The sequence below is a fragment of the Amycolatopsis sp. NPDC004772 genome, from assembly GCF_053601215.1.
In genome coordinates, this window is sequence record NZ_JBSGBK010000019.1 from 1 (window position 1) to 57,671 (window position 57,671).

Consider the following 57,671-nt stretch of genomic DNA (forward strand, 5'->3'; position numbering starts at 1 on the left):
CACGAAGTCCGGGCGCACACCGAAAGATGAGAAAAGCCGGAACAGCGCCACCTCGAGCGCGAACAACGCCGGTTGGGTGAACTCCGTCCGATCCAACAGCGACTGATCATCAAAAGCCGCCCGCAACAACGGATCGAAGTGCGAAAGGACCTCATCGAAAGCCGCAGCATAAACCGGGAAACGCTCGTAAAGCTCCAGACCCATCCCCACCCGCTGCGCACCCTGCCCGGTGAACAACACCGCCAGCAACGCATCCGGATCGGCAGTACCGACGACCGCGTCCTCGATGTGCGCAAGCCCCTCCCGCAGTGACTCACGATCAGCGCCGAGCACCACCGCACGCCGGGCCAGGCGGGCCCGGGTCACCGCCAGGGAATAACCGCCGTCGAGCGGGTCCGGGTCGGCGTCCAGGAGCCGCTGGGCCTGCTCACGCAGCGCCGCGTCACTCGCCCCGGAGAGCACCCAGGGCAGCAGCTCACCGGTGGGAAAAGCAGGAGGGGCAACGACCTCCGGGGGCGCCTCCTCGACGATCACGTGCACGTTCGTCCCGCTCACCCCGAACGCCGACACCCCGGCCCGGCGCGGCACGTCGCCGGCCGGCCACGGGCGGGCCGAGGTCAGCAGCGACACCGCACCCGCCGACCAGTCCACTTCGGACGACGGGGCGTCGACGTGCAGCGTGCGCGGCAGCACCTCGTGCTGCAGCGCCAGCACCATCTTGATGACGCCCGCGATCCCGGACGCCGACTGCGTGTGCCCGATGTTCGACTTCAGCGCCCCCAGCCACAACGGCCGGTCGGCGGGCCGATCCTGACCGTACGTCGCCAGCAGGGCCTGGGCCTCGATCGGGTCCCCCAGAGCAGTCCCGGTGCCGTGCGCCTCGACCGCGTCGACGTCCGAAGTGGACAGACCGGCGTTCGACAAAGCAGTACGGATGACGCGTTGCTGAGAAGGGCCGTTCGGGGCGGTCAGGCCGTTCGACGCGCCGTCGGAGTTGACCGCCGAACCGCGGATCACACCGAGGATGCGGTGCCCGTTGCGCTGGGCGTCGGACAGCTTCTCCAGCAGCACCATGCCGACGCCCTCGCCCCAGCCGGTGCCGTCGGCCGCGTCGGCGAAGGACTTGCAGCGGCCGTCCGAGGCGAGGCCGCGCTGGCGGCTGAACTCCGCGAACGCCAGCGGGCTCACCATCACCGTGACTCCGCCGGCCAGCGCGAGGCCGCATTCGTCCTGCCGCAGCGCCTGACAGGCCCAGTGCAGCGCGACCAGCGACGACGAGCACGCCGTGTCGACGGTGACCGACGGCCCCTCCAGCCCGAAGGTGTAGGACAGCCGCCCCGACATGACGCTGGGTGCCTCGCCGGTCAGCAGGTAGCCCTCGGAACCGGCCGCGGCCTGCAGCGTGCTGCTGTAGCCGGACGCGTTCGCGCCGATGAACACGCCGGTCCGGCTGCCGCGCAGCGAAAACGGGTCGAGCCGGGCGCGTTCGAGGAGCTCCCAGGACGTCTCCAGGAGCAGGCGCTGCTGCGGGTCCATGGCCAGCGCTTCGCGCGGCGAGATGCCGAACAGCCCGGGGTCGAACGAAGCCGCGTCGTGGACGAAGCCGCCTTCGACCGCCTGGGCGCCTTCGGGACCGTACATGCGCGAGACGTCCCAGCCGCGGTCCTCCGGGAACGGCGACATCGCGTCGGTGCCGCCCGCGACCAGGTCCCACAGGTCCTCCGGCGAGGCGACGCCGCCCGGGTACCGGCAGGCGAGGGAGACGATGGCGATCGGCTCCTGCTCCGCCGCCTCGGCCGCCTGCAGCCGCTGCCTGGTCTGGTGCAGGTCGGCGGTCACGCGCTTGAGGTACTCGAGGAGCTTGTCCTGCTCTGCCATCGCCAACCTCATCCGTTCGTCCAAGTCAGGGCGTCAGTGCGCCGGCGGCGGGGAGACCCCGAGCTCGTTGTCGATGAACGCGAACACCTCGGCCGCCGAGGCGTCCGCGAGTTGCGCCTGCCGCGGCGCCGCGCGGTCGCCGCTCCACTGGCTCAGCAGGGACTTCAGCCGCATCTCGACGCGCATCCGGACGTTCTCGTCCGGCTGCGCGAGGTCCGTCAGGGACGCCTCCAGCCGGTCGAGCGCGCCGAACGCCGAATCCGCGGGCGTACCGCCGGGGGCGATCCCGGCCGCGAGGAACCGGGCCAGCGCGATCGGCGTCGGGTGGTCGAAGACGGCGGTGGCGGCCAGCCGGAGGCCGGTGGCCTGACGCAGCCGGTTGCGCACCTCGACCGCGGTCACCGAGTCGAACCCGAGGTCGCGGAACGGCCGGGTGCTGCCGATCGCGTCGGCGCCGCGGTGGCCGAGCACGGCGGCGGCCTCGGTGCGGACCAGGTCGAGCACGGCCCGGTCGCGTTCGGCTTCCGGCAGCGCGGCCAGCCGCTCGCGCCACCCGGCCGCGCCTTCGTCGTGCCGTTCCTGCTCGGCTTCGAGCTGGTCCAGTACCCGGCGAACCGCGGGCAGGTCCTCGATCAGCGGACGCCGCCGCGACGCCGTGAAGGCGGGGACGAACCGGTCCCAGTCGACGTCGGCCACGGCCAGGAAGGTCTCGTCGCGGTCGAGCGCGCCCTGCAGCGCGGCCACCGCCCGCTCGGGCGCCATCGGCCGGAGGCCACGTCGGCGCAGCTGCTGCTCGCCGTCGTCGGAGGCCATGCCGCCGCCGGCCCACAGCCCCCAGGCCACCGACGTCGCCTTCGCCCCGCGGGCGCGGCGCTGCTCGGCGAGGGCGTCGAGGTAGGCGTTCGCGGCGGCGTAGGCGCCCTGGCCCGCGCTCCCCCAGACGCCGGAGTTGGAGGAGAACAGCACGAACGCTTCGAGGTCGTCGCCGAGCAGTGCGTCCAGGTGCGCGGCGCCCGCGACCTTGGCCGCGAGGACGTCTTCGAACTCGTCCGGGCCGGTCTCGGCGAGGGTGCTCGACTGCGGCAGCCCGGCCGCGTGCACGACGGCCGCCGGCGGGTGCCCGAGGCTGTCCAGCAGGGCTTCGACGGCCTTGCGCTCGGCGACGTCGCAGGCGGCGATGGTCACCGCGCAGCCGTACCCGCGCAGTTCCTCGGCCAGTTCGGCCGCGCCGGGCGCGTTTTCGCCCCGGCGGCTGGTGAGCACGAGGTGGTCGGCGCCGGAGCGGCCCAGCCAGCGGGCGACGTGCGCGCCGAGCGCCCCCGTGCCGCCGGTGACCAGCACGGTGCCCCGCGGCCGCCACGGCTCTCCCGCCGGTGCGGGACGCGCCGGGCGCAGCCGCCGGGCCAGGATGCCGTGGTCGCGGAGGGCGAGCTGGTCCTCGCCACCGGGCTCGGCCAGCAGCCCGGCCAGCCGGTCCGCGGCCCGCTCGTCGAAGGTGGCCGGCAGGTCGATCAGCCCGCCCCAGAGGCCGGGGTACTCCAGGCCGATCACGCGGCCGAGGCCCCAGAGCTGCGCCGGGACGCTCGACGCCGGTGCGTCGCCGGGTCCGGTGGCCACCGCGCCGCGGGTGAGCAGCCAGAGCGGGGCGTCGATCCCGGCGGCGGCCAGTGCCGGGGCGAGCGCGGCCGTCGCGGCGACCCCGGTCGCGAGCAGCGGGTGCCCGGGCAGCGGGGTTTCGTCCGATCCCAGCAGGGAAACGACGCCGGCGTACTCCCCCGGCGGCAGCTCCTCCGGCGACGCGGTGACGACGTCGGCGCCGCGCGAGGCGAGGGCGTCGAGCACCGCCGACCGGCCGGGTCCGGCGGGTATCAGGGCGAGCCAGCGACCGGACAGCAGCGGCAGGGCGGGCTCGGCGACCGGCACCCAGCCGACCTTCAGGCACCAGGAGTCCATTGTGGAGCGTTGGGTGCGCCACCGGGTCAGGGCGGGCAGCACTTCGTCGAGCGCGCCCTGATCGACCCCGAGGACCCCGGCGAGGTCGTCGGTTTCTTCGAGCGCCGTCCACAGCCCGTCGTCCGCCGGGGCCGCGGGAGCCGGGTCCAGCCAGTACCGCTGGTGGTCGAAGGCGTACGTCGGGAGCGGGATCAGCCGGGCGCCTTCGCCGAACGCCGGCGTCCAGTCGACGTCGACGCCGTGCACCCAGGCCTCGGCGAACGAGGTGTACAGCCGGTCGAGCCCGCCGTCGCCGCGGCGCAGCGTGCCGGTGACGACGGCTTCGTCCGCAGTGTCCTCGACACTCATCGTGAGCACCGGGTGCGGACTGCATTCGATGAACGTGTCGTAGCCGTCCGCGGCCAGCTGCCGGGTGGTCGCGTCGAACAGCACCGGGTTGCGCAGATTCGTGTACCAGTAGGGGCCGTCGAGCCCGGCGGTGTCGATCGGTTCGGCGGTCACCGTGGAGTAGAAAGCGATTTCCGCCGACCGCGGCGAAACCGGGGCGAGCAGGTCGCGCAACTCGGCCGCGATCGCCTCAACCTGGACGGAATGCGACGCGTAGTCCACCGGGACCCGCTTCGCGCGGATGCCGTCGGCTTCACAGGACCCGATCAGCGCGTCCAGGGCGGAAGGCGAGCCGGAGACCACCACCGCGGCCGGGCCGTTGACGGCCGCGACCGACAGTTCGTCGGTGAGCCGTGGCTCGACCGCGGTCAGCGGCGCCGCGACCGACACCATGCCGCCGTGTCCGGCCAGGGCCAGGATCGCCTTGCTGCGCAACGCGACCACGCGGGCACCGTCCTCCAGGGACAGCGCGCCCGAGACCACGGCGGCGGCGATCTCGCCCTGGGAATGGCCGATCACGGCGTCCGGGGAAACCCCGTGGGCGCGCCACACTTCGGCCAGCGACACCATGACCGCGAACAGCGCGGGCTGCACGACGTCGACGCGCTGGAGCATGGCTTCGTCGCCGAGGACGTCGGGCAGCGACCAGCCGGCGAACGGCGCCAGCGCGCGTTCGCAGTCCCGCATGCGGGCCGCGAACGCCGGCGACGTGTCCATCAGGTCCAAAGCCATCCCCACCCACTGCGAGCCCTGCCCGGGAAAGACGAAGGCGACCTTGCCCCCGCGGCGGGCGCTGCCCCGGACCAGGCCGGGGACGGCCCGGTCGTGGGCGAGCGCGCCCAGCGGGTCGTGGCCGTCGGGAGCCACGACCACCGCCCGTTGCTCGAACGTAGACCGCGATTTCGCGAGGGAGTACCCCACATCTGCGGCCCGGACCCCCTGTGCGGCCCCTACCCGCGCCCGCAGCCGGCGGGCCTGCGCGGCCAGCGAAGCGGGCGTTTTCGCGGACAGGACCCAGGGCACCGGGCCGGTCGCGACGGGCCCGGACGGCTCCGTCGCGACCGGCTCCGGTGCGGCTTCGAGGACCGCGTGAGCGTTGGTCCCGCTCATCCCGAACGACGACACGGCGGCCCGGCGTGGCCGGCCGGTCTCCGGCCAGTCGCGGGTTTCGTCCAGCAGCCGGACGTTCCCGGCCGTCCAGTCCACATGGGACGACGGTGTGCCCGCGTGCAGCGTGCCCGGGAGGACGCCGTGGCGCAGGGACAGCACCATCTTGATGACGCCGGCGACGCCGGAAGCGGCCTGGCTGTGCCCGATGTTGGACTTCACCGAGCCGAGCCACAGGGGGTTCGCCCGGTCGCGGCCGTAGGTGGCCAGCAGGGCCTGGGCCTCGATCGGGTCGCCGAGGGTGGTGCCGGTGCCGTGGGCTTCGACGGCGTCGACGTCGGCGAAGGTCAGCCGGGCGTTGGCCACGGCCTGGCGGATGACCTGCTGCTGGGCGGGCCCGTTCGGAGCGGTCAGGCCGTTGGACGCGCCGTCCTGGTTGACCGCCGAGCCGCGGAGCACGGCCAGGACCTCGTGGCCGTGCCGCTGCGCGTCGGCGAGCCGTTCGACGAGCAGGACGCCGGCGCCCTCGGCCATGCCCATGCCGTCGGCGTCGTCGGAGAAGGCCTTGCAGCGGCCGTCGGCGGCGAGCGCGCGCTGGCGGCTGAACGCGACGAACGACGCCGGGGTCGACATCAGCGCCACCCCGCCCGCGAGGGCCATCGTGCACTCGCCGTTGCGCAGCGACTGGCAGGCGAGGTGCAGCGCGACCAGGGACGACGAGCACGCCGTGTCGACGGTGACGGCCGGGCCGGTCAGCCCGAAGGTGTAGGAGATCCGGCCGGAAACGACGCTGGCCGCGCCGCCGGTCAGCAGGTGCCCGGCCGAGCTGTCGGGCTGGGCGAGGCCGATGCCGTAGTCGGCGTAGTTGGTGCCGACGAACACGCCGGTCGCGCTGCCGCGGAGGCTTTCCGGGTCGAGGCCGGCGCGTTCCATCGCTTCCCACGACGTCTCCAGCAATAGGCGTTGCTGGGGGTCCATGGTCAGCGCTTCGCGGGGTGAGATCCCGAAGAAGCCCGGGTCGAAGTCGCCGGCGTCGTGCAGGAACCCGCCGTGGCGGGTGTAGCTGGTGCCGTCGTGGTCCGGGTCGGGGTCGTAGAGCGCGTCGACGTCCCAGCCGCGGTCGGCCGGGAACCCGGTGATCGCGTCACCGCCGGTGGTGATGAGGTCCCAGAGGTCCTCGGGGCTCTTGACGCCGCCGGGGTAGCGGCAGCTCATGGCGACGATGGCGATCGGCTCGTCGTCGGCGACCGCGACGACGGTCTCGCTCCGGGTGGCGCCGAGCAGGAATTCGGTGATCCGCTCGGCGGTCGGGTGGTCGAAGGCGAGGGTGGCGGGCAGGCTCCGGCCGGTTTCGGCGGCGAGGCGGTTGCGCAGTTCGACGGCGGTGAGCGAGTCGAAGCCGAGTTCCCGCAGGGCGACGCCGGGGGCGACGGCGTCCGGGCTGTCGTGTCCGAGCACGGCGGCCGCGGTGGCGCGGACCAGGCCGAGCACGGCCCGGGCGCGGTCGGCCGGGGCGACACCGGTCAGCCAGCCCGTCTTGACCTGCGGCTTTTCCACGGTCAGCGCGCGCCGCACCTCGGGCAGTTCGTCGAGCAGCGGGCGCGGGCGCAGGGCGGTGAAGACGGGCGCGAACCGGGCCCAGTCGACGTCGGCCACGGCGAGGAAGGTGTCGTCGTCGGCGAGGACCTGGCGGAGGCCCGCGAAGGCGAGGTCGGGGTCGAGGAACGGAAGGCCCTGGCGAAGGAGGCGGCTCGCGTCGAAGTCCTGGTTCGCTTTGGCGGGGTTGGGGGCGTTCCAGACGCCCCAGGCGAGCGACGTGGCGCGCAGGCCGCGGGCGCGCCGGCGCTGGGCGAGGGCGTCGAGGTGGGCGTTGGCCGCGGCATAGGCGGCGTGGTCGCCACTGCCCCAGACGCCGGCGATGGAGGAGAAGAGGACGAAGGCGTCGAGGTCCCGGTCGAAGACGGCGTCAAGGACTTCGGCGCCTTGGACCTTGGCTTTGGCGACGGCGGCGAAGGCCGCGACGTCGGTGGCGTCGATCGAGGCGAGTTCGATCAGCGCGGCGGCGTGGATGACGGCGCGGATGTCGTGGGCTTCGGCGAGGGCTTCGACCTGGGCGCGATCGGTGACGTCGCAGGTGGCGAAGGTGACGCCCGGTTCGGGGTCGGCTTGGCTGCCGTGGCGGCTGGCGAGGATGACGTGCTCGGCGCCGACGCCGCGGAGCCAGCGGGCGATCCGCGGGCCGAGGGCGCCGGTGCCGCCGGTGACCAGGACGGTGCCGGTCAGGGACCAGGTGCCGGGGGCGGTGCGCGGCGGCGCCGCGCGGACGAGGCGGCGGATGAGGACGCCGGAGGGGCGGACGGCGAACTGGTCTTCGTCGCCGGGGGTCGCGAGGATGGCGGCGAGCCGTTCCCCGGCACGGACGTCGGGAGCGGCCGGAAGGTCGATCAAGCCACCCCAGCGGTTCGGGTGCTCCAGGCCGATCACGCGGCCCAGGCCCCAGATCTGCGCCTGCGCGGGCGAAGGCGAGTCCGTGTCCACGGCGCCCGAGGTCAGCAACCACAAGGGCGCGTCGATTCCCGCGTCACCGAGAGCCTGGGCGAGCACCAGCGTCCCCGCCACCCCGGACGGCAGCTCGGGGAACTCCGGGTGCGGCCGTTCGTCGAAGCCCAGCAACGACACCACGCCCGTCACCGGCCCGGCTTCGCGCAGCCGGGCGGCCAGGCTCTCGCGGTCGCCGGTCGCGAGCAAGACCTCACAGTCGAGCGTGTCCACAATGGATGTCTCTTGTCCGGGCGCCGCCACGGCCAGCCAGCGTCCGGACAGCGCGCCCATCGGCTCGGCGGCCGGACGCCAGCGGACGTCGTAGCGCCAGGAATCCACAGTGGACTTGTCGCGAGCCGTCCGGCGCCAGTCGCTCAAGGCGGGCAATACCTCGCTGAGCGGAACGTCGGGGTCGACGCCGAGCGTTTCCGCGAGGGATCCGCTCTCGACAGCCTCCCAGAAGCCCGGATCCGCGACGACCTCGGCCGGGGTGCCGGGCTTGAGCCAGTAGTGCCGGTGCTGGAACGCGTACGTGGGCAGATCGACCCGCGCGGCATCGGCGAAGTACGGTGTCCAGTCGACCTTGACGCCGTTCACGTGCGCTTCGCCCACCGACAGCGCGAAGCGGTCCAGGCCGCCGTCGCCGCGACGCAGCGAACCGAGGGTGGTCACGTCGTCCCCGATCGCCGGGACCAGCACGGGGTGCGGCGACACCTCCACGAACGTCCCGAAACCCGCGCTCTTCAGCTGCTCGACCGCAATGTCCAGCCGGACGGTGCTGCGCAGGTTGGTGTACCAGTATTCGGCGTCGAGGGCCGTGCCGTCGAGCCACTCGCCGGTCACGGTCGAGAAGAACCCGGCGTGGGCCGCGCGCGGGGTGATCGGGGCCAGCACCTCGAGGAGTTCGTCGCGCAGCTGCTCCACCTGGACGGAGTGCGACGCGTAGTCCACCGGAATCCGGCGCGTGCGCACCTCGCAGGCCGCCATGAACTCGTCGAGCGCACCGGGCTCGCCGGACACGACCGTCGCGGAGGGGCCGTTCACCGCGGCGATGCCGATCCGCTCTCCCCACGGCGCCACGAGCGACGCGGTCTGCTCACGCGACGCGGCCACCGAGACCATCCCGCCCGCGCCCGACAGGGCAAGAATGGCCTTGCTGCGCAGCGCGACCACGCGAGCACCGTCCTCAAGGGACAGGGCACCGGACACCACCGCCGCGGCGATCTCGCCCTGGGAGTGGCCGATCACCGCGTCCGGCCGCACGCCGTGAGCGGCCCACAGCTCGGCCAGGGACACCATCATCGCGAACAGCGCCGGCTGCACGACGTCGACGCGGTCCAGTTCGATCGAGTCGAGCAGCGAAAAGCCGGTGTACGGCTCGAGCGCCCGGGAACACTCGGTGTACCGCGCGGCAAAGACCGGGGAGGTGGCCAGGAGTTCGTCGGCCATCCCGGCCCACTGGGCACCCTGCCCGGGGAAGACCATGGCGACCTTGCCGCTCCCGGCGACACCCGAAACGACGTGCGGCGCGGGCGTTCCGTCGGCCAGGGCGCGCACTCCGGCGAGGAGGCGCTCCCGATCCGTCCCGACGACGACGGCCCGGTGCGCAAAGGACGACCGGGTCGTCGCCAGCGAGAACGCGACGTCCGCCGGTGCAGAGTCCACAAGAGACAGGCACGCGGCCTGTGACCGCAACGCCTCCGGCGACTTGGCCGACAGCACCCACGGCACCAAGCCGGACGAACCACCCGGGGAAGAAACCACCGGAGCGGCCTCCTCCAGGATGACGTGGGCGTTGGTGCCCGAGATGCCGAACGACGACACCGCCCCCCGCCGCGGCCGGTCGGCGGTCCACTCCCGGCCCTCCTGGAGCAGTTCGACCGCGCCGGCGGTCCAGTCGATCTTCGCCGACGGCGTCCCGGCGTGCAGGGTCGGCGGCATCCGCCGGTTCCGCAGCGCCATGACGAGCTTGATGACACCGCTGACCCCCGCCGCGGCCTGCGTGTGCCCAATGTTCGACTTCACCGAACCCAGCCACAGCGGCTCCGGCCGGTCCTGCCCGTACGTGGCCAGCAGGGCCTGCGCTTCGATCGGGTCACCCAACGCCGTGCCGGTACCGTGCGCCTCGACCAGGTCGACGTCCACAGTGGACAGGCGGGCGTCGGCGAGGGCGTCCCGGATCACGCGTTGCTGCGACGGGCCGTTCGGCGCGGACAGGCCGCTGCTCGCGCCGTCCTGGTTCACCGCCGAGCCGCGGATCACCGCCAGCACCGGGTGGCCGAGACGCTGCGCGTCGGCCAGCCGCTCGACCAGCAGCATGCCGGCACCTTCGCCCCAGCCGGTGCCGTCGGCGCCGTCGGCGAACGCCTTGCAGCGGCCGTTGCCGGACAGCCCGCCCTGGCGGCTCATCTCGGTGAACATGTCCGGGTTGACCATCACCGCCGCGCCACCGGCCAGCGCGAGGTCGGACTCCCCGCGCCGCAGCGACTGCACCGCCAGGTGCAACGCCACCAGCGACGACGAACACGCCGTGTCGACGGTGACCGACGGCCCCTCCAGGCCGAGGGTGTAGGAGATCCGGCCGGACAGGACGCTGGTGGCGGTCCCGGTCATCAGGTGCCCGGCGACCGCCTCGGCCTCCTCCCCGGCGGCGGTCCCGTAGCCTTGGAACGCCGCGCCGACGAACACCGCCGAACGGCTGCCGCGCAACGTCTCCGGCACGATCCCGGCGCGTTCGAGAGCCTCCCAGGACGTCTCCAGCAGCAACCGTTGCTGGGGGTCCATGGCCAGCGCTTCGCGTGGCGAGATGCCGAAGAAGCCCGCGTCGAACTGGCCCGCGTCGTGCACGAAGCCGCCTTCGGCGACGAAGCCCGCGTCGTGCGCGTCCGGCCAGCCGCGGTCGGCGGGGAACCCGGACATCCCGTCACCGCCGGAATCGACCAGCCGCCACAGGTCCTCGGGCGAGCGGACGCCGCCGGGGAACCGGCAGGCCATCCCGACGATCGCGACCGGAGCCGACCCGGCGTCCTCGACCTCCTGGACGCGCTTGCGGGCGCGCCGGAGGTCCGCGGTCACCTTCTTCAGGTACTCCCGGAGCTTCGCGTCGTTGTCCATCAGGCCCCATCCCGTCGCGTGCCGTCCATTCAGGACAGTCCGAGTTCGTTGTCGATCAGGTCGAAGATCTCGTCGTCGCTCGCGGAGTCGAGTTCGGTGTCCTCGTCCCCGGCGGCGCCCCGGCGGCGGGCGAGCAGGGTCTCCAGCCGCGCGGTGACGCGGCGGCTGTCCCCCGCGCGTTCCAGCAGCCGGTCCAGTTCCTCGAGCACTGCGGCTTCCGGGTCGGCGGCGGTGAGGGCGAGCCCGGCGAGCAGGTGCGCGGCGAGGTCGGCGGGCGACGGGTGGTCGAAGATCAGCGTGGCCGGCAGCCGCAGCCCGCTCTCGGCGGTGAGCCGGTTGCGCAGCTCGACCGCGGTGAGCGAGTCGAAGCCCAGGTCGAGGAAGCCGCGACTGCCTTCGACGTCGGCGGCCGAGCCGTGGCCCAGCACCGTGGCGACGTGCCCGCGCACGACGTCGAGCAGGAAGTCACCGCGCTCGGCCTCGGGCACGCCCGCCAGCCGCTCGGCCAGCGCGGGGCCTTCGGCCGGCCCAGCCGCCGACGCGGTCCGGCGCGCCGGGGCCCGCACCAGCGACGCGAACAGCGGCGGCAACCCCGACTGCGCGCCCAGCGCGGCCGGGTCGAGCTGCAGCGGCAGCAGGGACGGTTCCGGCCGGGCCGCCGCGACGTCGAACAGGTCGAGGCCGCGGTCGGCGGTGAACGGGACGAACGCGGACCGCGCCAGTTTCGCGAGGTCGGCTTCGCGGAGCATGCCGTCGGTGGCCCACGGGCCCCAGCCCAGCGATCCGGCCGGGAGCCCCCGGGCCGCGCGGTGCTGCGCCAGCGCGTCGAGGAACGCGTTCGCCGCGGCGTAGTTGCCCTGGCCGGGGCTGCCCAGCGTCGCCGCCGCCGAGGAGAACAGGACGAACGCCGAGAGGCCCCGGTCCCGGGTGAGTTCGTGCAGGTTCAGGGCCGCGTCGACCTTCGGCCGCAGCACCGCGTTCAGCCGCTCGGGCGTCAGGGACGCGACGACGCCGTCGTCGAGGACACCGGCCGCGTGCACCACGCCGGTGAGCGCCGGGATCGCGGCCAGCACGGCGGCCAGCTCCCGGCGGTCGGCGGCGTCGGCGGCCACGATCCGGACGTCCGCGCCGAGTTCCCGCAGCCCGGCGGCCAGTTCGGCCGCGCCGGGAGCGTCCGGCCCGCGGCGGCTCAGCAGGACCAGGTCGCGGACGCCGTGCCCGGTGACCAGCCGCCGGGCGGCCAGGCCGCCCAGCGCGCCGGTGCCGCCGGTGATCAGCACCGTGCCGTCGCCGAAGGACGGCGGCATGGTGAGCACGACCTTGCCGACGTGCTTGGCCTGGCTGACGAACCGGAACGCCTCGGGCGCGCGCCGGACGTCCCAGGTCCGCACCGGCAGCGGCGTCAGCGCACCCGCCTCGAACAGCGCGAGGACTTCGGTGAACAGCTCCCGGATGCGGTCCGGCCCGGCTTCGACCAGGTCGAACGCCTGGTATCGGACGCCCGGGTGGGCGGCGGCCACGGCGGTCGCGTCGCGCACGTCGGCCTTGCCCATCTCGAGGAACCGCCCGCCGCGCGGCATCAGCGCGAAGGAGGCGTCGACGAACTCGTGGGTCAGCGCGTTGAGCACGACGTCGACGCCCCGGCCGCCGCTGGCCTCGCGGAACAGCTCCGCGAACCCGGTCGTGCGCGAGGACGCGAGGTGCGCGTCGTCGAGCCCGGAGGCGCGCAGGACGTCCCACTTGCCGGGGCTGGCGGTGGCGTAGACCTCGGCGCCGAGGTGGCGGGCCAGCTGGATGGCGGCCATCCCGACGCCGCCGGCGCCCGCGTGCACCAGCACCGACTCGCCCGCCCGCAGCCCGGCCAGATCGACCAGGCCGTAATAGGCGGTGAGGAAGACGATGGGCACCGACGCGGCTTCGCTGAACGACCAGCCGTCGGGGATCTTCGCGAGCATCCGCTGGTCGGCGACCGAACGCGGGCCGAAGGAACCGGGAAAGAAGCCCATCACCTGGTCGCCGGGGGCCAGCCCGGTGACGCCTTCGCCGCATTCGAGGACGACGCCGGCGCCTTCGATGCCCATGAGCGGTTCGCCCGGGTACATGCCAAGGCCGATGAGGACGTCGCGGAAGTTCATCCCGGCGGCGCGGATGGCCACCCGGACCGTGCCCGGTTCGAGGGTTTCCGGCAGCGGGTTCGGGACGAGCGCGAGGTTCTGCAGGGTGCCGCGGCCGGTGCTGTCGAGCCGCCAGGTGCCTTCGGGCGGCTGGAGCAGGGTGCCGGTGCCGGCGCGCACGAGCCGTGCGGCCAGTGCGCGACCGTCCCGCAGCGCGAGCTGGGGTTCCCCGGAAGCGACCGCGCCGAGCAGCGCCGCCGAGCGCGGGTCTTCGTCGTCGAGGTCGACCAGGACGAGCCGGCCGGGGTTCTCGAACTGCGCCGACCGCAGCAGGCCCCACACGGGCGCGGCGGTGAGGTCGGGGACGCGGTCGCCGTCGGCGGCACCGACCGCGCCGCGGGTCACCAGGACCAGCCGGGCGGTGGCGAACCGCTCGTCGGCCAGCCACTCCCGGACCAGCTCGAGCGCGAAGGCGGCCCGCTCACGCGGCTGCGTCGAGTGCCGGATGGCGGAGAAGACGTACTGCGGCTCTTCGCCGCTTTCTTCGGTGCGGCGACCGAGTTCGGCGAGGTCCACACACGACTCGACGGTGCCCGCCGAGGCGAGCCCGGCCGCCAGGCCGAGCGGGTCCGGGCCGATGACCGCGTACCGGCCGCCCGGGGTCTCCGGCACCGGCACCGGCGTCCACTCGACCTGGAACAGCGCGTCGCTCTCCGGCCCGTGCAGCTGCTCGGCGGACACCGGCCGCAGCACGAGCGCGACCACCGACGCGACCGGAGCACCGGTCGTGTCGGCGACGTCGACGGCCACCGCGTCCCCGGCGCCCGGCCGCAGCCGCACCCGCAGCGCGGTGGCGCCGGTCGCGTGCAGGGTGACGCCGGTCCAGGCGAACGGCAGCCGCGGACCGGTGCCACCCTCGCGCAGGCCGAGGGCGTGCAGTGCGGCGTCCAGCAGGGCCGGGTGCAGGCCGAACCCGCTCACCTGCGGCTCCGGCAGCGCGACCTCGGCGTAGATCTCCTCGCCGAGGCGCCACGCCGCGCGCAGGCCGCGGAAAGCCGGGCCGTAGCCGAACCCGGACGCCGCGAGAGTGTCGTAGAAGCCGGTGACCTCGACGGGTTCCGCTCCGGCGGGCGGCCATTCGGACCAGGTGGCCGGTTGTGCCGTGGCCGCCGGTACGAGAACACCTGCGGCGTGCGCGGTCCAGTCGTCGCGGCCCTCCGGACGCGAGTGGATCGTCAGCTCGCGACGGCCGTCGTCGTCCGGGCCGCCGACCGCCACCTGGATCGCGACGGCGTCCTGCTCGCGCAGCACGAGCGGCGCGGCGAGGGTCAGTTCCTCGACCACCGGGCAGCCAGCTTGGTCGCCGGCGCGGATCGCCAGCTCGACGAAGGCGGTGCCGGGCAGCAGAACCGTGCCGAGCACGGCGTGGTCGGCGAGCCACGGTTGGGTCGCGAGGGACAGCCGCCCGGTGAGGACGACACCGTCGCCCCCGGCCAGCGGCAGGGTCGCGGCCAGCAGCGGGTGTGCCGCGTCGGTGAGCCCGGCCGCGCCGACGTCCCCGGCGGGCGCCGAAACCTCGGGCCAGTAGCGGCGGTGCTGGAAGGCGTACGTCGGCAGCGGGACGCGGCGGGCGCCGGCGAACGCGGCCGAGAGGTCGACCGGGACGCCGCGGACCCACAGCCCGGCGAGCGCGGTGGCGAACGTGCGCTCCTCCGGCCGGTCGCGGCGCAGCAGCGGCACGGCCACCACGTCCTCGCCGAGGCAGTCGGCCGCCATCGCGCTGAGCACGGCGTCCGGTCCGGCTTCGAGGAACGTCCGGACGCCCAGGCCGGCCAGGGTGGCGACGGCGTCGGCGAACCGCACCGACGCCCGCACCTGCCGCACCCAGTAGTCCGGAGTGGACAGTTCCGGCCCGGCGAGCTGGCCGGTCACCGTGGAGACCACGGCGCGTTCGGCCGGGTGGTAGGTCAGCCGCCGCGCGACCGCGGCGAAGTCGTCGAGCATCGCGTCCATCCGCGGCGAGTGGAACGCGTGGCTCACCTTGAGCCGCTTGGTCCGCACACCGGCCGCCGCGAACCCGGCGGCCAGCGCCAGCACGACGTCCTCGTCGCCGGAGACGACGACCGAGCCGGGCCCGTTGACCGCCGCGATGCCGGCCCGGCCGCCGGTCTTGGCCACCTCGGCGGCCACGGCTTCCTCGCCGGCGCGCAGCGAAACCATCGCCCCGCCGTCCGGCAGGGCCTCCATCAGGCGGCCGCGGGCGGCGACCAGCTCGGCGGCGTCGGCCAGCGACAGCACCCCGGCGACGTGCGCCGCGACCAGCTCGCCGATCGAGTGGCCGGCGAGGTGGTCCGGTCGCACGCCCCAGCTCTCGGCCACCCGGAACAGGGCCAGCTCGACGGCGAACAGCGCGGGTTGGGTGTAGGCCGTCCGGTCCAGCTGCGTCTCGGTGCCCGGCTCGGCGAAGACGACGTCGCGCAGCGGGTGCTCCAGGTGCGGGTCGAGGTGCGCGCAGGCCTCGTCGAAGGCGTCGGCGTAGACCGCGAACCGGTCGTAGAGCTCCCGGCCCATCCCGGCGCGCTGGGCGCCCTGGCCGGTGAACAGCACGGCGAGCGGGCCGGTGGCCGCCTCGCCCTGGACGACCTCGGGCGCGGGCGTGCCGCCGGCGAGCGCGGCCAGGCCCGTCCGGAAGTCCTCGGCCGTCGTCCCGAGCACGACGGCACGGTGGTCCAGGGCCGCCCGGCCGGTGGTCAGGGAGAATCCGACGTCGGCCGAGCGGGCGTCCACTTCGGACAGGAGGACGGCCTGGGCGCGCAGCGCGGCGACCGACCGGCCCGAGACCGGCCACGGCACCCACCCCGTGACCTCGGCCGCGGCCGGTTCGGGAGCGGGTTCGGCCTGCTCGATGATGGTGTGCGCGTTGGTGCCGGAAATACCGAACGAGGAGATCCCGGCCCGGCGCGGCCGGTCGGCCGGCCATTCGCGCGCCTCGGTGAGCAGCTCGACCGCACCGGCCGTCCAGTCCACATGGGACGTCGGCACGTCGACGTGGAGGGACTTCGGCAGCACACCGTGGCGCATGGCCATGACCATCTTGATGATCCCGGCGGCTCCGGCGGCGGCCTGCGTGTGCCCGATGTTCGACTTCACCGAACCGAGCCACAGCGGGGTTTCGCGGTCCTGGCCGTAGGCGGCCAGCACGGCTTGCGCCTCGATCGGGTCGCCCAGCGTGGTCCCGGTGCCGTGTGCCTCGACGACGTCCACATCGGACGGTTCGAGTCCGGCGTCGGCCAGTGCCGCGCGGATCACGCGCTGCTGCGACGGCCCGTTCGGCGCGGTCAGGCCGTTCGACGCGCCATCGGAGTTGATCGCCGAACCGCGGACGAGCGCCAGGACTTCGTGACCGTTGCGCCGCGCGTCCGAAAGGCGTTCCAGCAGGAGCAGGCCCGCGCCCTCGGCCCAGCCGGTGCCGTCGGCCGCCTCGGCGAACGGCTTGCACCGGCCGTCGGGGGCCAGCCCGCGCTGCCGGCTGAACTCGACGAACGCCCCCGGCGTCGACATCACCGTGACCCCGCCGGCGACGGCCATCGTGGACTCGCCCCGGCGCAGCGACTGGCCGGCCAGGTGCAGCGCGACCAGCGACGACGAACACGCGGTGTCGACCGCGACCGACGGCCCTTCCAGCCCGAAGGTGTAGGAGACGCGCCCGGCGATGACGCTGGTGGTGTTCCCGGTCAGCAAGTGGCCCTCGACGCCGTCGGACGCGCCGAGCAGGGTGACGTAGTCCTGGCCGTTGGTGCCGGCGAACACCCCGGTCTTCGTGCCGCGCAGCGCGCGCGGGTCGATGCCGGCGCGCTCGAACAGCTCCCACGACGTCTCCAGCAGCAGCCGCTGCTGCGGGTCCATCGCCAGAGCTTCGCGGGGTGAGATGCCGAAGAACCCGGCGTCGAACTCCGTGACACCGTCGAGGAAACCGCCCTCCCGGGTGTAGCTGCGGCCGCTCTTGCCCGGGTCCGGGTCGTACAGCGCGCCGACGTCCCAGCCGCGGTCGGCGGGGAACGGGGCGATGCCGTCGCCGCCTTCGCCGACCAGGCGCCAGAGGTCTTCCGGCGAGCGGACCCCGCCCGGGTAGCGGCAGCTCATGGCGATGATCGCGATCGGGTCGTCGTCGACGGCGGCCGCGGCCGTGGGCCGCTCCGGGGTGTCGGCGCCGAAGATCTCCGCCAGCAGGCGGTCGGTCAGGTCCGCCGGGGTCGGGTGGTCGAACACGAGCGTCGAGGGCAGGGTGAGGCCGGTTTCGGCGGCGAGGCCGTTGCGCAGCTCGACGGCGGTGAGCGAGTCGAAGCCGAGGTCCTTGAAGGGCCGCGCGGGCTCGATGGCCTCGGCGCCGTCGTGGCCGAGGACCGCCGCGGCGCGGACGCGCACGACGTCCAGGAGCACGCGACGGCGTTCGGGGCCGGGCAGCGCGGCCAGGCGGGTGGTCAGCTCGGCCGTGCCGCGCTCACCGGTGTTCTCGTCGACGGCGAACTCGGGCAGCTCGCTCATCAGCGGCCGGGGCCGGGCCGCCGCGTACGACGGCGCGAACTTCGCCCAGTCGACGTCGGCGACCACGACGGTGGTCTCGTTCAGCTCGACGGCCTGCAGGAGCGCGCGCAGCCCGAGGTTCGGGTCGAGCGGGAGCAGACCGCGCCGGCGAAGGAGCTCGTCGCCTTCTTCGGAGGCGCCCATGCCGGCGCCCGCCCAGGGGCCCCAGGCGACCGACGTCCCGGCGCGTCCGGTGGCGCGGCGGCGTTCCGCGAGGGCGTCGAGGTGCGCGTTGGCCGCCGCGTAGGCGCCTTGGTGGCCGCTGCCCCAGACTCCGGCGATGGAGGAGAAAAGCACGAAGTCCTGGACCTCGCCGAAGAGTTCGTCGAGGTGGACGGCACCGTCCACTTTGGCGCTGACGACCTCGGCGAAGTCCGTTGTGGACGATTTGGCGATCGGCGTGAACCGGCCGTACCCGGCGGCGTGGAAGACCGCGGTCACGTTCCGTCCATCCAGGACTCCGGCTAGTGCCGCGCGGTCGGTGACGTCACAGGCGACGATTTCGGCGTCGGCGCCGAGGTCACGCAGCTGCGTCGCGAGCTCGTCCGCGCCGGGGGCGTCCGGGCCGCGACGGCTCAGGAGCAGGAGATCCCGGGTGCCGCGGGCGGCCAGGGTCCGGGCGAGCGCGCCGCCCAGGGCCCCGGTGCCGCCGGTGATCAGCACGCTGCCGTCGGGCCGCCAGGTGCCGGGGGTGGCGTCCGCCGGGGCGCGGACGAGCCGGGGCACGAACGCGCCGGACGTCCGCAGGGCCACCTGGTCTTCGCCGGTGCCCGCGGCCAGGAGGGCGGCGAGCCGGTCGTGGCCGCGGTCGTCGAGGGTGGCCGGGAGGTCCAGGAGCCCGATTTCGCGGCCGGTGAGTTCGAGCGCGGCGACCCGGCCGAGGCCCCAGACCTGCGCAAGGGCCGGCTGGGGCGCGGCATCGGACCGGCCGGTGCGCACGGCTGCGGTGGTGGCGAGCCAGAGCGGGCCGGGCAGGTCGGCCTGCAGCACGGTGAGGGCTTCGGCCAGGTCGGCCGGGAAGGCGAGCGCTCCGGCGATGTCCTGCACCTCACCCAGGCGTTCGAGGGGCACGGTACGGACCTCCGCACCCCGCTCGGCCAGGCTTTCCGCGATCCCCGCGGGCGCGGTACCGACGACCAGCCAGGTGCCGGACAGCCGTCCGGCCGCGATCGGGTGCGGCCGCCAGGCGACGCGATAGCGCCACGATTCGACGGCGCTCGCCTCGCGGTGGCGGGTGCGCCAGGCCTGGAGCGCGGGCTGGATGGCGTCGGCGAGGTCTTCGTCGACGGCGAGGTCGCGGGCCAGGTCACCGCGTTCGACGGCGGCCCAGAATTCGGCGTCCTCGGTGTCGGCGGCCGGCTGCGGACGAGCGGGTTCGAGCCAATACCGGCGGTGTTCGAAGGGGTACGTCGGCAGCGCGACGGCCCGCCCGGCCGATCCGGCGTACAGGCTCTCCCAGTCCAGGTCGACGCCGTGGACGTGCAGCCGGGCCAGCGCGGTGAAGAAGGTGCGTTCCTCGTCGCGGTCGCGGCGAAGGGCCGGGATCGCGGTACCCGGGACCATCGAGCTGAGCACACCGTCGGGCCCCAGTTCCAGGAACACGCCGACCCCGGCATCCTCCAGAGTGGACACTCCGTCGGCGAATCGGACCGCCTCCCGCACGTGCCGCACCCAGTAGTCCGCCGTGAACGACGAAGCGAGAGCACCGCTCACATTCGAGAGCACCGGTATCTCCGCCGGGTGGTACGTCAGCGTCTCGGCGACCGCGCGGAACTCGTCGAGCATCGGATCCATCAACGGCGAGTGGAACGCGTGACTCACGGTCAGCCGCTTGACCTTCGGGAACTTCGCCGCGATCTCCAGGACCGCGGCCTCCTCGCCGGAGATCACCACCGACTCGGGTCCGTTGACCGCCGCGATGGAGACACCTTCGGTCAGGGTGATCGCGGACTCGGGAGCGGCGATCGACACCATCGCGCCGCCGGCCGGGAGCGCCTGCATCAGCGACGCGCGGGCAGCAACCAGGCGGCAAGCGTCCTCCAGGGACAGAACACCGGCCACGTGCGCGGCCGAGATCTCGCCGATCGAATGCCCGGCCACGAAATCCGGCCGCACACCGAACGACTCGGCCAGCCGGAACAACGCCACCTCGACCGCGAACAACGCGGGCTGGGTGAACTCGGTCCGATCCAGCAGCGACGCATCCTCGAAGGCTTCGCGCAGCTCCGGACCGAAGTGCGCGAGCACCGCATCGAACGCTTCGGCGTACACCGGGAAGCGGTCATGGAGATCCCGGCCCATCCCGGCCCGCTGGGCGCCCTGACCGGTGAACAGCACCGCCAGCAGGGCGTCCCGGTCGGCCGCACCGGTGACCACGGCCGCGTCGGTGCCCCCGTCGGCGAGCACGTCCAGGGCCCGGTCGAGCTCGTCGCCGCTCGCGACGAGGACCGCGCGGTGATCGTGCGTGGCGCGGGTGAACGTCAGGGAGTACGCGAGGTCGTGCGGCGCCAGTCCGGATCCCCGGAGCCGGTCGGCTTGGGCACGCAACGCCGTGGCGCTCCGGGCCGACAGCGGGACGAGCGGCGGCGTCGCGTCCGGACCGGCCGGCGAGACCGCGACCGGCTCGGCTTGTTCGAGGACCACGTGCGCGTTGGTGCCGCTCACCCCGAACGCCGAGACGGCGGCGCGGCGCGGGCCGTCGGACGCCCACTCGCGTTCCTCAGTGAGCAGTTCCACCGCCCCCGCCGACCAGTCCACTTGCGACGACGGGGTGTCGACGTGCAGCGTGCGCGGCAGGACACCGTGCCGCATGGCGAGCACCATCTTGATCACCCCGGCCACGCCCGAAGCCGACTGCGTGTGCCCGATGTTGGACTTCAGCGAGCCGAGCCACAGCGGCCGGTCGCGGTCCTGGCCGTACGTCGCGAGCAGCGCCTGGGCCTCGATCGGGTCGCCGAGCCGGGTGCCGGTGCCGTGCGCCTCGACGACGTCCACATCGGACGGCCGCAGGCCGGCGTTCGCCAGCGCGGCCCGGATCACCCGTTGCTGCGACGGGCCGTTCGGGGCGCTGAGCCCGTTGGAGGCCCCGTCCTGGTTCACCGCCGAGCCGCGGACCACCGCGAGGATCGGGTGGCCGTGGCGGCGGGCGTCCGACAGCTTCTCCAGCAGCACCAGGCCGACGCCTTCGCTCCAGCCGGTGCCGTCGGCGGCGTCGGCGAAGGACTTGCAGCGACCGTCCTCGGCGAGGCCGCGCTGGCGGCTGAACTCGACGAACGCCGCCGGGTGCGCCATCACGGTGACGCCGCCCGCGAGGGCCATCGAACACTCGCCCTGCCGCAGCGACTGGCACGCCAGGTGCAGCGCGACCAGTGACGACGAGCACGCCGTGTCGACGGTGACGGCCGGGCCCTCCAGGCCGAACGTGTAGGACAGCCGGCCGGAGACGACGGCCGGGGCGCTGCCGGTCAGCAGGTAGCCTTCGGAGCCGCCGGACTCGTCGCGCGCGCCGACGCCGTAGCCGGACGACGTCGCGCCGACGAACACGCCGGTTCCGCTGCCGCGCAACGACTCCGGGTCGAGGCCCGCGCGCTCGAAGACCTCCCACGACGTCTCCAGCAGGACGCGCTGCTGCGGGTCCATGGCCAGGGCTTCGCGCGGGGAGATGCCGAAGAACCCGGCGTCGAACCGCGCCGCCGTGGTCATGAACCCGCCCTCGCGGGTGTAGCTGGTGCCGAGGTTCGCCGGGTCCGGGTCGTAGAGCGCGGCCAGGTCCCAGCCGCGGTCGGCGGGGAACGGGCCGACGCCGTCCGCGCCGTCGGCCAGCAGGCGCCACAGGTCCTCGGGCGAGGCCACGCCCCCCGGGTAGCGGCAGCCCATGGCGACGATGGCGATCGGCTCGTCGGACGCCATGGCCGTGGCGGTCGTGGCGGCCGGTTCGGTTCCGGTCACCTCGCGCAGGAGGTGACCGGCCAGGGCGCGCGGGTGCGGGTGGTCGAAGACGACGGTCGACGGGAGGCGGACGCCGGTCGCGGCGGTCAGCCGGTTGCGGAGTTCGACGGCGGTCAGCGAGTCGAAGCCGAGTTCGCGGAAGGCCCGGTCGGCGGGGACGGCCGCGCCGGAGTCGTGCCCCAGCACGGCGGCGGCTTGGGCGCGGACCAGGTCGAGGACGTGGTGCGCGGCCTCCCGCGGACCGAGCGTCCGGACCGCCTCGGCGAGGCCGGTCCCGACCTCGGCGACGACCTCCTCGACGCGGACTTCCGGCAGGTCCTCGATCAGCGGACGGCGCCGGGCGGCGGTGAACCCGGCGGCGAACCGCGGCCAGTCCATGTCGGCGACGGCCACGAAGGTCTCGTCGGCGTCGAGGGCGTGCTGGAGGGCGGCGACGGCGCGGTCCGGGGCCATCTCGCGCAGGCCACGGCGGCGCAGGTGGTCCTTCGCTTCGGCGCTGCCCGCCATGCCGTCGCCGGCCCAGGACCCCCAGGCCACGGACGTGGCTTTCCGCCCGGCGGCGCGTCGGCGGGCGGCGAGGGCGTCGAGGTGCGCGTTGGCGGCGGCGTAGGCGCCCTGGCCGGCACTGCCCCAGACACCGGCGTTGGAGGAGAAGAGGACGAAGGCGTCGAGGTCGTCGCCGAGGAGTTCGTCGAGGTGGTCGGCGCCGGTGGCCTTGGCCGCGAGGACTTCGGCGAAGTCTTCCACGCTGGTGTCGGCGATGGTTGCGGCTTGCGGCAGACCGGCGGTGTGGACGACCGCGCGGATGTCGTGGTGGTCGCGGACGAGCGCGGCGACGGCGTCCCGGTCGGCGAGGTCGCAGGCGGCGAAGGTGACCCGGCAGCCCAGCTCGGCGGCGAGTTCGGCGGCGCCGGGGGCGTCGGCGCCGCGGCGGCTGACGAGGACGAGGTGCTCGGCGCCGGACCGGGCCAGCCACCGGGCGACGTGCCCGCCAAGGGCGCCGGTGCCGCCGGTGACGAGGACAGTGCCCTCGGGCCGCCAGCGGCGGGCGGGTTCGGCCGAGGGTGCGTGCGCGAGCCGGCGCGCGAAGAGCCCGGAGGCCCGGACGGCGACCTGGTCTTCGTGGTCGAGCCCGGCGAGGACGGCGGCCAGGCGCCGCTTGGCCCGGGGTTCGAGGGTGGCGGGGAGGTCGATGAGGCCGCCCCAGCGTTCGGGGTGTTCGAGCCCGATGACGCGGCCGAGGGCCCAGACCTGCGCGGGATCGGCGGCGGGGGCTTGGTCGCCGGGGAGGGCCGTGACGGCGTTGCGGGTCAGGAGCCAGAGGGGCGCGGTGGTGCCGTCGAGGGCCTGGGCCAGGAGGAGGGTGCCCGCGGCATCGGGAAGGAGGGAGACGACGCCGGCGGCATCGGAGAAATCGTCGTCCGCGGAACCATCGCCGGGCCATTCGAGCAGCACCGGCTCGGCGCCGGCGGCCGCGAGGCAGCTCGTCACCTCCGTGGCGTCCGTTCCGGGCGGGGCGACCACCACCCAGCGACCCGCCAGCACCCCCGCCTCCGGCTCGGGCAGCGGCTTCCACTCCACCCGGTACCGCCAGGAGTCCACAGTGGACCTCTCCTGGCGCAGCCGCCGCCAGCGGGCGAGGGCGGGGAGCAGCTCGGCGAACGACGTCTCCGCGGGGACGTCGATCAGCTCCGCCAGCGCGCCCAGGTCACCGCCGTCGACCGCGGCCCAAAAGCGGGCGTCCGCCGGGTCCGCCGACACCTCCTGGCGAGGCGCGTCGAGCCAGTAGCGCCTGCGCTGGAACGCATAGGTCGGGAGGTCGGCGATCCGGCCGTCCGGGAACGCCGGCGTCCAGTCGACCGCCACCCCGGCCACGTGCGCCGCGGCGAGCGACGCGTGGAAGCGGCTCAGCCCGCCGTCGTCCCGGCGTAGCGAGCCGAGAGCGACCACGTCCTCGCCGAGCGCCATCGTCAGCACCGGGTGCGGCGACGCTTCGATGAACGTCCCGAAGCCTTCGCTCTTCAGCCGCTCGACAGCGATGTCCAAGCGGACGGTGCTGCGCAGGTTGGTGTACCAGTACCCGGCGTCCAGCGCTTCGGCCCACTCGCCGGTCACGGTGGACATGAATGCGGTCCCGGGCCGCTGGGGAGTGATGGGGGCGAGCACGTCCAGAAGCTCGTCGCGCAGCTGCTCGACCTGCGCCGAGTGGGACGCGTAGTCCACCGGCACCCGCTTGGCGCGGATCCCCTCGGCCTCGCAGGCCGCGGCAAAAGCGTCCAGCCCGGCGGGCGAGCCGGAAACCACCACCGCGGCAGGACCGTTCACCGCGGCGATCGACAGCCCATCGGTAAGCCGCGCTTCGACCGTTTCCAAGGGCGCCGCCACCGAGACCATGCCACCGCGGCCCGCCAGCGCAAGAATCGCCTTGCTCCGCAACGCCACCACGCGAGCGCCGTCCTCAAGCGACAGTGCCCCCGAGACGACCGCGGCCGCGATCTCCCCCTGGGAGTGCCCCACGACGGCATCCGGCACCACCCCGAACGACCGCCACAGCTCCGCCAGCGACACCATCACCGCGAACAACGCGGGCTGCACCACATCGACCCGGCTCAACGCCTCCGCGTCGGCCAGCACCGCGCGCAGCGACCAGTCCACAAAGGACGACAACGCCACCGCGCACTCGTCGAGACGCGCTGCGAACACCGGCGACGACGCCGCCAGCTCCAGCGCCATCCCGGCCCACTGCGAACCCTGCCCCGGAAAGACCAGCGCCACCTTGCCGCAGGCCGACGCCTCCCCGGTGACCACATCGGCACTCGGCGTCCCGGCAGCCAGCGCAGCGAGCCCGCCCGAGCCGACGACCACCGCTCGATGGCTCAGCAACGCCCGCGCCTTCACCAGCGAGAACCCGACGTCGACCGGATCGCCGTCGTGCGCGAGCAGCGCAGCCGCCTGCCCGCGCAACGCCTCCGGAGAGTCCGCCGACAGCACCCATGGCACCGGCCCCGAAGCCACGCGCGGCGGCGGAGCGGGTTCGGCCGGAACCTGCTCCAGGACCACGTGCGCGTTCGTCCCGCTGACGCCGAACGACGAGACGCCGATCCGCCGCGGCCGCCCGGTCTCCGGCCACGGCGTCGCCTCGGTGAGCAGCCGCACTTCCCCGGCGCTCCAGTCCACTTGGGACGAAGGCGCGTCGATGTGCAGCGACCGCGGCAGCACGCCCCGCCGCATGGCCTGGACGGACTTGATCACCCCGGCCACCCCGGCGGCGGCCTGCGTGTGCCCGAGGTTCGACTTGACCGAACCGAGCAGCAACGGCCGGTCCGCCGCACGACCGCGGCCGTAGGTGGCCAGCAGCGCCTGCGCCTCGATCGGGTCGCCCAGCGTCGTTCCGGTGCCGTGAGCCTCGACCGCATCGACGTCCGAAGTGGACAGACCGGCGTTCGCCAGCGCGGCCCGGATGACCCGCTGCTGCGCCGGCCCGTTCGGCGCGGTCAAGCCGCTGCTCGCACCGTCCTGGTTGACGGAGGAACCGCGGACGACGGCGAGCACCGGGTGCCCGTGGCGACGCGCGTCGGAAAGGCGTTCGACGAGCAGCATCCCGGCGCCTTCGCCCCAGCCGGTGCCGTCGGCCGCGTCGGCGAAGGGCTTGCAGCGGCCGTCGGCAGCCAGACCGCGCTGGCGGCTGAAGGCGGTGAACGTGCCCGGCGTGGCCATCACCGTGACACCGCCGGCCAGCGCAAGCGAGCAGTCGCCGAGCCGGACGGCCTGGCAGGCCAGGTGCAACGCCACGAGCGACGACGAACACGCCGTGTCGATCGTGACGGCCGGGCCTTCCAGCCCGAGGGTGTAGGCGATCCGGCCGGAGGCGACACTGCCCGCGCTGCCGTTGCCGAGGAACGCCTCGAACTCCGCGAACACCTCGGGGGCGAGCAGCAGCCGGGCCGCGTAGTCGGAGTACATGACCCCCGCGTAGACGCCTACTTTCGAGCCGCGCACGGACGTCGGGTCGATGCCGGCGCGCTCGAAGGCTTCCCACGACGTCTCCAGCAGCAGCCGCTGCTGGGGGTCCATGGCCAGGGCTTCCCGCGGGGAGATCCCGAAGAAGCCGGCGTCGAAGTCGGCCGCGTCGTGCAGGAACGCGCCCTCGCGGGTGTAACTGGTGCCCGCGCTGCCGGGGTCGGCGTCGTACAGCGCGTCGAGGTCCCAGCCGCGGTCGGCCGGGAACGCCCCGACCGCGTCCTCCCCCGCTTCGACCAGTTCCCACAGCTGTTCGGGGGTGCGGACCCCGCCGGGGAAGCGGCAGCTCATGCCGACGATCGCGACCGGCTCCTGCGCGCGGTCCTCGTTCTCCTGCAGCCGGCGGCGGGCTTCGCGCAGGTCGGCCGTGGCGCGCTTGAGGTAGTCCAGGAGCTTCTGTTCGTTCGACATTCAGGACATCCCCAGTTCGTCGTCCAGGAGGTCGAAGATCTCCTCGGCGGTGGCGTCGGCCAGTTCCGGGCCGGAGTCCGCCCGGCGGTCGTCGGTCGCGGTCCACCGGGCCAGCAGCCCGCGCAGGCGCTCGGTGATCAGGTCGCGTTCGCCGGCCTCGGTCTCGGTCGCGGCGAGCACCGCGGCCAGCCGGTCCAGCTCGGCGTGGACGGGCAGGACGGCCTTCGCGCCGTCCGCGGGCAGCTCGGCGCACAGGTGCTTGGTGAGCGCGTCCGGGTTGGGGTAGTCGAAGATCAGCGTGGCGGGCAGCCGCAGCCCGGTCACCGCGTTGAGCCGGTTGCGCAGCTCCAGCGCGGTCAGCGAGTCGAACCCGAGGTCGAGGAAGCCGCGCCCGGCCTCGACGGCGTGGCCCGAGGCATACCCGAGGACCGCCGCCACCTGGGCGCGCACGACCTCGTCGACGACCCGGAGCTGCTCGGCTTCCGGCAGCCCGGCGAGCCGTTCGGCCAGCCCGGGTCCGGCCGGGACGCCGTCGCGCACGGCCCGCCGTCCGGACGTCCTGATCAGCCCGCGCAGCAGCGGCGGCACGTCCGCCCGGGCGCGCCAGGCAGCGAGGTCCAGGGCGACCGGCATGAGCAGCGGCTCGCCGGTCCCGAGGGCGAGGTCGAACAGCCGCAGTGCGCGGTCGGTCGGCAGGGCGCGGACGCCGGACCGCCCGAGGCGCGACACGTCGTCGTCGCCGAGGTGCGCGGTCAGGCCGCTGCGGGCCTCCCACAGTCCCCACGCGAGCGAGGTCGCGGGCAGGCCGTGGCCGTGGCGGTGCTGAGCGAGCGCGTCGAGGTAGGCGTTGGCCGCGGAGTAGCCCGCCTGGCCCGCGCCGCCCATCGTCGCCGCGAAGGAGGAGAACAGGACGAACGCGTCGAGCTCCAGGTCCTCGGTCAGCTCGTGCAGGTGCCGCGCGGCGACCGCCTTGGGCCGCAGCACCGTGTCGAGCCGCTCCGGGTTCAGCGCTTCGAGGACGCCGTCGTCGAGCGCGCCCGCCGCGTGGATCACCGCGGTCAGCGGGTGCTCGGCCGGGATCGTCGCCAAGGCGTCTTCGAGGGCGGCCCGGTCGGCGACGTCGCAGGCGACCACGGTGACGGACGCGTCGGCCAGCCCGCCGAGGTCGGGGGCGCTGCGGCTGAGCAGCAGCAGGTGCCGGACGCCGTGGACGGTCACCAGGTGGCGCGCGAGCAGCCCGCCGAGCACGCCGCTCGCGCCGGTGAGCAGGACGGTCCCGTCCGGGTTCCAGGCGTGCTCCCGCAGCGGCGGAGTCGCTCGCGCCAGGCGCGGCACGCGGAGTTCGCCGCCGCGCACCGCCAGCTGCGGCTCGCCGGACGCGGCGGCCACCCCGGCCCAGGTGGCGAGGTTCTCGGTCGTGTCGACGTCGAGGAGGACGAACCGGTCCGGGTGCTCCGACTGCGCGGAACGCACGAGGCCCCAGACGGCCGCGGCGGCGGGGTCGGCGGGCGCCTCCCCGACGGCCGACTCGGTGACCAGGACCAGCCGCCCGTCTCCGCTCAGGAAGTCCTGCAGGGTCTTGAGCGTGTCGGCCGTCGTGTCGCCCCGGCACTCGGTGTAGACGACCGGCCCGGACCCGCCCAGCGGCACCGCCGGGGCGGCCGGTTCGGCGTCCAGGCGCTGCCAGGTCAGGGTGAAGAGCCCGTCGTGGTCCGCGGCGGCGGCCAGCTGCCCGGCCGAGATCGGCCGCATGACCAGGGATTCCGCTTCGGCGACCGGTGCGCCGGTTTCGTCGGCGACGGCGACCGAGACGCCGTCCGCGCCGAGTGCTCCGAGCCGGACCCGCAGGGTGGTCGCGCCGGTCGCGTACAGCCGGACGCCGGTCCACGCGAACGGCAGCCGGGGGCCGGCTTGGGCGCTGGTCAGGCCGATCGGGTGCAGGGCTGCGTCGAGCAGGGCCGGGTGCAGGCCGTACCGAGCCGCTTCGGCGCGCTGCTCGGCGGGCAGGACGACCTCGGCGTAGAGGTCGTCGCCGTGCCGCCAGGCCGCGCGCAGGCCCTGGAACGCCGGGCCGTAGCGGTAGCCGTGGCCGGCCAGGGTGTCGTAGTGACCGGCCACGGGCAGCGGTTCCGCGCCCGGCGGCGGCCACGCGGTGAGCGCCGTGCCCGGCTCGACACCGGTGGCCAGGATGCCTTCGGCGTGCTGGGTCCACTCGAGATCGTCGCCGGGTCGCGAATGGACGGTCAGCGCGCGACGCCCGGTTTCGTCAGCGGTCTCGACCCGGAGCTGGACGGCGACGCCGCCACGGCGGGGCAGCACCAGGGGCGCCTGCAGGGTCAGCTCTTCGACGGTCTCGCAGCCGACCTGGTCGCCCGCCTGCACGGCCAGCTCGACGAACGCGGTGCCCGGCAGCAGCACGGTGTCGCCGACCGCGTGATCGGCGAGCCACGGGTGGGTGCTCAGGGACAGCCGTCCGGTGAGCAGGGTGGTGCCGGTGCCCGCGACGGTCACGGCCGCGCCGAGCAGCGGATGCCCGGCGTCGGTGAGGCCGAGCCCGCCGACGTCCCCCGCCGTGACCGCGGTCCACTGTGGCCAGTACCGCTCCTGCTGGAACGGGTAGGTGGGGATATCGGTGAACCGGGCGCCGGGGAACGCCGGGGTCCAGTCGACGTCGACGCCGTTGACGTGCGCTTCGGCCAAGGCGGTGTAGAAGCGGGTGAGCCCGCCGTCGTCCCTTCGCAGCGAACCCACGGCGAGGACGTCGTCCCCGAGGGCCATGGTCAGCACCGGATGTGGGGACGCCTCCACGAACGTCCCGAACCCGTCGTTCTTCAACCGCTCGACGGCGATGTCCAGCCGCACTGTGCTGCGGAGGTTGCGGTACCAGTACTCGGCGTCGAGCGCGCCGTCGGCCCACTCGCCGGTCACCGTCGAGAAGAACGCCGTCTGCCCGGTGCGTGGGGTGATCGGGCCGAGCACGTCGAGGAGTTCTTCGTGCAGTTGCTCGACCTGCGCCGAGTGCGAGGCGTAGTCGACCGGCACGCGCTTGGCCCGGATGCCGTCGGCGGTGCACGCCGCGATCAGCTCGTCGAGGGCGGCCGGCTCCCCGGACACGACCACCGCGGCCGGGCCGTTCACCGCCGCGATCGAGATCCCCTCGGTCAGCCGCTCCTCGACGGCGGACAGCGGCGCGGCCACCGACACCATTCCCCCGCGGCCGGCCAGCGCCAGGATCGCCTTGCTGCGCAGGGCCACCACCCGCGCACCGTCGTCCAGGGAGAGCGCACCCGACACCACCGCGGCCGCGATCTCGCCCTGCGAATGGCCGACCACCGCGTCCGGGACCACGCCGAACGAACGCCACAGCTCGGCCAGCGACACCATCACCGCGAACAACGCGGGCTGCACGACATCGACCCGGCCCAAGGCTTCCGCGTCCGCCAGCACGTCACGCAGCCGCCAGTCCACAAAGGACGACAAGGCCGCCGCACACTCGTCGAGCCGGGCCGCGAACACTGCGGAGGACTCCGCCAGTTCGAGCGCCATCCCGGGCCACTGCGAACCCTGGCCGGGGAAGACGAGCGCCACCTTGCCGGGCGTTCCGGCGATCCCGGAAACCGCGCCTGTCGCCGGGACTCCCTCGGCGACGGCGGCGAGCGCCTCGGCACCGAACACCACCGCGCGGTGCGGGAACCGCGACCGGGCCGTGACCAGCGTGAACCCGACGTCGGCCGGGTGCCCGCCAACGCCGGCGAGGGCGGCGGCCTGGTCGCGCAGGGCGGTTTCGGTCCGTCCGGACAGCACCCACGGCACCGGCCCGGAGACCGGCTCGCGCTCCTCGGCCACGGCTTCCGGCGCCTGTTCGAGGATCGCGTGCGCGTTGGTGCCCGAGATGCCGAACGACGACACCCCGGCCCGCCGCGGCCGCCGGGCGGTCCACTCCCGCGGCTCGGTGAGCAGCTCGACCGAGCCGGCCGACCAGTCCACATGCGACGACGGCGCGTTCACGTGCAGCGTCGGCGGGAGCACGCCGTGCCGCATCGCCATGACCATCTTGATCACGCCCGCGACCCCGGCCGCGGCTTGGGTGTGCCCGAGGTTGGACTTCACCGAGCCCAGCCACAGCGGCTCGTCCCGCTCTTGGCCGTAGGTGGCCAGGAGCGCCTGGGCCTCGATCGGGTCGCCCAGCGTCGTGCCGGTCCCGTGTGCCTCGACAGTGTCCACTTCGGACGGCTTCAAACCGGCGTCCGCAAGGGCCGCGCGGATGACGCGTTGCTGCGACGGTCCGTTCGGCGCGGTCAGGCCGTTGGACGCGCCATCGGAGTTCACCGCCGAACCGCGCACCACGGCCAGCACCCGGCGGCCGTCGCGCAGGGCGTCCGACAGCCGCTGCACCAGCAGCATGCCCGCGCCTTCGGAGAACCCGGCGCCGTCCGCGGCGTCGGCGAAGGCCTTGCACCGGCCGTCCGCGGCGAGGCCGCGCTGGAGGCTGAAGTCGACGAACATGCCGGGGGTCGCCATCACGGTCGCCCCGCCGGCCAGCGCCATCGAGCACTCGCCACGCCGCAGCGCCTGCACGGCCAGGTGCAACGCCACCAGCGACGAGGAACACGCCGTGTCCACCGTCAGCGACGGCCCTTCGAGACCGAACACATAGGACAGCCGCCCGGAGACGACGCTGGCCGCGTTGCCGACCCCCGCGTGGCCCTCCAGGGACTCGATCGAGCGTTCCAGCAGGGCCGGGTAGTCCTGGCCGTTGGTCCCCGCGAAGACGCCGATCCGTTCGCCCCGCACCGAAACCGGGTCGAGCCCGGCGCGTTCGAAGGCCTCCCACGACGTCTGGAGCAGCAACCGCTGCTGCGGGTCCATCGCGAGCGCCTCCCGCGGCGAGATCCCGAAGAAGCCCGGGTCGAAGCGGGTGGTGTCGTCGAGGAAGCCGCCCTCACGGGCGTAACTCTTGCCGGTCGCGCCGGGTTCGGGGTCGTAGATCTCGTCGAGGTCCCAGCCGCGGTCGGCCGGGAACGGCGTGATGCCGTCGCCGCCCGCGGCGACCAGCCGCCAGAGGTCCTCGGGCGAGCGGACCCCGCCCGGAAACCGGCAGCCGATGCCGACGATGGCGATCGGCTCGTCCGCGGCGACTCCCGTGGCCACGGCGGCTTCGGCCGACGTCCCGGTGCCGAACAGCTCGCCGAGGAACCCGGCGAGGACGGTGACCGTGGGGTGGTCGAACACCAGGGTCGCGGGCAGCCGCAGGCCGGTCGCGGCGGCCAGCCGGGTGCGCAGCTCGACCGCCGTCAGCGAGTCGAAGCCGAGTTCGGAGAAGGCCCGGCCGACGTCGACGGCCGCCGGAGAAGGGTGGCCGAGCACGGCCGCGGCCTGCGCGCGGACCAGGTCGGTCAGCACGCGGTGGGCGTCGGCCGCGCTCAGCCCGGCGAGCCGGGCGGCGTATCCGGACGGCTCCGGAGCGGTCTCCTCGGCGGCGTCCGGGAGCTCGGCGAGCAGCGGCCGGCGGCGGGCGGCGGCGAAGGCCGAGGCGAACCGCGGCCAGTCGACGTCGGCGACGACGACGGTGGTGTCGTCGAGGTCGAGGGCCCGGCCGAGCGCCGTCAGCGCCAGGTCGGGGTCGAGCGGCGGGACACCCTCGGCCGTCAGCCGGTCCCGGTCGACGCCTTCGTCGGCGTCCCAGACACCCCAGGCGATCGACGTCGCGGCCTGCCCGCGGGCCCGGCGGCGCTCGGCGAGCGCGTCGAGGTGGGCGTTGGCCGCCGCGTAAGCGCCGTGAGCGCGGCTGCCGACGACGGCGGCGATGGACGAGAACAGGACGAAGGCGTCGAGGCCGTCCGGGAGCAGCGCGTCGAGGTGGTCGGCGGCGTCCGCCTTGACGCGGCAGGCGCGGTCCAGGAGGTCCGGGCCGGTGTCGGCGAGGGGCACCAGGTCCGTGACGGCGGCGGCGTGGAACACCGACCGCACCGGCCCGTGGGCTTCGAGCACCGCGGCGAGCTGGTCACGGTCGGCGACGTCGCAGAGGGCCTCGACCACTTCGGCGCCGTGCAAGGTCTCGACGCCGGGCAAGGCGGCCGCGGCGAGCACGATCCGGGTGGCGCCCCGGGTGATCAGCCAGCGGGCGAGCCGGACGGCCGCGTGACCGTCGGCGTCGGTGACGAGCACGGTGCCTTCGGGCCGCCAGCGCCGCGCGGGTTCCGCGGTTCCGGCGGGCACGAGCCGGCGGGCGAAGACGCCGGCCGGGCGCAGGGCCACCTGGTCCTCGCCGGTGGTCCCGGCCAGCACGGCGGCCAGCTTCGTGGCCGCGGCTTCGTCGAGAACCGGCGGCAGGTCGACCAGGCCACCCCAGCGGGTCGGGTGCTCGAGCCCGTGGATCCGGCCGAGCCCACAGACGCGGGCCTGCGCCGGGTCGGGCGCGCGGTCGCCGGGTCCGGTGGCCACCGCCGCGTCAGTGAGGAGCCAGAGCGGGGCGTCGAGCCGGGTCAGGTCGAGGGCGGTCGCGGCGTCCGGCCGGACGGCCACCACCCCGGCCAGGTCCTCGGCCTCCTGGACGATCTCGGCACCGTGCGCGGCCAGGATCTCCCGGACGCCGTCGTCCCCGACGACCAGCCAGCGGCCGGAGAGCCGCGCCGGTGGGGTGGCGACGGGGCGCCAGGCGATCCGGTAGCGCCAGGAGTCCGTGGTGGCCTCGTCGTCGCGGCGGCTGCGCCACCTCGCCAGTGCGGGCAGGACGGCGTCGAGCGGGGCGTCTTCGGCGACGTCGAGGGCGCCCGCGAAGGCCGGGACGTCCTGGTCGCCGACGACGTCCCAGAACCGCTGGTCGGCCTGGACCGGCTCGGCTTCCGGGACGTCGAGCCAGTACCGCTCGCGCTGGAAGGCGTAGGTCGGCAGGTCGGCCGCGGGCGCACCGGCGAAGGCCGGCGTCCAGTCGACGGCGACCCCGTTGACGTGCGCTTCGGCGAGGGCGGTGTGGAAGCGGGTCAGGCCACCATCGTTCTTGCGAAGCGATCCCAGCGCGACGACGTCCTCGCCGAGCGCCATGGTCAGGACCGGGTGCGACGACGCTTCGATCAACGTCCCGAAACCTTCGGACTTCAGCCGCTCGATCGCCGTGTCGAGGCGGACGGTACTGCGCAGGTTGGTGTACCAGTACTCGGCGTCCACCCGTTCGTTCCACTCGCCGGTCACGGTCGAGATGAAGGCCGTGTGCCCCGGCTGCGGGTTCACCGGCGCCAGGACGTCGAGGAGTTCGTCGCGCAGCTGCTCGACCTGCGGCGAGTGGGACGCGTAGTCCACCGGGACGCGCTTCACGCGGATGCCGTCCGCGCGGCAGGCCGTCATGAACCCGTCCAAGGCTTCCGGCGTACCGGAGACCACGACGGCCGCAGGTCCGTTGACAGCGGCGATCGAGACGCCCTCGGTCAGCCGTTCCTCGACGGTTTCCCGCGCGGCCGCGACGGACACCATTCCGCCACCACCGGCCAGCGCCAGGATCGCCTTGCTCCGCAACGCCACCACCCGAGCGCCGTCCTCAAGCGACAGTGCCCCCGAGACGACCGCGGCCGCGATCTCCCCCTGCGAGTGACCGACCACCGCGTCAGGAATCACGCCGAACGACCGCCACAGCTCCGCCAGTGACACCATCACCGCGAACAACGCAGGCTGCACCACGTCGACCCGGCTCAACGCCTCCGCATCGGCGAGCACGTCACGAAGTCGCCAGTCCACGAAGGACTCCAGGGCCGCCGCGCATGCATCCAGCCGCGCCGCGAAGACCTCCGACGACTCCGCGAGTTCGAGGGCCATCCCGGCCCACTGCGCGCCCTGGCCGGGGAACACCAGCGCAACCTTGCCCGGCTCCCTCGCCTCACCGGTGATGACGTTGGCCGCGGGAGCGCCCGCGGCGAGCGCGGTGAGGCCGCCGGCCAGATCGTCGCCGACCACGACCGCGCGGTGCCGGAACAGCGACCGCGCGGAGATCAGCGCCGCCCCGACCGACGCGGCCGGAAGCTCGGCGCGGTCGAGCAAGGCGGCCGCCTGTGCCTGCAACGCAGCAGGGGTACGTGCCGAAATGACCCACGGCACTGCATCGCCGGCAACCAGCTCCGGAACGACCTCCGGAGCCTCCTCCAGGACCGCGTGCGCGTTGGTGCCGCTGACGCCGAACGACGAAACGCCCGCCCGCCGCGGCCCGTCGGCCACCCACTCGCGCGACTCGGTCAGCAGCTCCACGGCACCCGCCGACCAGTCCACTTGCGACGACGGCGCGTCGACGTGCAACGTCCGCGGCAGCACCCCGTGCCGCATCGCCAGCACCATCTTGATCACGCCGCCGACACCCGCCGCCGCTTGGGTGTGGCCGATGTTCGACTTCAGCGAACCCAGCCACAGCGGCGTTTCCCGCTCCTGGCCGTACGTCTCCAGCAGCGCCTGCGCCTCGATCGGGTCGCCGAGCGCCGTGCCGGTGCCGTGCGCCTCGACCGCGTCCACTTCGGACGCCGTCAGTCCCGCGTTCGCCAGGGCCTGGCGGATCACCCGCTGCTGCGCGGGGCCGTTGGGGGCGGTGAGGCCGTTGGACGCGCCGTCCTGGTTGACCGCCGTCCCGCGGACGACGGCGAGCACCGGGTGGCCGTGGCGGCGCGCGTCGGACAGCCGTTCCACCAGCAGGAGGCCGGCGCCCTCGCCCCAGCCGGTGCCGTCGGCGGCGTCCGCGAACGACTTGCACCGGCCGTCGGCCGCGAGGCCGCGCTGGCGGCTGAACTCGACGAACAGCGCGGGCGTCGCCAGGACCGTGACCCCGCCGGCCAGCGCCAGGTCGCATTCGCCCTGCCGCAGCGACTGGCACGCCAGATGCAGCGCCACCAGCGACGACGAACACGCCGTGTCCACCGTGATCGCCGGGCCTTCGAGCCCGAACGCGTAGGCGATCCGGCCGGAGGCGACGCTGCCCGCGCTGCCGTTGCCGAGATAGCCCTCGTACCCTTCAAGTCCACTTCGGATGTTCTGCAGCCGGGTGGCGTAGTCCTGGTACATCACGCCGGCGAAGACGCCGGTCCGGCTGCCGCGCACCGCGTCCGGCACGATCCCGGCGCGCTCGAACGCCTCCCACGCGACTTCCAGCAGCAGCCGTTGCTGCGGGTCCGTCGCGGTCGCTTCGCGCGGCGACATGCCGAAGAACTCGGCGTCGAAATCGGCGGCGTCGTGGAGGAATCCGCCTTCACGGACGTAGGACGTCCCGCCGTGGGCGGGATCGTGGTCGAAGAGGTCGGGCCAGCCGCGGTCGGCGGGGAACGCCGAAACGGCGTCGCGGCCCTCGGCGACCAGCCGCCAGAGGTCGTCCGGGGAGGCGATGCCGCCCGGGTAGCGGCAGCTCATGGCGACGATCGCGATCGGCTCGTCGGCGGCGGCCTTCGTCGTGACGACGGTGTCCGCCCGCCGCCCCGCGAGGTGGGCGGCGAGCACCGCCGGCGTCGGGTGGTCGAACACGAGCGTCGCGGGCAGCCGGAGGCCGGTGACGGCGGCGAGGCGGTTGCGGAGGTCGACCGCGGTCAGCGAGTCGAACCCGAGGTCCTTGAACGCGCGGGCGGGGTCGACGGCCTGCGCGGAAGCGTGCCCGAGGACGGCCGCCACCTGCGTCCGGACCAGGTCGAGCAGGCCCTCTTCGGAGAGCTCGCCGACGTGCCCGCCGGCCGCGGCGGCGCGGCGCGCGGGGGCGGGGAAGAGGCCGCGGAACAACGGCGAGACGGTGCCGTCGGCGGCCTGCCGGCGCAGTGCGGCGGCGTCGAGGGCGATCGGAACCAGCGCGGCCGGGCCCGCGACGACGGCGCGGTCGAACAGCGCCAGCCCCTGCGCGGTGTCCAGGGGCCGCACGCCGGAGCGGCCGAGCCGGTCGCGCGCGCGGTCGTCGAGGTGCCCGGTCATCCCGCTGGCCTCGGCCCACAGGCCCCAGGCCAGCGACACGGCGGGCTGCCCGGCCGCCCGGCGACGCTGGGCGAGCGCGTCGAGGTAGGCGTTGGCGGCGGCGTAGTTGCCCTGGCCGCTGCCGCCGGTGGTGCCCGCGGCGGCGGAGAAGAGCACGAACGCGGCGAGGTCGCCGGTCAGCTCGTCGAGGTTGCGGGCGGCGTCGGCCTTCGGGCGCAGGACCGCGGCCAGCCGCTCCGGGGTGAGGGCCTCGACGACGCCGTCGTCGAGGACACCGGCGGCGTGCACGACGGCGGTGATCCGGTGCGCGGCCAGCACTTCGGCGAGTGCGTCGCGATCGGCGGCGTCGCAGGCGACGAAGACGGCGTCCGGCAGGTCGGCGGCGAGTTCGGCGGCGCCGGGCGCGTCTGCGCCGCGGCGGCTGAGCAGGACCAGGTCCCGGACGCCGTGCTGCCGCGCGAGGTGCCGGGCGACGAGCCCGCCGAGCACGCCCGAGGCGCCGGTCACGAGGACGGCGCCGTCACCCCAGTCCGGCGTCTCGCCGGTGGCGGTGACCCGGGCGAGCCGGGGCACGAAGTGACGTCCACCGCGGACGGCCGTCTGCGGCTCGAGCGGGACGATCGGGTGTTCGGGGTCGTCGGTGTCCAGCAGCGCGAACCGGCCGGGGTGTTCCGACTGGGCCGAGCGCACGAGCCCCCACGCGGCGGCGAGGCCGGGATCGGGAGCTTCACCGTCGTGCACGGCGACGGCGCCGCTGCTGACGAAGACGAGCACCTCGGGCCGCTCGGTGGCGAGCCAGTCCTGGACGAGCCCGAGCACGAGGTGGACCGGCGCCCCGCTGATCGGTTCGAAGACGGCGTCGGCCTCGGCCGCTCCGGCCGGGACTTCGGTCCAGTCCACTTCGTACAGATCGTCGGCACGGTCCAGCCCGCCGGTGGGGAGCGGGCGGAGGACGAGGGATTCCGCCGTCGCGACCGGGGCGCCCGCCGGGTCCGCGACCTCGACCGTGACCTCGTCCGCGCCGCGGCGGGTGAGGCGGACGCGCAGCGCCGACGCGCCGGTCGCGTGCAAGGTCACGCCCGTCCAGGCAAACGGGAGTCTGGCCTGCCCGTCCTCAGTGGACATCATCAGGGCGAGGGGGTGCAGGGCCGTGTCCAGCAGGGCCGGGTGCAGGCCGAAGCGGGCCGCGTCGCGGTCGTCCGGCAGTGCGACCTCGGCGAAGATCTCGCCGCCGCGGCGCCAGGCCGAACGCAAGCCCTGGAAAGCGGGCCCGTAGCCGTAACCCGCCGTCGCGCGGAGGCCGTCGTAGAACCCGTCGAGGTCGATCCTGGCCGCGCCCTCGGGCGGCCAGGAGTCCAAGGTGAACCCGGCTTCGGGGGTGCCGGGCGCGAGCACGCCGGTCGCGTGGCGCGTCCACGGGTCGTCCTCGTCGCGGCGCGAATGGACCTCGATGGCGCGCCGGCCGGTTTCGTCGGCCGCGCCCACCCAGACCTGCAGCGCGCGGGCGTCGCCGTCGGGCAGCGTCAGCGGGGTTTCGAGGGTGAGCTCCTCGACGGTGCCGCAGCCGGCGCGGTCGCCGGCCTGCACGGCCAGTTCGACGAACGCGGTGCCGGGTAACAGGATCGTGCCGTGCACGGCGTGGTCGGCCAGCCACGGCTGCGCCTGCGGGGAGACGCGTCCGGTGAGGACGAGACCGTCGCCCGCGGCCAGGGTCACCGCCGCGCCGAGCAGCGGGTGCCCGGTGGTGCTGAGGCCGAGCGCGCCCGCGTCACCGGGGTCCGCGACGACGGTGGGCCAGAACCGTTCACGCTGGAAGGCATAGGTGGGGAGGTCGACCGTACGGGCGCCGGGGAAGGCCGGCGCCCAGTCGACGGCGACACCCCTGACGTGGGCCTCGGCGAGGGCGGCGTGGAAGCGGGTCAGGCCGCCGTCGTTCTTCCGGAGTGATCCCAGCGCGACGACGTCTTCGCCGAGCGCCATGGTCAGCACCGGGTGCGGCGACGCTTCGATGAACGTCCCGAAACCTTCGCTCTTCAGACGCTCGATTGCCGTGTCGAGGCGGACGGTGCTGCGGAGGTTGGTGTACCAGTACTCGGCATCCACCCGTTCGTTCCACTCGCCGGTCACCGTCGAGAGGAAGGCGATCTCGCTCTCGCGGGGTGTGACCGGTGCGAGGACGTCCAGCAGCTCGTCACGCAGTTGCTCGACCTGCGCCGAGTGGGACGCGTAGTCCACGGGCACCCGCTTCGCACGGATCCCGTCGGCTTCGCAGGACTTGATCAGCTCGTCGAGATCGTTCGACGCACCGGACACCACCACGGCGGCCGGGCCGTTCACCGCGGCGATCGAGAGGCCTTCGCTCAGCATCTCCTCGACGGTTTCCCTGGCGGCCGCGACGGACACCATCCCGCCACCACCGGCCAGCGCCAGGATCGCCTTGCTCCGCAACGCCACCACCCGAGCACCGTCCTCAAGCGACAGTGCACCCGCGACAACCGCAGCCGCGATCTCACCCTGCGAGTGACCGACCACCGCATCCGGAACAACACCGAACGACCGCCACAGCTCCGCCAGCGACACCATCACCGCGAACAACGCAGGCTGCACCACATCGACCCGGCTCAACGCCTCCGCGTCAGCCAGCACGTCACGGAGATTCCAGTCCACAAAGGACTTCAGGGCCGTGCCGCATTCCTCGAGACGGGCCGCGAACACCGGCGACGATTCCGCGAGCTCGAGCGCCATCCCGGCCCACTGCGACCCCTGGCCGGGAAAGACGAGTGCCACCTTGCCCGGCGCACCAGCCTCCCCGGTGATGACGTTCGCCGCCGGGACGCCCTCGGCGAGCGCGGTGAGACCACCGGCGAGATCGCCGACCACGACCGCGCGGTGCGGGAACGCCGTCCGGGTGCTGACCAGCGAAAACCCGACGTCCGCGGCCTCCCCTTCGTGCCCGGCCAGTGCCGCGGCCTGCGCCTTGAGCGCGTCGGGAGTCCGCGCGGACAGCACCCACGGCACCGGGCCGGTCGCGTTCGAAGGTGCCGGTTCCTCGGCGTCCGGTGCGGCTTCGAGGATGGCGTGGGCGTTGGTGCCGCTCATGCCGAACGCGGACACGCCCGCGCGGCGCGGCTCGCCGGTCTCCGGCCAGGGCCGGGCCTCGGTGAGCAGCCGGACCCCGCCGGACGCCCAGTCGACGTGCGAGGTCGGGGCGTCGACGTGCAATGTCCGCGGCAGGACGCCGTGCCGCATCGCCATGACCATCTTGATCACCCCGGCGACCCCCGCGGCACCCTGGGTGTGGCCGATGTTCGACTTCAGCGAGCCGAGGAACAGCGGGTCGTCGGCGGGGCGGGCGCGGCCGTAGGTGGCCAGCAGGGCCTGCGCCTCGATCGGGTCGCCGAGGGTGGTGCCGGTGCCGTGCGCCTCGACCGCGTCGACCTGCTTCGCCGAGAGCCGCGCGTTGGCGAGGGCGTCGGCGATCACGCGCTCCTGCGCGGGGCCGTTGGGGGCGGTGAGGCCGTTGGAGGCGCCGTCGGAGTTGATCGCCGAGCCGCGGACGACGGCGAGCACCGGGTGGCCGTGCCGCTGGGCGTCGGACAGTCGTTCGAGGACCAGCATGCCGGCGCCTTCGCCCCAGCCGGTGCCGTCGGCGGCGTCGGCGAAGGACTTGCAGCGGCCGTCGGGGGCCAGGCCGCGCTGCCGGCTGAAGGCGACGAACGCCGCCGGGGTGGACAGGACGGTCACGCCGCCGGCGAGGGCGAGGGAGCACTCGCGGCGGCGAAGCGCGTGACAGGCCCAGTGCAGCGCAACGAGCGAAGAGGAGCACGCCGTGTCGACGGTGACGGCGGACCCCGCGAGGCCGAGGAAGTACGCCAGCCGCCCGGAGACGACGGCGGTCGCGGTGCCGGTGAGCAGGTGCCCTTCGAGGTTGTCGCCGGCGCCGCGCATGAGGTTCGCGTAGTCCTGGCCGGTATTGCCGACGAAGACACCGGTCTCGGAGCCCGCCAGCGACGCCGGGTCGATGCGGGCGCGTTCGATGGCCTCCCAGGTCGTCTCCAGGAGCAGCCGCTGCTGGGCGTCCATGGCGAGGGCTTCGCGCGGGGAGATGCCGAAGAAGCCGGCGTCGAAGTCGGCGACGTCGTGCAGGAAGCCGCCGGACGCGGTGTGGGAGGTGCCGGGCCGGTCCGGATCAGGGTCGCGGAGTGCGTCGAGGTCCCAGCCGCGGTTGTCCGGGAACCCGGTGACGGCGTCGGCGCCCGCGGCGACCAGGTCCCACAGCTGTTCCGGGCTGTTGACGCCGCCGGGCAGGCGGCACCCCATTCCGACGATCGCGATCGGTTCCTGCTCGGCGTCTTCCACCGCCTGCAGCCGCCGGCGCGTCTGGTGCAGATTGGTCGTGACCCACCTGAGGTGTTCGCGCAGCGTCTCCTCGTCGGCCATCTCAGTGCCACCAGCCTTTTCTCCAGCGAAGTGCGGACACCCGGCACATCCGCGCGCCGAAGTGGCATCAAAGTGAGGCTATGGGACCGGTTTTGGGCCTACAACCCCTAAAGATCCCGCCGACAGGGGCCCCTACGGGCGTTTTACAATTTCCCGAGATCATTGTTGATGAATTCCAGAAGTGCGTCATCATCGGCGAAATCGAGTTCGCCGGTCTTTTCTTCTCGTTCGGAATAGCGGCCCAGCAGGGTTTGCAGCCGCACGGCGAGTTCGGTCCGCGTCAGCCGGTCGGGTTCGCCGGCGGCGAGGGCCGCTTCCAGCCGGTCGAGCTCGGCCAGGACGCTCGGGGCGCCGTCGTCCAGCTGCGCGCGCAGGTGCTCGGCGAGCGCGGTGGCGTTGGGGTGGTTGAAGACGAGGGTCGGCGGCAGGGTGAGCCCGGTCGCGGCGGCGAGCCGGGTCCGCAGCTCGACGGCGGTGAGCGAGTCGAAGCCGAGTTCGGTGAAGGCCCGCTTGGCGTCGACGGCGTCGGCCGTGGCGTGCCCCAGCACCTGCGCGGCTTCGGTCCGGACCAGGGCGAGCAGGTCGGCGGGCCGCCGAACCTCGGCCGGCTGCGGTTCGGGCAGCTTCGCCTCGGGCAGCTCGGCCAGCAGCCGGCTCGGCCGGGTGGCGGTGAAGGCGGCGGCGAACCGGGCCCAGTCGACATCGGCGACGACCACCGAGTCCTCCCCCGCGGTCCGCATCGCGGTGAGAGCAGCATCGGCCGGCAGCGGCGTCAGCCCTCGCCGGCGCAGGTGCTCCTGCTCGGCGGCACCGGCGGCCATCCCGCTGCCGGCCCACGGCCCCCACGCGACGGAGGTGGCTTTCCGCCCGGCGGCGCGTCGACGTTCGGCGAGGGCGTCGAGGTGCGCGTTGGCGGCGGCGTAGGCGGTCTGGCCGCCCGCGCCCCAGATGCCGGAGATGGAGGAGAAGAGGATGAAGGCGTCGAGGTCGTCACCGAGGAGCTGGTCGAGGTGGTCGGCGCCGGCGACTTTGGCGTGGAGGACCTTGCGGAAGTCGTCGTCGGAAAGGTCGGCGAAGGCGGTGGCCTGACTGACCCCGGCGGCGTGGACGACGGCGGTGACCTGCGGGATCTGTCCGATCGCCCGGGCCAGGTCGTCGCGGTCGGAGACGTCGCAGGCGAGGACGGTCGCTTTCGCCCCGGCGGCCTCGAGGTCCTCGACGAGGCTGTCGGCGCCGGGGGCTTGAGGGCCGCGGCGGCTGAGGAGGACGAGGTGGTCGGCACCGGCGCGCGCGGCCCAGCGGGCCACGGTGGCGCCGAGGGCCCCGGTGCCGCCGGTGACGAGGACGGTGCCACTGGGAGTCCATTGCGCGGCGGGTAGCGGGGCGCGGACGATCCGCCGGGCGTAGGTGCCGGACGGCCGCAGGGCGATTTGGTCCTCTGCGTCGGCGCCGTGCTGGACCGCTTGGAGTGGGCCACGCGCACCGGCGACAATTCCCCACACCTGCGCGACGAGGCGCTCGTCCGGGGTCTCCGGGACATCGACCAAGCCGCCCCACCGGTCCGGCGTCTCCAGGGCCAGCGCCCGGCCGAACCCCCACAGCGCGGCCAACCCCGGATCCCCGGCAGCCGCGTCCCCGGGCACGGCGACCGCACCCGAGGTCACGCACCACAGCGGCCCCACGCCGGCCCGGGCCAGCGCCGCCGCGTCGGCCAAGGCGTCGTCACCCGGGGCCGAAACCAGGAAGACTCCGTCGAACGGCCCCTCGGCCGGCTCTCCCGGCCCGGCCACGCAGACTCCGGGCCGCACCAGCGCATCCGCCCAGCGGCGCGCCGCACCCGGGGCCGCCACGATCGCGTACCGGCCCGACGGGATTACCGCGCCCGGCTCGGGCACCGGAACCCAGGTCACCCGGTAGCGCCACGACTCGGTCTCCACGGCTCCGGCCCGGTCCCGCCGCCAGGACGCCAGCGCGGGCAGCACCTTGGCGACGTCCTCCTCCGGCACACCCGTCCCGGCCGCCAGCCCGGCGACGTCCGCGCGGTCGACGGCCGACCAGAACTGCGCGTCGAGCTCGCCGCCCGCCGGACGCGGGGCCGGCCAGAAGCGCTCGCGCTGGAAAGCGTACGTGGGCAACGGAATCCGGCGGCCGGGCAGTTCCGTCCAGTCCACCGGCACCCCGGCGGTGGACAACCCGGCCAACGCCGTGAAGAACGTCCGCACCTCGTCGCGGTCGCGACGCAGCGCCGGGATCGCCCGGCCCGGGACCATCGAGCTGAGCACCCCGTCGGGCCCCAGTTCCAGGAACACCCCGACCCCGGATTCCTCCAAAGTGGACACCCCGTCGGCGAACCGGACCGCCTCCCGCACGTGCCGCGCCCAATATGCCGCGTCAAACGGCAAAGCGAGAGCACCGCTCACATTCGAGAGCACCGGTATCTGTGCCGGGTGGTACTGGAGTTGTTCGGCGACCGCACGGAACTCGTCGAGCATCGGATCCATCAACGGCGAGTGGAACGCGTGACTCACCGTGAGCCGCTTGGTCTTCACACCGCGCTCGGCGAACTCGGCGGCGATGGCCAGGACCGCGGCCTCGTCGCCGGAGATCACCACGGACTCCGGGCCGTTCACCGCCGCGATCGAGACACCCTCTTGCAGAACGATCGCGGACTCGGGAGCCGCGATCGACACCATCGCCCCACCGGCGGGCAGCGCCTGCATCAGTGACGCCCGTGCCGCGACCAATCGACAAGCGTCCACAAGAGACAGAACTCCGGCGACGTGGGCGGCCGAGATTTCGCCGATCGAGTGGCCGGCAACGAAGTCCGGACGCACTCGCCACGATTCGAAAAGGCGGTACAACGCGACTTCGACCGCGAACAACGCAGGTTGCGCCGATCCGGTCGCGTCCAAAGTGGACCCCGCGAAGACGACATCGTGCAGCGGACGCTCCAACAGCAGGTCGAACTCCGCACACACGGCGTCGAACGCCTCGGCGTACACCGGGAACCGGTCATACAGTCCCCGTCCCATGCCGACCCGCTGCGCGCCCTGCCCGGTGAAGAGCACGGCGAGCGAGCCCGGTTCGACGTCCCCGCGGATCACGCCCGGATCCGGCGCCCCGTCCGCCAGCGCCGTCAGGCCGCGGACGAGGTCACCGTCGTCCTCGGCGAGCACCACCGCGCGCCGGGACAGGGCCGCGCGGCCGGTCGCCAGCGAAAAAGCGACGTCCGGCAGGGCGCCGCGCTCGCCGGCGAGCAGGCGGCGGGCTTGCTCGCGCAACCCCGGCTCGGTCTGCGCCGAGACCGGCACCGGAAGCAGACCCACCGGCGCGGTGTCGTGCACGACGACGTCGTCCGGCGCCTGTTCGAGGATGGTGTGGGCGTTGGTGCCGGAGATCCCGAAGGACGACACGCCCGCGCGGCGCGGCCGGTCGGACGGCCACTTCCGCGTCTCGGCGAGCACTTCCACCGCGCCCGCCGACCAGTCCACCTGCGACGATGGCGCGTCGACGTGCAGCGTCCGCGGCAGGACGCCGTTCCGCATCGCCATGACCATCTTGATGATCCCGGCGACGCCGGCCGCGGCCTGCGTGTGGCCCAGGTTGGACTTGACCGACCCCAGCCACAGCGGCTCGTCGCGACCCTGGCCGTAGGTGGCCAGCAAGGCCTGCGCCTCGATCGGGTCGCCGAGCTTGGTGCCGGTGCCGTGCGCCTCCACGGCGTCCACTTCGGACGGACCGAGACCGGCGTCGGCGAGAGCCGCCCGGATCACCCGCTGCTGCGACGGGCCGTTCGGCGCCGTCAAGCCATTCGACGCACCATCGGAATTGACCGCCGAACCGCGGACCACGGCCAGGACCTCGTGACCGTTGCGGCGCGCGTCCGACAGCCGTTCCACCAGCAGCAGGCCGACGCCTTCGCCCCAGCCCGTACCGTCGGCACCCTCGGCGAAGGCCTTGCAGCGGCCGTCCGGGGCGAGCCCGCCCTGGCGGTCGAACTCGACGAACGCACCCGGCGTCGCCATCACGGTGACGCCACCGGCGACGGCGAGATCGCACTCGCCCGCCCGCAGCGCCTGGCGCGCCCAGTGGAGCGCGACCAGCGAGGACGAGCACGCGGTGTCAACGGTGACGGCGGGCCCTTCGAGCCCGAAGGCGTAGGCGATCCGGCCGGAGACGACGGCGGCGGCGTTGCCCGTGCCGACGTAGCCGGCGACGTCGTCGCCCGCGTCGGTGAGCAAGGCAGGGTAGTCCTGGCCGTTGGTGCCGGCGAAGACGCCGACGCGCTCACCGCGCACCGAGCGCGGATCCCGGCCGGCGCGCTCGAAGAGCTCCCAGGCGGTCTCGAGGAGGAGCCGCTGCTGCGGGTCCATGGCCGTGGCTTCGCGCGGCGAGATGCCGAAGAGCTCGGCATCGAAATCGGCCACGTCTGTGAGAAACCCACCCGGCTTGACGGCGCCCAGCGCGGAGGGCCACCCGCGATCGACAGGCGGAGCGGACAGGGCATCGCCCCCGCGGGCGACGAGGTCCCAAAGGTCTTCGGGCGAGCGAACATCCCCAGGGAACCGGCAAGCCATCGCCACGATGGCGATCGGCTCGTCATCGCGCATTCCGGCAGGGTGCTCCATTTCGAGAGCAGTGCTCTTACCTTGGAGCAGTGCACACAGATGCTGGGCGAGAGCATCCGGATCGGGATGGTCGAAGGTGAGGGTGGCGGACAACTCAAGCCCGGTGGCGGAGCGCAGCCGGTTGCGCAGTTCGACGGCCGAGAGAGAGGTGAAGCCCAGGTCGCTGAAGGCCCGCCGCCGATCGACAGAGCCGCCCGAGGCATGCCCAAGCACGGCGGCAACCTGTTCCCGGACAAGCTCAAGAACACCGGCGGCGGTGAAGCCGCGCGCGCCAGTGGCGGAGTCGCGGGCGGCGGCTGCGGCGGGATTGGCAACGGCAGCCGCGGCGGCGTTGCGGGCGGCGGCCACGGCGGAGTCGCGGGCGTTGGCCGCGGCGGGATTGCGGGCGCCTCCTGCGGCGGGATCGGCGGCGGGGTTGGCAACGGCAGCCGCGGCGGCGTTGCGGGCGCCCACCGCGGCGGGGTTGGCGGCAGCAGCCGCGGCAGGGTTGGCAGCAGCCGCGGCAGGGTTGGCGGCGGCAGCCGCAGCGGGGTTGGCGGTGGTGCTGCGCGCGATGGTGTTGGCCGTCTTGGAGGCGGCGGGAAAGGCACGATTGGTGGCGGGCGCAGTGATGCCGCCCGCGTTGCGGGTGGACGCTGGGAGTTCCGCGAGCAGGGGGCTTGGGCGGACCGCCGCGAATGCCGGGGCGAAAATCTGCCAGTCGATGTCGGCGATGGTGATCGTTGTGTCGCCTGTGGACAGGGCGCCTTCGAGCGCCGCCAGAGCGAGGTCGGGGTCCAGTGGGCGGAGGCCGGCGGCGGCTAGCCGTGCCGTTATGTCGGCTCCTGCCATGCCTCCTCCGGACCAGGGGCCCCATGCCACCGCGAGGGCCGGCCGGCCTGCTGCTCGGCGGGCTTCGGCCAGGGCGTCGAGGCGGGCGTTGGCCGCTGCGTAGGCGGCCTGGCCCGCCGCTCCGAGGGTGGCCGCCATGCCCGAAAAGACGATGAATGCGTCCAGGTTGCGGGTGAGTTCGCTCAGGTTGACCGCGCCGGTGACCTTGGCCGCTTCGACGTTGGCGAGGCGCTCGGGCGTGAGGGTGTCGATGATGCCGTCGTCGAGGGTGCCTGCCGTGTGGACCACCGCGCGGAGGTCGTCGCCTATTTGGTCGACTACGGCCGCCAGGGCGTCGCGGTCGGTTACGTCGCAGGACTTGATGGTGGTTTCGGTCCCTGCGTTGGCGAGTTCGGCGGCCAGGTCCTCTGCGCCGGGGGTGTCGGGGCCGCGGCGGGAGATCAGGACGAGCCGGTCGGCTCCGTTGGCGGCGGCCCAGCGGGCGACGCGGGCGCCCAGCGCTCCCGTTCCTCCGGTGATCAGGACCGTGCCGCGCGGGTGCCAATTCCGGGAGGGGCCGGTGGGCGGGGCGGGGACCAAGCGGCGGGCGAATGCTCCGGAAGCTCGGATGGCCACTTGATCTTCGCTGCCGCCCACGACGGCCAGTAGTCGGGCTGCCGCGCGGGTGTCCAGAGTGGGCGGGAGGTCCACCAAGCCGCCCCAGCGGTCGGGGTGCTCCAGGGCCGCCGTTCGGCCGAATCCCCAGAGGGACGCCTGTTCCGGGGCCTTCAGCTCGTCGGATCGGCCGATCGTCACCGCTCCGCGGGTCAGGGACCACAGCGGGGCCTTGATGCCCGCGTCGCCGAGGGCTTGGACCAAGGTTGCCGTTGCCGGGAGGTCGACCAGCGAAAGGATTGCCGTCCAGTTGTGGGCTGAGAGCTCGCGGAGGCGGTCGGCCAGTGCGGGGCGGGATTCGTTCGTCACGGTCAGGGGTACGACGCCGGTGAGCAGGGTCGCCAAGGCCGCGGCCGGTTCGCTGCCCTCGGGGGCGATCAACAGCCAGTCGCCCGGTTGTCCGGCTGCCGGGACCAGCGGCTTCCACTCGGTCCGGTAGCGCCACGACGCCACCTTGCCGTCCCGGCGGCTTCGGTCGCGCCACGCCGACAACGCCGGGCGGATGGCTTCCGCCAGCTGCTCGTCGAGACCCAGCGTTTCCGCGAGGTTCGGGCTTTCGACCGCCGACCAGAATGCCCGGTCCTCCGTGGACACTTCCGGCGGCGGGCCGGTCAGCCAGTAGTGCTGTCGCTGGAACGCGTACGTGGGCAGGTCCGCGTGCCTCTCGGAAGGCAGGAGCTGTGTCCAGTCGACGACCACACCCTGGACGTGAGCAGTGCTCAACGCCGAGAGCAGTGCTCTCGTTTCAGAGCGGTCTCGCCGCAACGCCGGGATCGCCGTGCCGCCGACCATGGCGCTGAGGATGCCGTCGGGGCCCAGCTCCAGGAACACGCCGACGCCCGCGGATTCCAAGGTGGACACTCCGTCGGCGAAGCGGACCGTCTCGCGCACGTGGCGGACCCAGTACTCGGCTGAGAACGTCGAAGCGAGAGCACCGCTCACATTCGAGAGCACTGGTATCTGCGCTGGGTGGTACGTGAGGGTCTCGGCGATCGCGCGGAACTCGGCGAGCATTGGGTCCATGAGTGGGGAGTGGAACGCGTGGCTCACCGGGAGACGCTTGGTTTTGGGGAACTGAGCGGCGATGTCGAGGACCGCGGCCTCGTCCCCGGAGATCACGACCGACTCAGGGCCATTGACCGCTGCGACGGCGACACCCTCGGTGAGGGGGATGGCAGATTCGGGGGCGACGATCGAGACCATCGCGCCACCGGCGGGCAGCGCCTGCATCAACGACGCGCGAGCGGAGACCAGGCGGCAGGCATCCTCGAGGGAGAGGACACCGGCCACGTGGGCAGCGACCAGTTCGCCGATCGAGTGGCCAGCCACGAAGTCCGGGCGCACACCGAAGGACGACACCAACCGAAACAGCGCCACCTCGAGCGCGAACAACGCCGGTTGGGTGAACTCCGTCCGATCCAACAGCGACTGATCATCAAAAGCCGCCCGCAACGACGGATCGAAGTGCGAAAGGACCTCATCGAAAGCCGCAGCATAAACCGGGAAACGCTCGTAGAGCTCCAGACCCATCCCGACCCGCTGCGCACCCTGGCCGGTGAACAACACCGCCAACCCGCCCGGGACAACCCTTCCGCGCACCACGTTGGGCGCTTCACCGCCCGCAGCCAGAGCCGAAAGGCCCGTCCGGAACTCGGCCGCCGACGAGCCGAACACCACCGCTCGATCCTCGAACGTCGCCCGGCCGGACAACAGCGTCGCACCAACCTCCAAGGGAGACTCGTCGGCATAAGGCACAAGTGCCGCGGCCTGCGCACACAGAGCCTCCGCGCCGCGCCCCGACACCAGCCACGGAACCGGCCCCGAAAGAGGTGACGGCGACGAAGTAGGCGAAGGCGAAACCCCCTCCAGGATCACGTGCGCGTTCGTCCCCGAAATCCCGAACGACGACACCCCCGCCCGGCGTGGACGTTCAGCCGGCCACTCGCGCGCCGAGGTCAGCAACCGGACCTCGCCCGTAGACCAGTCTATTTTGGACGATGGCGAGTCCACGTGCAACGTCTGCGGGAGGACGCCATGGCGCATGGCCTGCACCATCTTGATCACGCCCGCCACGCCGGATGCCGACTGCGTGTGGCCGATGTTCGACTTCACCGATCCCAACCACAGCGGTGTCGAACGGTCCTGGCCGTACGTCGCCAGCAGGGCCTGCGCCTCGATCGGGTCGCCCAGGGCCGTGCCCGTTCCGTGGGCCTCGACGACATCGACGTCCGATGGGGACAACCCCGCCGCCGACAACGCCGCCGTGATCACGCGGCGCTGGGACGGGCCGTTCGGCGCCGTGAGGCCGTTCGACGCGCCGTCGGAGTTCACCGCCGAGCCGCGGAGGAGCGCCAGGACCGGGTGGCCGTTGCGGCGCGCGTCCGACAGGCGCTCCACCAGCAGCAACCCCACGCCTTCGGCCCAGCCCGTTCCGTCGGCCGCGTCGGCGAAGGCCTTGCAACGGCCGTCCGCGGCCAGGCCGCCCTGGCGGTCGAACTCGGCGAACGTGCCCGGGGTGGCCATGATCGTGACGCCGCCGGCGATCGCGAGGATGCACTCGCCGCGTCGCAACGCCTGGGTGGCCAAATGCAACGCCACCAGCGAGGACGAGCACGCCGAGTCGATCGTGAGCGACGGGCCCTCCAGGCCGAGGTGGTACGACAACCGTCCGGAAAGGACACTGCCCGCCGTTCCGGTGAGCAGGTAGCCGGCCACCTCCTCATCGCCGGCGGTGCCGTACCCGGACGCCGCGCCGCCCACGAACACGCCGGTGCTGCTGCGCCGCAACGACTTCGGCGCGATTCGAGCCCGCTCCAGGAGTTCCCACGACGTCTCCAGCAGGAGCCGCTGCTGCGGGTCCATGGCCAGCGCTTCACGAGGTGAGATGCCGAAGAAATCCGCGTCGAACTCGGCCGCGTCGTGGAGGAAGCCGCCCTGGAACCGGCCCAGGGGCCAGCCGCGGTCGCCGGGGAAGCCGCCGATCGCGTCCGTTCCGCTCTCGACCAGGCGCCACAGGTCCTCGGGCGAAGCGACGCCGCCCGGGTAGCGGCAGCTCATGGCCACGATCGCGACGGGCTCGGAGTCCCGGGCCTCGACGTCGGCCAGCCGGTCGCGGGTGTCCTTCAGATCGGCCGTGACGAACTTGAGGTAGTCACGGAGTTTCTGCTCGTTGGCCATCAAAGCCCCACTGTCTCAAGAAGTCCGGAAGGTGCTGTCGATGAAGTCGAAGAGCTCGTCGTCGCCGGCGCCGCTCAGGTCGGTCCCGCCGGCCAGCTCGGTCCACCGCGAGAGGACGCTCCTCAGGCGCACGGTGATTTCGTCGCGGGCCAGGTCCGCTTCGGTGGCCGTCTCGAACGCAGCCTCGAGCCGATCGAGCTCGTCGAGCAGGCGGACGCCGGAGTCGCCGCCCCCGAACCGGCGGTCGAGTTCCTCGGCCAGGTCGGCGGCCGTCGGATGGTCGAAGGCGAGCGACGCGGGCAGGCTCAGCCCGGTCCCGGCGCCCAGCCGGTTGCGCAGCTCGACAGCCATCAGCGAGTCGAACCCGAGTTCCTTGAACGCGCGTTCGGGCCCGATCGCCGCGCCCGAGCTGTGCCCGAGCACGCCCGCGACCTGGTCGAGGACCAGCGTGAGCAGCGCCTTCGGCCGCTCCCCCGCGGGCAGCGACGCGAACCCGGTCGACGTCGGCTCCGGCTCGGCCGCGGCCTCCCGTGCTGCCGGGAGGTCGGCCAGCAGCGGGCGCGGGCGGGCCGCGGTGAAGACCGGCGTGAACCGGGCCCAGTCGACGTCCGCGACGACGACGGCCGGGTCGTCGGCGGCCAGGGCTTGCCGGAAGGCCGCGACACCCTTCGCCGGGTCGATCGGCGGCAGGCCGCGTCCGCGCAGCATCCGGACGGCGTCGGCGTCGGCCGCCATCCCCGAGCCGGCCCACGGGCCCCACGCGATCGCGGTCGCGGCCAGCCCGCGGGCACGGCGTTCTTCGGCGAGCGCGTCGAGGAAGGCGTTGGCCGCGCCGTAAACCGCCTGCTCGCCGCTGCCCCACACCCCGGAGATCGAGGAGAACAGCACGAACACGTCGAGGTCGTGCGTCAGCTCGTCGAGGTGCCGCGCGCCGGCCACCTTCCCGGCGAGGACGGCGGACACCTCCTCGGGCGTGATCTCGGTGAGCGGGCCGTGCTGGCCCGTCCCGGCCGCGTGCACCACCGCGGTCAGCGGCAGGTCCGCCGGGATCGCCGCGAGGACGCCGGCCAGGGCGTCCCGGTCGGCCGCGTCGCAGGCGGCGAGCGTGACGCGGACGCCGAGGGCGGACAGCTCCGAGGCCAGCTCGGCCGCGCCGGGTGCCTCGACGCCGTGTCGGCTGGTGAGGACGAGGTGTTCGGCGCCTGCCTCGGCGAGTTCCCGTGCTATGGCGGCGCCCAGCGCGCCGGTGCCGCCGGTGATCAGGATCGTGCCGCGGGGCCGCCAGTCCCGGGTTTCCCGAACCGGGGCGGGGGCGAGCCGGCGGGCGAAGACGCCGTCCGCGCGGATGGCGACCTCGTCTTCGGTGCCGTCGGCGAGGACCGCGGCGAGCCGGGCCCCGGCCGCCGCGTCGAGGGTTTCCGGCAGGTCGGCGAGGCCGCCCCAGGCGGACGGCAGCTCGAGCGCCGCGATCCGGCCGAAACCCCAGGTGGTCGCCTGGTCCGGGCGGGAAACGCCGTGCACCGCGCCCTGGGTGAGGCACCACAGCCGGGCCGGGACGCCGGAATCGGCGAAAACCTGGGTGAGCGTCAGGTTGGCGGCGAGCCCCGCCTCCGCGTCACCGGTGAGGGCCAGCAACGAGACGACACCCTCGACGTCGGCGTGGTCGCGCAGCAGAGCGGTCAGGGTGGCGCGGTCCCCCGCACCGGACGAGACCACCGGCTCGGCGCCGTGAGCGGCCAGCGCCCGCGCGACGTCGTCGGCGAGGACATCGCCGACGACGAGCCAGCGGCCGGTCAGCCGTCCCGCGGACGCGGCCACCGGACGCCAGCCGACCCGGTACCGGCCAGCGTCCACAGTGGACGCCGGAGAAGCGGGTTCGAGCCAGAAGTGCGATCGCTGGAAGGCGTACGTCGGCAGTTCGGTCCGCCGGGCACCTTCGAGGAGGGCCGAGGCGTCGAGCGGGAAACCGGCGGTCCGGAGCCGCGCGAACGCCGTGACCACGGCCCGCGGCTCGTCTTCGCCGGCGCGCAGGGTCGGAATCGCCGGGACGTCGGCGGTTTCGGCCGCCATCGCGGAGAGGACGCCGTCGGGGCCGACCTCCAGGAAGGTGCTCGTCCCCTGGTCGGCGAGGGTGCGGACCGCGTCGGCGAACCGGACGGTCTCCCGCACGTGCCGCACCCAATAGTCGGCCGTGAACGACGAGACGAGCGCGCCGGTCAGGGTCGACACGACCGGGATCACCGGCTCGCGGTAGGTCAGTTTCGCCGCCACCGTCCCGAATTCCGCCAGCATCGGGTCCATCAGCGGCGAGTGGAAGGCGTGGCTGACGCGCAGCCGCTTGGTCTTGACACCGCGGGCCGCGAACTCACCCGCGAGCGCCAGCACGGCGGGCTCCGGACCGGAGAGCACGGTGCTGGCCGGCCCGTTGACCGCGGCGATGCCGACGCCGTCGGTCAACGCGGCCTCGACGTCCGCTTCGGGTGCGCCGACGGCGACCATCGCGCCGCCTTCGGGCAGCGCCTGCATCAGGCCCGCCCGCGCGGCGACCAGCATGCACGCGTCGGGCAGCGACAGCACGCCGGCGACGTGCGCGGCGGCCAGTTCGCCGATCGAGTGCCCGGCCACGAAGTCCGGCCGGACGCCCCAGGATTCGACGAGCCGGAAGAGCGCGACTTCGAGAGCGAAGATCGCCCGCTGCGCATGCCCGGTCTGGTCGAGGTCGCCCGGTCCGACGTCGCCGAGCAGGGCGCGGACCTCGTCGAAGACCTGCGCGAACACCGGGAACCGCGCGGACAGCTCCTGGCCCATCCCGGGTCGCTGCGCGCCTTGCCCGGTGAAGAGGACGGCCAGGCGGCCGGGTGTCCCGCTGCCGGTGAGGGCGCCGAGGTCGCCGAGCGCGGCCAGCCCGGCCAGCAGCTCCGGGCCGGTCTCGCCGACGACCGCGGCGCGGTGGCCGAGGTCGGCGCGGGTGGTGGCCAGGCTCAGCGCCACGTCCGCGGGGTGCACTTCGCGGTCGCTGAGGAAGTCGTGCAGCCGGGTGGCCTGGGCACGCAGGGCCGCCGGGGTCTTGGCCGAGAGCAGCCACGGCACCGGGCCGGTGACCGGCGAGCGCTCCTCGGCCACGGCGTCCGGGGCTTGCTCGAGAATGGTGTGGGCGTTGGTGCCCGAGATGCCGAACGATGAGACACCCGCGCGCCGCGGCCCGTCGGAGGTCCACTCGCGCGCCGAAGTCAGCAGCTCGACCGCACCGGACGTCCAGTCCACTTGGGACGTCGGCGCGTCCACGTGCAACGTCCGCGGCAGGACGCCGTGCCGCATCGCCAGCACCATCTTGATCACACCCGCGACCCCGGCCGCGGCCTGGGTGTGGCCCAGGTTGGACTTCACCGAGCCGAGCCACAACGGCGTCGAACGATCCTGCCCGTAGGTCGCCAGCAGGGCCTGGGCTTCGATCGGGTCGCCCAGTTTCGTCCCGGTACCGTGCGCCTCCACAGCGTCCACTTCGGACGGACGCAGGCCCGCGTCGGCCAGGGCGGCCCGGATCACCCGCTGCTGGGACGGGCCGTTCGGCGCGGTCAGGCCGTTCGACGCGCCGTCGGAGTTCACCGCCGACCCGCGCACCACGGCCAGGACGTCGTGCCCGTGCCGGCGCGCGTCCGACAGCCGCTCCACCAGCAGCAGGCCGACGCCCTCGGCCATGCCGGTGCCGTCCGCGCCCTCGGCGAACGCCTTGCACCGGCCGTCCCCGGCCAGGCCGCGCTGCTGGCTGAACGCGAGCAGCACGCCCGGCGTCGGCATGACCGTCACCCCGCCCGCGAGCGCCAGGTCGCATTCGCCGCTTCGCAGCGACTGCACCGCCAGGTGCAGTGCGACCAGCGACGACGAGCACGCCGTGTCCACCGTCAGCGCCGGGCCTTCCAGGCCGAACACGTACGACAGCCGGCCTGAGGCCACCGACGACGTCCCGCCGGTCATCAGGTGCCCCTCGAGACCGTCGGTGGCCGCGCCGGCACCGTAGCCGGAGGTGGCCGCGCCGACGAACACGCCGGTCCGGCTGCCGCGGACCGACAGCGGGTCGATGCCGGCGCGTTCGAACGCCTCCCACGTCGCTTCCAGCAGGAGCCGCTGCTGCGGGTCCATGGTCAGCGCTTCGCGCGGCGAGATGTCGAACAGTTCCGGGTCGAACCGGCCGGCGTCGGCCACGAACCCGCCGTTGCGCGTGGAGACGCGGCCCGGCGTCCCGGGTTCGGGCGCGTACAGGCCGTCGAGGTCCCAGCCGCGGTCGGAGGGGAACGGCGAGATCGCGTCGACGCCGCCCGCGACCAGGGCCCACAGGTCCTCCGGCGAGGTGACCGCGCCCGGGTAGCGGCAGCTCATCGCGACGATGACGACCGGATCGTCACCGGTCGCGCCGGCCGGGACCACCGCGGCCGGCTCGGGCTCAGCACCGAAGAGCGCGGTCCGCAGAAAGGCCACCAGAGACGCCGGGGCCGGATGGTCGAAGACGAGCGTCGCGGGCAGCCGCAGGCCGGTCGCGGCGCCGAGCCGGTTGCGCAGTTCGACGGCGGTCAGGGAGTCGAAGCCGAGCTCGGCGAACGAGCGGCCCGGCTCGATCTCGCCGGCCGTGTCGTGCCCGAGCACCGCGGCGACGTGGTCGCGGACCAGCTCCAGCAGCCGGCGGTCGCGCTCGGCGGCCGGCAGGTTCCGCAGGCGGGCGGTCAGGTCGTCCCCCGTCGGCACCGCCGTGGCGGTCCGGCGGGTGCCGCGGACGAGCCCGCGGAGCAGCGGCGGCACCGGGCCGGTCGTGGCGGAGAGGTCGAGCCGGGCCGGGATGGCCAAGGTTTCGCCGCGGGCGATGGCCGCGTCGAACAGCGCCAGGCCTTCGACGTCGGACAGCCCGGTCATGCCGCCCCGCGACATCCGGGCCAGGTCGGCGGCGCCGAGGTGGCCGGTCATGCCGCTGGCCTCCGCCCACAGGCCCCAGGCCAGGGACACGCCCGGCAGGCCGAGCGCGCGGCGGTGCGCGGCCAGGGCGTCGAGGGCGGTGTTCGCGGCCGCGTAGTTGCCCTGCCCGGCCGTGCCGAACACGCCCGCGGCCGCCGAGAAGAGCACGAACAACGCGAGGTCCTGGTCGCGCGTCAGCTCGTGCAGGTTGACGGCGGCGTCGACCTTGGGCCGCAGCACGGCCGCGAGCTTCGCCGGATCGAGGCTGGTCAGCAGGCCGTCGTCGAGGACCCCGGCGGTGTGCACCACCCCGGTGAGCGGCCGGTCGGCCAGCACCTCGGCGAGCGCGTCCCGGTCGGCCGCGTCACACGCGACGACGGAGACTTCGGCGCCCAGGGTGGTCAGCTCGTCGGTCAGTTCGGTGGCGCCGGGAGCGTCCGGGCCGCGGCGGCTGAGCAGGAGCAGCCGCCGGACGCCCTGCGCGGTCACCAGGTGCCGCGCGATCCGGGCGCCGAGCGTACCGGTGCCGCCGGTGACGAGCACGGTGCCGTCCGGGTCGGGTTTCCGCGGCAGGGTCACGACGTTCTTGCCGACGTGCCGGGCCTGGCTGATGAACCGGAACGCCTCCGGCACCTGCCGGATGTCCCAGGTCCGCCGCGGCAGCGGGGTGAGCGCGCCGGTTTCGAAGAGCCCGGCGAGTTCGCGCAGGATCTCCTGCAGCCGTTCGGGGCCCGCTTCGATGAGGTCGAACGCGCGGTAGCGCACCCCTTCGTGGGCTCGGGCGACGTCTTCGGCGTCGCGGACGTCGGCCTTGCCCATCTCGACGAACCGGCCGCCGCGCGGCAGCAGCCGCAGGGACGCGTCGACGAACTCGCCGGCCAGGGCGTCGAGCACGACGTCGACACCGCGGCCGCCGGTCGCTTCGCGGAAGTGGTCCTCGAAGGACAGCGAGCGGGAGTCTCCGATGTGGACGGTGTCGAGCCCCAGTCCTTCGAGCACGTCGTGTTTCGACGTGCTCGCGGTGGCGAACACCTCGGCGTTCTTCCAGCGGGCGAGCTGGACCGCGGCCATCCCGACGCCGCCCGCGGCCGCGTGGACGAGCACGGACTGGCCCGCTTCGAGCCCGCCGAGGTCGAACAGGCCGTAGTAGGCGGTGGCGAAGGCGACGGGCACCGACGCGGCGTCGGCGAAGCTCCACTCCGCCGGCATCGGCGTCACCAGGCGGTGGTCGGTGACCGCGACCGGGCCGAGCGCACCGGTGAACAGGCCGGTGACGCGGTCGCCGACGGCGAGTCCCCGGACCCGTGCCCCGGTTTCCCGGACGACACCCGCGGCCTCGCCGCCCATCAGCGCCTGGCCCGGGTACATCCCGAGGGTGATGAGGACGTCCCGGAAGTTCAGCCCGGCCGCGCGGACCTCGACCCGGATCTCGTCGGGCCCCAGTTCGGCTTCGGGAACCGGCATCGTCGCCAGGCCCTCGAGCGTGCCGGTGCCGGTGGTGCCGACGCGCCAGGCGTCGTCCGCGGGCAGGGTCAGCTCCGCCGCCGGACGGGCGAGGCGCGGGACGAGCAGCGTCCCGGCGCGGGCGGCGACCTGCGGTTCGCCCGAGGCGAGCGCGGTTCCGATCGCGGCCGTCACGTCGGCCCGGTCGTCGACGTCCACGAGCACGAACCGGCCCGGGTGCTCGGACTGCGCCGAGCGGATCAGACCCCACGCCGGGGCCTGGGCCAGGGCGGGCACCGGGTCGCCGGGGAGCGCGGCGAGTGCGCCGGTGGTGAGCACGACGAGCCGGGCGTGGGCGAACCGCGCGTCGGCCAGCCACTCCTGCGCGGCTTCGAGGACCTGGTCGACACTCGTCACCGGCAGCACAACAGCGGCCGGCACGACATCGAGCCTGGCCAGTTGTGAGTGGTAAGGCGGGTTAGAACCCGCCTTACCACTCACGACCTGGGCGAGCGGGGTCCATTCCGTGCGGAACAACGCCTCCGGCGTTGCGTCCACTGTGGACGAGGTGACCTGGAACGCGAGGGAGCCGATGCTGGCGACCGGGTTTCCGGCCGGGTCGGTGGCCACGACCGAGACCGCGTTCGGCCCGGCCGCGGCCAGGCGCACCCGCAGGGCGGTGGCTCCGGTGGCGAACAGGGCGACCTCGGTGAAGGCGAACGGCAGCCGCGCTTGGCCGTCGTCGGGGAAGAACCCGCCGAGCCCCAGTGCGTGCAGGGCGGCGTCGAGCAGGGCGGGGTGCACGGCGAACGCGTCGGTGCCGGGCAGCTCGACCTCGGCGAACACCGCGCCGTCGTGGCGCCAGGCCGCGCGGAGGCCGCGGAAGGCGGGCCCGTAGTGGTAGCCGGCCTCGGCGAGCGCAGCGTAGTGGGCGTCGACGTCGAGATGTTCGGCGGTCGGGGGCCATTCGGCCGGGAGCCCGGCGGGTTCGGGAGAACCGGGGGCCAGGACGCCCTGGGCGTGCCGGGTCCAGCGCGCGCCGGGCTGGTCGGGGCGGGCGCTGATGGTCAGGCCGCGGCGGCCGTCTTCGCCCGGCGGGTCGACGACGACCTGGAGCTGGACGCCGCCGGTGGCGGGCACGGCGAGGGGCGCGCCGAGGGTGAGTTCTTCGACGGTGCCGCAGCCGGTGTGGTCGCCCGCGTGGAGCGCGAGTTCGGCGAACGCCGTGCCGGGCAGCAGGGCGGCGCCGAGGATGTCGTGGTCGGCGAGCCAGGGGTGGGTCTGCCGCGAGAGCCGTCCGGTGAGGACGAGCCGGTCGTCGTCGGCGAGGGTGACGGCGGCGCCGAGCAGCGGGTGGTCGACGGCGCCGAGGCCGAGCCCGGCGGCGTCGCCGGTGCGCGCGGCCGGGCGGGGCCAATACTGCTTGCGCTGGAAGGCGTAGGTGGGGAGGTCGACGACGTGGGCGTCCGGGAACGCCGGCGTCCAGTCGATGGTGACGCCTCTGAGGTGGGCCTCGGCGAGGGCGGTGTGGAAGCGGGTGAGGCCGCCGTCGTTCTTGCGGAGAGAGCCCAGC

General features: G+C 74.1%; 5 protein-coding genes and 1 pseudogene (1 of these 6 running past the window's edge). All 6 read right to left on the bottom strand.

Features of this window, described 5'->3' with window-relative positions:
• Window positions 1-1,878: pseudogene (locus tag ACWEF6_RS14720) on the bottom strand (type I polyketide synthase); the annotation flags it as partial.
• Between the two features lie 33 nt (window positions 1,879-1,911).
• A complete protein-coding gene (locus tag ACWEF6_RS14725; protein WP_449683418.1) occupies window positions 1,912-10,983 on the bottom strand; it encodes a type I polyketide synthase in 9,072 nt (3,023 codons plus the stop codon).
• Window positions 10,984-11,009: 26 nt separating this feature from the next.
• Window positions 11,010-26,057 (bottom strand): type I polyketide synthase, encoded by a 15,048-nt coding sequence (locus ACWEF6_RS14730; protein WP_449683388.1) that lies wholly within the window; start codon window positions 26,055-26,057, stop codon window positions 11,010-11,012.
• A complete protein-coding gene (locus tag ACWEF6_RS14735; RefSeq protein ID WP_449683389.1) occupies window positions 26,058-40,421 on the bottom strand; it encodes a beta-ketoacyl synthase N-terminal-like domain-containing protein in 14,364 nt (4,787 codons plus the stop codon).
• A gap of 143 nt (window positions 40,422-40,564) precedes the next feature.
• A complete protein-coding gene (locus tag ACWEF6_RS14740; RefSeq protein WP_449683390.1) occupies window positions 40,565-49,714 on the bottom strand; it encodes a type I polyketide synthase in 9,150 nt (3,049 codons plus the stop codon).
• Between the two features lie 12 nt (window positions 49,715-49,726).
• Window positions 49,727-57,671 carry the 3' portion of an SDR family NAD(P)-dependent oxidoreductase gene (locus ACWEF6_RS14745; RefSeq protein ID WP_449683391.1) on the bottom strand. 6,578 nt of this gene lie beyond the right edge of the window, so 7,945 of the gene's 14,523 nt are visible here — the last part of the coding sequence; its start codon lies off the right edge, out of view; the stop codon is at window positions 49,727-49,729.

Bases quoted from the DNA above. Each gene is read 5' to 3' on its own strand.
- ACWEF6_RS14730 (WP_449683388.1), bottom strand. From the start codon at position 26,057: ATGTCGAACGAACAGAAGCTCCTGGACTACCTCAAGCGCGCCACGGCC.
- ACWEF6_RS14735 (WP_449683389.1), bottom strand. From the start codon at position 40,421: ATGGCCGACGAGGAGACGCTGCGCGAACACCTCAGGTGGGTCACGACC.